General features: G+C 71.4%; 52 protein-coding genes (1 of these 52 running past the window's edge). 31 read left to right on the top strand and 21 right to left on the bottom strand.

The features are described from left to right. From folB to ACWGJ5_RS29625, 4 genes are all read right to left on the bottom strand, one after another. On the bottom strand, positions 1-138 hold the 5' end (the start) of the coding sequence (folB, locus tag ACWGJ5_RS29640) for a dihydroneopterin aldolase (protein WP_228624223.1). The gene continues 222 nt to the left of window position 1, outside the view; only the first 138 of its 360 coding nucleotides appear in the window; it begins with the start codon at positions 136-138; its stop codon lies beyond the left edge, outside the window. Between the two features lie 263 nt (positions 139-401). Continuing rightward, the gene (locus tag ACWGJ5_RS29635) at positions 402-932 is read right to left on the bottom strand and encodes a nuclear transport factor 2 family protein (protein ID WP_453312711.1); all 531 of its coding nucleotides are present in this window, start codon (positions 930-932) and stop codon (positions 402-404) included. Continuing rightward, entirely contained in the window at positions 929-1,933 is a 1,005-nt protein-coding gene (folP, locus tag ACWGJ5_RS29630) for a dihydropteroate synthase (protein ID WP_453312710.1), read from the bottom strand. Before folP ends, ACWGJ5_RS29635 begins: the two co-directional genes overlap by 4 nt. 149 nt (positions 1,934-2,082) lie before the next feature. Continuing rightward, entirely contained in the window at positions 2,083-3,897 is a 1,815-nt protein-coding gene (locus tag ACWGJ5_RS29625) for a phosphatidylglycerol lysyltransferase domain-containing protein (protein ID WP_453312709.1), read from the bottom strand. Between the two features lie 227 nt (positions 3,898-4,124). Between ACWGJ5_RS29625 and ACWGJ5_RS29620 the strand changes: the two genes are divergently transcribed. Continuing rightward, positions 4,125-5,249 (top strand): alpha/beta hydrolase, encoded by a 1,125-nt coding sequence (locus ACWGJ5_RS29620; RefSeq protein WP_453312708.1) that lies wholly within the window; start codon positions 4,125-4,127, stop codon positions 5,247-5,249. Positions 5,250-5,344: 95 nt separating this feature from the next. Beyond that, positions 5,345-6,724: a hypothetical protein gene (locus ACWGJ5_RS29615; RefSeq protein ID WP_453312707.1), complete on the top strand. Its 1,380-nt coding sequence runs from the start codon at positions 5,345-5,347 to the stop codon at positions 6,722-6,724. 57 nt (positions 6,725-6,781) lie between these two features. On the opposite strand, the gene ACWGJ5_RS29610 is transcribed toward ACWGJ5_RS29615, so the two are convergent. Both ACWGJ5_RS29610 and ACWGJ5_RS29605 read right to left on the bottom strand, forming a co-directional pair. Further along, positions 6,782-8,113 carry a PH domain-containing protein gene (locus ACWGJ5_RS29610; protein WP_453312706.1) on the bottom strand — a complete coding sequence of 444 codons (1,332 nt, stop codon included), beginning with the start codon at positions 8,111-8,113 and terminating at the stop codon, positions 6,782-6,784. After that, positions 8,110-8,613, bottom strand: a complete 504-nt coding sequence (locus ACWGJ5_RS29605) for a PH domain-containing protein (RefSeq protein ID WP_453312705.1) — start codon at positions 8,611-8,613, stop codon at positions 8,110-8,112. Before ACWGJ5_RS29605 ends, ACWGJ5_RS29610 begins: the two co-directional genes overlap by 4 nt. Positions 8,614-8,644: 31 nt before the next feature. Between ACWGJ5_RS29605 and ACWGJ5_RS29600 the strand changes: the two genes are divergently transcribed. Next, complete coding sequence (locus ACWGJ5_RS29600) at positions 8,645-9,796, top strand: NADH-quinone oxidoreductase subunit D (protein WP_453312704.1); 1,152 nt, start codon at positions 8,645-8,647, stop codon at positions 9,794-9,796. A gap of 24 nt (positions 9,797-9,820) precedes the next feature. Here the strand turns inward: ACWGJ5_RS29600 and ACWGJ5_RS29595 are convergent, their stop codons facing one another. Beyond that, complete coding sequence (locus ACWGJ5_RS29595; RefSeq protein ID WP_453312703.1) at positions 9,821-11,017, bottom strand: SAM-dependent methyltransferase; 1,197 nt, start codon at positions 11,015-11,017, stop codon at positions 9,821-9,823. Positions 11,018-11,135: 118 nt separating this feature from the next. Between ACWGJ5_RS29595 and ACWGJ5_RS29590 the strand changes: the two genes are divergently transcribed. Further along, positions 11,136-12,341, top strand: coding sequence for a sensor histidine kinase (locus ACWGJ5_RS29590; protein ID WP_453312702.1), 1,206 nt, complete (start codon positions 11,136-11,138; stop codon positions 12,339-12,341). 75 nt (positions 12,342-12,416) lie between these two features. Continuing rightward, entirely contained in the window at positions 12,417-13,088 is a 672-nt protein-coding gene (locus ACWGJ5_RS29585) for a response regulator (protein WP_453312701.1), read from the top strand. Between the two features lie 376 nt (positions 13,089-13,464). Here ACWGJ5_RS29585 and ACWGJ5_RS29580 read toward each other — a convergent pair whose 3' ends face one another. Next, positions 13,465-14,646 carry a threonine aldolase family protein gene (locus tag ACWGJ5_RS29580; RefSeq protein WP_453312700.1) on the bottom strand — a complete coding sequence of 394 codons (1,182 nt, stop codon included), beginning with the start codon at positions 14,644-14,646 and terminating at the stop codon, positions 13,465-13,467. A 265-nt stretch (positions 14,647-14,911) separates the two neighbouring features. Here ACWGJ5_RS29580 and ACWGJ5_RS29575 point away from each other — a divergent pair, with 265 nt between their 5' ends. The 10 genes from ACWGJ5_RS29575 (at position 14,912) to ACWGJ5_RS29530 (ending at position 23,320) form a co-directional block, all read left to right on the top strand. Next, positions 14,912-15,859: a Rossmann-like and DUF2520 domain-containing protein gene (locus tag ACWGJ5_RS29575; RefSeq protein ID WP_453312699.1), complete on the top strand. Its 948-nt coding sequence runs from the start codon at positions 14,912-14,914 to the stop codon at positions 15,857-15,859. Further along, the gene (gene panC / locus ACWGJ5_RS29570) at positions 15,856-16,848 is read left to right on the top strand and encodes a pantoate--beta-alanine ligase (protein WP_453312698.1); all 993 of its coding nucleotides are present in this window, start codon (positions 15,856-15,858) and stop codon (positions 16,846-16,848) included. The genes ACWGJ5_RS29575 and panC overlap by 4 nt, the downstream gene beginning before the upstream one ends. Then, on the top strand, positions 16,845-18,554 hold the full coding sequence (locus ACWGJ5_RS29565; protein ID WP_453312697.1) for an L-aspartate oxidase: 1,710 nt from the start codon (positions 16,845-16,847) through the stop codon (positions 18,552-18,554). Before panC ends, ACWGJ5_RS29565 begins: the two co-directional genes overlap by 4 nt. A 29-nt stretch (positions 18,555-18,583) precedes the next feature. After that, positions 18,584-19,561: a carboxylating nicotinate-nucleotide diphosphorylase gene (gene nadC, locus ACWGJ5_RS29560; RefSeq protein WP_453312696.1), complete on the top strand. Its 978-nt coding sequence runs from the start codon at positions 18,584-18,586 to the stop codon at positions 19,559-19,561. 5 nt (positions 19,562-19,566) lie between these two features. Continuing rightward, positions 19,567-20,364 carry a type III pantothenate kinase gene (locus tag ACWGJ5_RS29555; RefSeq protein ID WP_031165090.1) on the top strand — a complete coding sequence of 266 codons (798 nt, stop codon included), beginning with the start codon at positions 19,567-19,569 and terminating at the stop codon, positions 20,362-20,364. Positions 20,365-20,583: 219 nt separating this feature from the next. Further along, the gene (locus tag ACWGJ5_RS29550) at positions 20,584-21,255 is read left to right on the top strand and encodes a hypothetical protein (RefSeq protein WP_453312800.1); all 672 of its coding nucleotides are present in this window, start codon (positions 20,584-20,586) and stop codon (positions 21,253-21,255) included. A gap of 122 nt (positions 21,256-21,377) precedes the next feature. Beyond that, positions 21,378-21,557 carry a hypothetical protein gene (locus ACWGJ5_RS29545; RefSeq protein ID WP_453312799.1) on the top strand — a complete coding sequence of 60 codons (180 nt, stop codon included), beginning with the start codon at positions 21,378-21,380 and terminating at the stop codon, positions 21,555-21,557. Between the two features lie 231 nt (positions 21,558-21,788). Next, the gene (locus ACWGJ5_RS29540; protein WP_453312798.1) at positions 21,789-22,238 is read left to right on the top strand and encodes a BlaI/MecI/CopY family transcriptional regulator; all 450 of its coding nucleotides are present in this window, start codon (positions 21,789-21,791) and stop codon (positions 22,236-22,238) included. A gap of 9 nt (positions 22,239-22,247) precedes the next feature. Then, positions 22,248-22,781 carry an amino-acid N-acetyltransferase gene (locus tag ACWGJ5_RS29535; RefSeq protein ID WP_228624240.1) on the top strand — a complete coding sequence of 178 codons (534 nt, stop codon included), beginning with the start codon at positions 22,248-22,250 and terminating at the stop codon, positions 22,779-22,781. A 203-nt stretch (positions 22,782-22,984) separates the two neighbouring features. After that, the gene (locus ACWGJ5_RS29530) at positions 22,985-23,320 is read left to right on the top strand and encodes a histone-like nucleoid-structuring protein Lsr2 (protein ID WP_023547675.1); all 336 of its coding nucleotides are present in this window, start codon (positions 22,985-22,987) and stop codon (positions 23,318-23,320) included. On the opposite strand, the gene ACWGJ5_RS29525 is transcribed toward ACWGJ5_RS29530, so the two are convergent. After that, positions 23,299-23,940, bottom strand: coding sequence for an SCO3374 family protein (locus ACWGJ5_RS29525; protein WP_453312695.1), 642 nt, complete (start codon positions 23,938-23,940; stop codon positions 23,299-23,301). The genes ACWGJ5_RS29530 and ACWGJ5_RS29525 overlap by 22 nt on opposite strands. Before the next feature lie 448 nt (positions 23,941-24,388). Between ACWGJ5_RS29525 and ACWGJ5_RS29520 the strand changes: the two genes are divergently transcribed. Next, positions 24,389-26,914: an ATP-dependent Clp protease ATP-binding subunit gene (locus ACWGJ5_RS29520; RefSeq protein ID WP_453312694.1), complete on the top strand. Its 2,526-nt coding sequence runs from the start codon at positions 24,389-24,391 to the stop codon at positions 26,912-26,914. 158 nt (positions 26,915-27,072) lie between these two features. Here the strand turns inward: ACWGJ5_RS29520 and ACWGJ5_RS29515 are convergent, their stop codons facing one another. Together ACWGJ5_RS29515 and ACWGJ5_RS29510 are read right to left on the bottom strand one after the other, a co-directional pair. After that, positions 27,073-27,690, bottom strand: a complete 618-nt coding sequence (locus tag ACWGJ5_RS29515) for an HAD family acid phosphatase (RefSeq protein WP_453312693.1) — start codon at positions 27,688-27,690, stop codon at positions 27,073-27,075. Positions 27,691-27,953: 263 nt separating this feature from the next. Continuing rightward, complete coding sequence (locus ACWGJ5_RS29510) at positions 27,954-28,553, bottom strand: TetR/AcrR family transcriptional regulator (RefSeq protein WP_453312692.1); 600 nt, start codon at positions 28,551-28,553, stop codon at positions 27,954-27,956. 124 nt (positions 28,554-28,677) lie between these two features. Between ACWGJ5_RS29510 and ACWGJ5_RS29505 the strand changes: the two genes are divergently transcribed. The 3 genes from ACWGJ5_RS29505 (at position 28,678) to ACWGJ5_RS29495 (ending at position 31,339) form a co-directional block, all read left to right on the top strand. Further along, complete coding sequence (locus ACWGJ5_RS29505; protein WP_453312691.1) at positions 28,678-30,258, top strand: MDR family MFS transporter; 1,581 nt, start codon at positions 28,678-28,680, stop codon at positions 30,256-30,258. A 131-nt stretch (positions 30,259-30,389) separates the two neighbouring features. Continuing rightward, the gene (locus ACWGJ5_RS29500; RefSeq protein ID WP_453312690.1) at positions 30,390-30,896 is read left to right on the top strand and encodes a helix-turn-helix transcriptional regulator; all 507 of its coding nucleotides are present in this window, start codon (positions 30,390-30,392) and stop codon (positions 30,894-30,896) included. After that, positions 30,893-31,339, top strand: a complete 447-nt coding sequence (locus ACWGJ5_RS29495; protein ID WP_228624247.1) for a VOC family protein — start codon at positions 30,893-30,895, stop codon at positions 31,337-31,339. Before ACWGJ5_RS29500 ends, ACWGJ5_RS29495 begins: the two co-directional genes overlap by 4 nt. A 24-nt stretch (positions 31,340-31,363) precedes the next feature. Here the strand turns inward: ACWGJ5_RS29495 and cseC are convergent, their stop codons facing one another. The 5 genes from cseC to ACWGJ5_RS29470 form a co-directional block, all read right to left on the bottom strand. Further along, entirely contained in the window at positions 31,364-32,719 is a 1,356-nt protein-coding gene (gene cseC, locus ACWGJ5_RS29490) for a two-component system sensor histidine kinase CseC (protein ID WP_453312689.1), read from the bottom strand. Between the two features lie 13 nt (positions 32,720-32,732). Further along, a complete protein-coding gene (gene cseB, locus ACWGJ5_RS29485; RefSeq protein WP_453312688.1) occupies positions 32,733-33,437 on the bottom strand; it encodes a two-component system response regulator CseB in 705 nt (234 codons plus the stop codon). A 43-nt stretch (positions 33,438-33,480) separates the two neighbouring features. Then, on the bottom strand, positions 33,481-34,131 hold the full coding sequence (locus ACWGJ5_RS29480) for a hypothetical protein (RefSeq protein WP_453312687.1): 651 nt from the start codon (positions 34,129-34,131) through the stop codon (positions 33,481-33,483). Next, the gene (locus ACWGJ5_RS29475; protein ID WP_030751823.1) at positions 34,119-34,658 is read right to left on the bottom strand and encodes a SigE family RNA polymerase sigma factor; all 540 of its coding nucleotides are present in this window, start codon (positions 34,656-34,658) and stop codon (positions 34,119-34,121) included. Before ACWGJ5_RS29475 ends, ACWGJ5_RS29480 begins: the two co-directional genes overlap by 13 nt. A gap of 277 nt (positions 34,659-34,935) precedes the next feature. Then, positions 34,936-35,811 (bottom strand): A/G-specific adenine glycosylase, encoded by an 876-nt coding sequence (locus ACWGJ5_RS29470; RefSeq protein WP_453312686.1) that lies wholly within the window; start codon positions 35,809-35,811, stop codon positions 34,936-34,938. A 180-nt stretch (positions 35,812-35,991) separates the two neighbouring features. On the opposite strand from ACWGJ5_RS29470, the gene ACWGJ5_RS29465 reads away from it, so the two are divergent. Further along, positions 35,992-36,804: a hypothetical protein gene (locus ACWGJ5_RS29465; protein ID WP_453312685.1), complete on the top strand. Its 813-nt coding sequence runs from the start codon at positions 35,992-35,994 to the stop codon at positions 36,802-36,804. 68 nt (positions 36,805-36,872) lie between these two features. Here ACWGJ5_RS29465 and disA read toward each other — a convergent pair whose 3' ends face one another. Both disA and radA read right to left on the bottom strand, forming a co-directional pair. Continuing rightward, positions 36,873-37,997 carry a DNA integrity scanning diadenylate cyclase DisA gene (disA, locus tag ACWGJ5_RS29460; protein WP_228624253.1) on the bottom strand — a complete coding sequence of 375 codons (1,125 nt, stop codon included), beginning with the start codon at positions 37,995-37,997 and terminating at the stop codon, positions 36,873-36,875. A gap of 80 nt (positions 37,998-38,077) precedes the next feature. Then, the gene (gene radA / locus ACWGJ5_RS29455; protein ID WP_453312684.1) at positions 38,078-39,487 is read right to left on the bottom strand and encodes a DNA repair protein RadA; all 1,410 of its coding nucleotides are present in this window, start codon (positions 39,485-39,487) and stop codon (positions 38,078-38,080) included. Positions 39,488-39,684: 197 nt separating this feature from the next. Here radA and ACWGJ5_RS29450 point away from each other — a divergent pair, with 197 nt between their 5' ends. After that, positions 39,685-41,520, top strand: a complete 1,836-nt coding sequence (locus ACWGJ5_RS29450; RefSeq protein WP_453312683.1) for a BACON domain-containing protein — start codon at positions 39,685-39,687, stop codon at positions 41,518-41,520. A gap of 793 nt (positions 41,521-42,313) precedes the next feature. Here the strand turns inward: ACWGJ5_RS29450 and ACWGJ5_RS29445 are convergent. Continuing rightward, positions 42,314-43,105, bottom strand: coding sequence for a hypothetical protein (locus tag ACWGJ5_RS29445; RefSeq protein WP_453312682.1), 792 nt, complete (start codon positions 43,103-43,105; stop codon positions 42,314-42,316). 149 nt (positions 43,106-43,254) lie between these two features. Between ACWGJ5_RS29445 and ACWGJ5_RS29440 the strand changes: the two genes are divergently transcribed. The 4 genes from ACWGJ5_RS29440 to ilvD all read left to right on the top strand — a co-directional run bounded on the left by ACWGJ5_RS29440 (position 43,255) and on the right by ilvD (position 47,805). Further along, positions 43,255-44,187, top strand: a complete 933-nt coding sequence (locus tag ACWGJ5_RS29440) for a Ppx/GppA phosphatase family protein (protein ID WP_453312681.1) — start codon at positions 43,255-43,257, stop codon at positions 44,185-44,187. Between the two features lie 181 nt (positions 44,188-44,368). Beyond that, positions 44,369-45,190, top strand: coding sequence for a sugar phosphate isomerase/epimerase family protein (locus tag ACWGJ5_RS29435; RefSeq protein WP_453312680.1), 822 nt, complete (start codon positions 44,369-44,371; stop codon positions 45,188-45,190). Next, positions 45,187-45,801 (top strand): TetR/AcrR family transcriptional regulator, encoded by a 615-nt coding sequence (locus tag ACWGJ5_RS29430; RefSeq protein WP_453312679.1) that lies wholly within the window; start codon positions 45,187-45,189, stop codon positions 45,799-45,801. Before ACWGJ5_RS29435 ends, ACWGJ5_RS29430 begins: the two co-directional genes overlap by 4 nt. Positions 45,802-45,951: 150 nt before the next feature. Continuing rightward, entirely contained in the window at positions 45,952-47,805 is a 1,854-nt protein-coding gene (gene ilvD, locus ACWGJ5_RS29425; RefSeq protein WP_453312678.1) for a dihydroxy-acid dehydratase, read from the top strand. A gap of 54 nt (positions 47,806-47,859) precedes the next feature. Here ilvD and ACWGJ5_RS29420 read toward each other — a convergent pair whose 3' ends face one another. Then, a complete protein-coding gene (locus ACWGJ5_RS29420; protein WP_453312677.1) occupies positions 47,860-49,959 on the bottom strand; it encodes a protein kinase domain-containing protein in 2,100 nt (699 codons plus the stop codon). 186 nt (positions 49,960-50,145) lie between these two features. On the opposite strand from ACWGJ5_RS29420, the gene ACWGJ5_RS29415 reads away from it, so the two are divergent. The 6 genes from ACWGJ5_RS29415 to proC all read left to right on the top strand — a co-directional run bounded on the left by ACWGJ5_RS29415 (position 50,146) and on the right by proC (position 54,629). Next, positions 50,146-50,433, top strand: coding sequence for an SH3 domain-containing protein (locus ACWGJ5_RS29415; RefSeq protein WP_228624262.1), 288 nt, complete (start codon positions 50,146-50,148; stop codon positions 50,431-50,433). 42 nt (positions 50,434-50,475) lie between these two features. Next, positions 50,476-51,009, top strand: coding sequence for an EamA/RhaT family transporter (locus tag ACWGJ5_RS29410; RefSeq protein ID WP_453312676.1), 534 nt, complete (start codon positions 50,476-50,478; stop codon positions 51,007-51,009). 191 nt (positions 51,010-51,200) lie between these two features. Then, a complete protein-coding gene (locus ACWGJ5_RS29405) occupies positions 51,201-51,989 on the top strand; it encodes a class I SAM-dependent methyltransferase (protein ID WP_453312675.1) in 789 nt (262 codons plus the stop codon). Positions 51,990-52,127: 138 nt separating this feature from the next. After that, positions 52,128-52,928, top strand: a complete 801-nt coding sequence (locus ACWGJ5_RS29400) for an ABC transporter ATP-binding protein (protein ID WP_453312674.1) — start codon at positions 52,128-52,130, stop codon at positions 52,926-52,928. Continuing rightward, entirely contained in the window at positions 52,925-53,716 is a 792-nt protein-coding gene (locus tag ACWGJ5_RS29395; protein WP_453312673.1) for an ABC transporter permease, read from the top strand. The genes ACWGJ5_RS29400 and ACWGJ5_RS29395 overlap by 4 nt, the downstream gene beginning before the upstream one ends. Before the next feature lie 100 nt (positions 53,717-53,816). Beyond that, positions 53,817-54,629 carry a pyrroline-5-carboxylate reductase gene (proC, locus tag ACWGJ5_RS29390; protein ID WP_453312672.1) on the top strand — a complete coding sequence of 271 codons (813 nt, stop codon included), beginning with the start codon at positions 53,817-53,819 and terminating at the stop codon, positions 54,627-54,629. 108 nt (positions 54,630-54,737) lie between these two features. Here proC and trpS read toward each other — a convergent pair whose 3' ends face one another. Next, on the bottom strand, positions 54,738-55,766 hold the full coding sequence (trpS, locus tag ACWGJ5_RS29385; protein ID WP_453312797.1) for a tryptophan--tRNA ligase: 1,029 nt from the start codon (positions 55,764-55,766) through the stop codon (positions 54,738-54,740). Positions 55,767-56,318: the final 552 nt, after the last annotated feature.

Raw genomic sequence — 56,318 nt, 5'->3', positions numbered from 1 at the left:
GTCGTCGTCGGCCGCCGCCGGCCGGGTGTCCAGCCCCAGGGCGAGGTCCACGATGAAGGTCTGGCCCTCCTCGCGCTCCTTGGGGAACACACCGTGGTGCCCGCGGGCCTTGAGGCCGCGCAGCGCGACACGATCCACGCGAATCACTCCTGCAATCGTCGGGAAGGACCGGTGCGTACCACGTGCGGGCGGCACGGCGGTCTCTGACGAATCTACCTGCGGGCACTGACAAAGCCGGGCCGCGGGGCGCGGGCCCGGGCCGGGACCACGAGGGTTCATCTCGCGTTTCCCCAGGGAAACCCGGCCGTGTCATGGGCTGGTAGCGGCTTCTACCCCGGGGTAGGTGATTCCAACCACTTCTTGGTCCCTCTTGCTCGGTTTCCTGTGGAGCGTCTACCCGCTCAGGAGAGGGGGTCGTCGTCCGGATTCGCCCCGTCGACGCCGGACTCCTCGTCGTCGGCGCTCTCCGCCAGGACGGGGGAGGCGTGGTGCGACCAGAGCTTCCAGCCGGAGGGTGTGCGCCGGAACACGTTCGTGGCGACGACGAGCTGGCCGACCAGCGGTCCCAGTTCCGCGCCGTCCTCGGGGGCGGGGCCGCCGCTGAGGATGTTCTCGGTGCAGGTGACGAGCGCGGTGTCGCCGGTGACGGAGACGTGCACGTCGGTGAGGAAGAACTGGATGTAGTCGGTGTTCGCCATGATCAGGGCGTACGACCTGAGGACCTCGCCGCGGCCGGTGAGCACCGGCCAGCCGGGGTGCACGCAGGAGATCACGCCGGTGTCCGCCGGGTCGTGGTACTCCTCGTCCACGCCCAGGTCGGCGGGGGTGAGCCAGAGAGAGGACACTTCCTCGAAGTCACCGCGTTCCATCGCCTCGTAGAAGGCGGTGTTGGCGGCCTCCACCTGCTCGACATCGGTATGAGGGGCGCTCACCGGGCTCCTTCCGCCCCGCGCTCACCACTGATACCGGGCGCGCGCCCGCTTCCGCACGCCCCGGGCTCTCGCTCGGCACCCGGTGTGTTCCCCGCTTCACGCGCCCCGCGCTCGTTCATTTCCTGCGGCGCCGGGCCCGCCGTACGCGCCCCTTCCACGGCGCGTGCGACCCGTACGGCGTCCGCGGTGGCGCGTACCTCGTGCACGCGCACGGCCCACGCGCCGGAGTGCGCGGCGAGCGCAGAGACGGCGGCCGTGGCGGCGTCGCGCTCCCGGGCCGGCGGGGGCGCCGCTTCCGGCCCGGCGAGGACACGGCCGAGGAACCGCTTGCGGGAGGCGGCCACGAGCAGGGGGTGGCCGAGGGCGCGCAGGCGGTCGAGGTGGGCGAGGAGGCTGAGGTCGTGCTCGGCCTCCTTGGAGAAGCCGAGGCCCGGGTCGACGACGATGCGGTCATGGGCGATGCCGCCGGCCAGAACGGCCTCCACGCGTGCGTGCAGTTCGTCCACGACTTCGGTGACGACGTCCTCGTAGACGCCCTTGACGTTGCCGCCCTCGAGGAAGCCGCGCCAGTGCATGACGACGAACGGGGCGCCCGCGGCGGCGACCACCGGGATCATCGCGGGGTCGGCGAGGCCGCCGCTGACGTCGTTGACGAGGGCGGCCCCGGCCGCGAGGGCCTGTTCGGCGACGGAGGCACGCATGGTGTCGACGGAGACGACGACGCCCTCGGAGGCGAGGCCCCGGACGACCGGGATGACGCGCCTGAGTTCCTCGGCCTCGTCCACCCGGGTGGCGCCGGGGCGGGTGGACTCGCCGCCGACATCGACCAGGTCCGCGCCCTCGGCGACGAGATCGAGGCCGTGTTTGAAGGCGGCGGTCGTGTCGAACCAGCGGCCGCCGTCGGAGAAGGAGTCGGGGGTCACGTTGACGACACCCATGACCGCGCACCGGTCCCATACCGGAAGGCCGGCCACCCGGCCGCGCCCGCTGAGGTTCTTCATACGTTCAGCGTAGGCCCAGGAGCACGCCGGGAACGCGCCGCGGCCCGGGCGGAAGCCCCGTGCCGGAGGGGGCGGGACGCCCGCCCGGGCCCGTCCTGGCCGCACCGCTCGGTCCTGCGGCCCTCACGCCGCTCGGGCCGCTCGGGCGCTCAGGCCGCGCGGACGTCCCGTTCCGCCACAGAGTGCGCGCAGGGGCGCTCGGCGGCCGCCTTGCGCCGGCGCAGGAAGCGCGGGAGCGGCAGGGCGAATTCGACGAAGCCCTCCGCCTGCATGGCGGCGAAGCCGATGCGGGGCAGGTCGGCGTTGTTCCGGTAGACCACGAAGCGAGGCTCCCAGCGCGGCTGGAACTTCGCGTTGAACTTGTACAGCGACTCGATCTGGAACCAGCGCGAGAGGAACACCAGCAGCCCGCGCCAGGCGCGCAGCACCGGACCCGCGCCGATCTTCTCGCCGCGCGCGAGGGCGGAGCGGAACATCGCGAAGTTCAGCGAGACCCGGGTGATGCCGAACTTCGGCGCGGCCTGGAGGGCGGCGACGATCAGCAGCTCGTTCATGCCGGGGTCCGCGCTGCGGTCGCGGCGCATCAGGTCCAGCGAGGCGCCGTCCTTGCCCCAGGGCACGAAGTGCAGGACCGCTTTCAGGTCGCCGTACTCGCCGGGGGCGTCGTCCTGCTTGTGGGCGGTGGCGATCAGGCAGTCGCTGTCGGCGGGGTCGCCGATGCGGCCGAGCGCCATGGAGAAGCCGCGTTCGGTGTCGGTGCCGCGCCAGTCCTCCGCCGCCCGGCGGATGCGCTCCAGTTCGGCGTCGCCGAGGTCACGGATACGCCGTACCCGGGTTTCGTAGCCGGCTCGCTCGATGCGCTTGACCATTTGCCGTACGTTGCGCATCGCGCGTCCGGCGAGCGAGAAATCCGCGACGTCCACCACCGCCTCGTCGCCCAGTTCGAGGGCGTCCAGGCCGGTCTCACGGGTCCACACCTCGCCGCCCGTCTCCGAGCAGCCCATGACGGCGGGCGTCCAGGAGTGCGCCTTGGCCTCGTCCATGAAGCGTTCGATGGCGCCCGGCCAGGCCTCGACGTCGCCGATGGGGTCACCGCTGGCGAGCATCACACCGGAGACGACGCGGTAGGTGACCGCGGCCTTTCCGCTGGGGGAGAAGACGACGGCCTTGTCGCGGCGCAGTGCGAAGTGGCCGAGCGAGTCGCGCCGGCCGTGCTTCTCCAGCAGGGCCCGCAGGCGGGACTCGTCCTCCTCGGTGAGGCGGGCGGCCGGGTGCTCGGGGCGGAAGGCCAGGTAGATGGTGGTGACGGCGGTGATCCAACCGAGGGCACCGAGGGAGAAGGCGACGGTCCAGGACGTGTTGCCCTGGTAGTCGACCGGGCCCTCGAAGCCGAACAGGCCGTAGACGACGTGCGTCAGCCGGTCGGCCAGGCTCGGGTCGCCGATCGTCCGGTGCGGGTGGACGCTGACGATGACGAGTCCGAGAACGAGGGAACTGGCGCTCATGAGGACGAAGTTCGCGAGCGCCCGCCACCTGCTGCGCGGATCGGGCAGCGCCGCGAACTCGTCGCGGTGGACCAGCAGCGGCACGAGCAGGGCCACGGCGATGAGCATGCCGATGACCGAGTGCCGGTACGCGAATTGCGCCACCGCGCCCGCCGGCAGCAGCGCGACCGCGGCCCGCCACGCCCGGCGCTTGCACCGTTTGAGCCCGTGCGCGAGCAGCAGCAACAGCACGCCGGAGCTCACCGAGAGCGCGGCCGCGAAGGGGCCGAACGAGCCCGGCAGCACCTCGGCGATGGCGTGCATACGGCTGTGACGGAAGCGCGGGAACACACCCGCGGCAATGTCCAGAACGCCCACGAGGGCGGCCGCCCTGCCGACGAGGACAGGGACGGCCTCGGGGCGCGGGCCACGCAGTATGCGCCGCGCCCGGCTGGATCGGCTCGGAACCTCGCCCGACATTTCCCCATCTATCCTGACAGACATCGCATCCCGTAGTTCTGCGAGAGACCTTGGACCCGGGCCCGATCGGGCATCCGGCGACATTGCGCCCTCTAGGACGGTGTCTAGGGGAGAGAGGTTCACTCCCCGCCGGAAAGTCGGGTCAAAGGCCAAGGAAAGCCCCGGGCAAGCCTTCGCAACGAAGCGCGGGCGGGTATCGGGCGGAAAGCGCAGGCAGGTAACAGCCCATGGGTCTCACGAGCAACAAAGTGCTGATGCTGGCGATTGTCCTCGCTGTCTTGCTGTTCGTCGGGACGGTGTGGCTGTGGCCGCGACTGGCCCGGCGGAGCTGGCGGGCCGTCAGCGGACGGGTCGGCCTGCTGCTCAGCACGCAGCTGGCGCTCTTCGCCTCGGTGGGCCTCGCCGCCAACCAGGCCTTCGGTTTCTACGCCAGCTGGGCGGACCTGTTCGGTCAGGAGACGGACCAGGGCGTCGTCGTCGACCACATAGCAGGCGGCAACACCGGCCCGATCCAGGTGGTCTCCACGTCCCGGGTCATCGGGGCGGGCAGCGCCTTGCCGCAGGTGGCGGGGCAGATTCAGAAGGTGGACATCCTCGGCCGTACGACCCACATCGCGGCACCGGCGTTCGTGTACCTGCCCCCCGAGTACTTCCAGCCGCAGAACCGCGGGCGCAAGTTCCCGGTGTCCGTCGTCCTCACGGGTTATCCCGGCACGGCGCAGGCGCTGGTGGACAAACTGCACTACCCGGCCACGGCACAGCAGTTGGCCAAGGCGGGGAAGATGCAGCCGATGATTCTGGTGATGATGCGGCCGGCCGTGGCGCCGCCGCGGGACACGGAATGCGTGGACGTTCCCGGCGGCCCGCAGACGGAAACGTTTTTTGCCAAGGATCTGCGGGACTCGGTGATGGCCCACTACCGGGTGGACAAGACGCCCGCCAGCTGGGGCATCGTCGGTGACTCGACCGGCGGCTACTGCGCGCTGAAGATCGCCATGCACTACCCGAGGGCGTACGCGGCCGCTGCCGGACTGTCGCCGTACTACAAGGCGCCGATCGACCCCACCACCGGCGACCTCTTCCGCGGCAACAAGAACCTGCAGAATCGTGCCGACCTCTTCTGGGCGCTCAAGCACCTGCCCGCGCCCGAGACGTCGCTGCTCGTCACCACGAGCAAGGTCGGTGAACACAATTACAAGGACACGCTCAAGTTCATCAAGAGCGTGCAGGGCACGAACGTGACCAGGATTTCGTCGATCGTCCTTCCGAGCGGCGGGCACAACTTCAACACCTGGCGGCGGGAGATCCCGGGGACGCTCCAGTGGATCAGCACGCGGCTGGTCGCACACTGATCCCCTGCGCCTGACATCGCGTGAAGCCGGTGTTGTGGCCGTGTTTTTACGGGGCGGGGGTCCACGATTCGCCTACGCGCGGTAAGTTTCTGGCCATGCCACGTGGACGCCACCGCCATTCACCTCCTTTGCACCGGCTGTTGCCTCCGTCGGCGATCGCCGCCGTATCCGTCGTCTGCGCGCTGGGCCCCTGGGTGTTCTCCGGGGCCATGGTCGTGCGCGCACTGGCAGCGGCCGCCGCGGCGACGGCGGTCGTCGGCGCGGTCGTGATGCGCCGCTGGGACGCACAGGCGGGCAAGCGGGTCGCCGAGCTCACACGCGCGCGTGTCGGCGACGAGTGGCGGTACGAGGAGCGGGTCGCCGAACTGGAGACCGACCTGGAGGAGTCGCGCGAGCTGCGCACGAAGCTGGAGCAGCGGCTGCGCGCCAAGCGCGCGGAGCTGGCCGGCCTGCGCAACGAGCACGCGGCCCTGCTGCGCCGGTACGCCACGGCGGAGACCGAACGCGCGACCGCCCTGGAGGGACGCCGGCTGCTGGAGATCGAGGCGGCCGTGCCCTCGCCGGCGCTGCCGCCCGCGCGCCGCGCCGAGCTGGAGCCGGAGTCGGCCGAGGTGAAGGCCGCAGAGGAGCCCGCTGCCGACGCCGCCGAGGCCGGGGCGGACCTGGGGGACGAGCCGAAGGCGCGCGCGGTGTTCTCGCCCGAGGGCGCACGGCTGTACCAGCGGGCCCTGACGGCCATGGCCCGGTTCGACGGCGACGCGACGAGCGACTCCGCGACGGACGCCGCGGCTTCCGGCGGCACGGCCGAGCCCGCTTCTCCCGAGGCGGCGGCTTCTGTGGATGCGGCCCCGAAGGCGGCCGCTTCCGAGGCGGGCGAGCCCGAGGCCGGCGGCGAGGCCAGGGCCGAGTCGGGCGCTGTTCCGAAGGGCAGGGCCGATGTTCGCAAGACCGACGTGGGCGAGGCCGGCTCCGCCGCGCAGACGGATGGCGTGTCGGAAGGCGTGACGGACGCCGCCGGCGCCCCCGCGGGTGAGGCCGGTGCGCCGGCCGCCCAGGAGGACGAGGCGCAGGGGCAGCCCGAGGCGGCCGGCGGGCACGCGCGCGCGGCCGCCGCCCCGATGGCACCGGCCGAGCCCGCCCAGCCCGTGGGCCGGCCGCCCGCCGGGCACTTCACGGTGCCGACCGCGGTCGCCGTCGTACCGCCCGCGCCCGCGCGGCGCCCGGTGGTCGAGGGCGGTTTCGACTTCTTCGGCACCCAGAAGGACACCCCGAAGGACGCGCTGGACTCCGTGCAGAACGAGGATCTCGCCGACGTCGTCGGCCAGGAGGCCCTCGCCGTGCACAAGGCGGAGACCGAGGCCGAGTTCAAGGACGCCGACGCGCGGTCGGAGGGCGTCGGCCAGGTCATCGACCTGACCGCGCACGACGAGACCGAGCAGATCGACGTCCAGAGGCTGCGCAGCGCGGCTTCCTGAGGCCGTACCAGGCACGGACCCCAGGCCCGGCTTCCCGCGAGGGGGCCGGGCCTGATGTCATCCGGTCATCCAGCGGTCGGGGCGGGCGTCCCGGCGGCCCGTACGGGACCGCTCCGCCTGGGCGTGCAGGAGCCGCGCGGCCTCCTGGGCGTCCCGCAGACGGGCCGTTACGGTCTTGTCTGCTCCCGTGTCCACGTGGACGTCGGCGAGCCGCCAGAGGCGCTGCCAGGGCCCCTGACTCAGCCGGACGCTCTGCACCTTGGCGTGCGGGACCAGCGAGATCCGGCGCCGCAGCAGACCGCGCCGGGTGGCGAAGACCGCGCCGGTGACCGCGAGGCGGTGGCCGCGCCACCACACCGGCACGCACCAGCGGGCCCGCCGCGGCGGCCACGAAAGCTCCTGAGGCACCGTCACACCGGGCAGCACGCGCGCGACGACCGACTCGGCGACCAGGCGCGGGGCGACCGGCACCAGCACCGAGTTGGCGGACCCGGCCACGTCCAGTTCCACCCGCACCCAGCCGAGCCGCCGCCACAGCAGCGGCTGCACGATCCGCACGGTCTGCACCCGGCCCGGCGGGACCGTCTCGTGCGTACGGTCGAGCAGCCCGTGGTCGATGCGCAGCCCGTCCGGTGACTCGCTCACCGTCCAGTCGAACTCGCCGGCGAACCGTCCCGCGCTGCTCGCGCCGGCCGCGCCGAACAGCGGCAGGGCGGTCGCGAGGACCGTCCACAGGTTGTGGGTGGCGAGCCACAGCACGGTCGGCATGACGAGCGCGGCGCACAGCGAGACCCAGGTGGCGCCCGTCAGTACCAGGGAGAGCGCCAGCGCGCGTGGGGGCACGTGCAGCAGTTCCTGCGCCGGAGCCTCGCCGACTTCGCGCGCCGTCTCGGGCGCGAAACCCGCCGCGCGCGCCAGCAGCTCCGCGCGCAGGGCGCGCGCCTCGTGCTCGCCGAGGAAGGCCAGCTCGTCCTTGTCGTCGGCGCCGACGACGTCGATCCGCAGCTTGGCGACGCCCGCCACGCGCGCGAGGAGAGGACGGGAGACGTCCACGGCCTGGATGCGCTCCAGCCGGATGTGCGCGGTCCGCCGGAACAACAGACCGGTACGGATGCGCAGTTCGGTGTCGGTGACCGCGAAGTGCGTGAACCACCAGGACAGGAAGCCGTAGAGGCCGGCCGCGGGCACCAGCAGCGCGAGCCCCAGCAGCAGCGCGGTGGTGGTCAGCCGCGCCAGCTGCGCTTGCGTCCCGTTCGGGTCGTGCACCGCCCATCCGGCGAGTACGGCGACCGGCGCCCACGCCCGCCGGAACGGAGTGACGGGGTGCAGCCGGCGCTCGGTCACCGGCGCGGGCGCCGGTATGTCCTCACCGTGGTCCGGGGCCGTCACAGGCCCGCCGATCGTGCCTCGCCCAGCTCGGTGAGCCGGTCGCGCAGCCGTTCCGCCTCGGCCGGGTCCAGGCCGGGGATGGTGGCGTCGGTCGCGGCGGCCGCGGTGTGCAGCTGCACGGTGGCCAGCCCGAAGCGCCGCTCGAGCGGCCCGGAGGTGACCTCCACCAGCTGCATCCGCCCGTACGGCACCACCGTCTCCTTGCGCCACAGGACACCGCGGCTGATCAGCAGGTCGTCGGCGCGCTCGGCGTACCGCCACGAGTGCCAGTTGCGTCCCACCAGCCGCCGGCACCACGCGGCGCAGGCCACGGGCACCAGGGCGAAGGCGGCCCACGCGGGCCCGACGAGCAGGCCTGGAAGCAGCCCGGTGGCGACCGCGAGAGCCGCCGTCCACGCCACCACGAGCAGCCGGCGCAACCGCATCAGAGCGGGCTGCAGCCCCCGCCACTCCAGCTCGGCCCCCGGTATCCCGGTCTCCTCCGGGCTCCCCGTCTCCATGGGGCCAGCGTACGTAGGGGAAAATGGGGCCATGACTCCTACGACGGAGACCACGGTCGGGATCGGCGGCGCCGCGGAAAGCACCGACATGGTGCTCAACATCGGACCACAGCACCCGTCCACGCACGGCGTGCTGCGGCTCAGGCTCGTGCTGGACGGGGAGCGCATCGTGCGCGCGGAGCCGGTGATCGGCTATATGCACCGCGGCGCCGAGAAGCTCTTCGAGGCGCGTGACTACCGCCAGATCATCGTGCTCGCCAACCGCCACGACTGGCTGTCGGCGTTCTCGAACGAGCTGGGCGTGGTCCTCGCCGTGGAGCGCATGCTCGGCATGGAGGTGCCCGAGCGGGCGGTGTGGACCCGCACCCTGCTCGCCGAGCTGAACCGGGTGCTCAATCACCTGATGTTCCTCGGCTCCTACCCGCTGGAGCTGGGCGGCATCACCCCGGTGTTCTACGCGTTCCGGGAGCGCGAGGTGCTCCAGAACGTCATGGAGGAGATCTCCGGCGGGCGCATGCACTACATGTTCAACCGCGTCGGCGGCCTCAAGGAGGACCTGCCGGCCGGGTGGACCGCACGCGCGCGTGCAGCCGTCGCCGACGTGCGCTCGCGCATGGACGTCTTCGACGACCTGGTGCTCGGCAACGAGATCTTCCGCGGACGCACGCGCGCGGTGGGCGCGATGACGCCGCAGACCGTGCACGCCTACGGTGTCAGCGGGCCCATCGCGCGCGCCTCGGGCGTCGACTTCGACCTGCGCCGCGACGAGCCGTACCTGGCGTACGGCGACCTCCAGGACACCCTGAAGGTCGTCACCCGCGGCGAGGGTGACTGCCTCGCCCGCTTCGAGGTCCTGCTGGAGCAGACCCACAACGCGCTCGACCTCGCCGACGCCTGCCTGGACCGGCTCGCCGAGCTGCCGCCCGGGCCGATCAACCAGCGGCTGCCGAAGGTGCTGAAGGCGCCCGAGGGGCACACCTACGCGTGGACCGAGAACCCGCTCGGCATCAACGGCTACTACCTGGTCAGCAAGGGAGAGAAGACGCCGTACCGGCTGAAGCTGCGCTCTGCCTCGTACAACAACATCCAGGCGCTGACCGAGCTGCTGCCGGGAACGCTGGTGGCGGACATGGTGGCCATCCTGGGCTCGATGTTCTTCGTGGTCGGCGACATCGACAAGTAGGGCGGTCCCGGGAGAGGGGCCGGCTCAGGCGAGTGGGTCCGGAATTCCAACCGGCTGGACGAGCCAGCCGAAGTCACCGAGGCCGCCCGGCGCGGTGAGCTCGGCGGCCTCCCCGGCGCTCGCGAGGGCGCGCACATAGGCCGTGGGGTCTGTGGAGGCCAGCGCGAGCGGGGGGCGTGTGCCGGTGACGTCCAGAGCGCGCAGGGAGGCGCGCTGCGTGAGAAGGCGCGCGCGGGGCAGGGCGTGCGCCGTGTGGGAGGGCGCCTGCGCCGTGTCGGTGGGCTTGTGCGTGGTGTCGGTCGGTGTGTGTGCCGGTTGCTGGGGCGTGCCCGAGGTGGCATGCGTCGTGTCGTGGGGTGCGCGCGCCGTGTTGTGGAGCGCTTCCGAGGGCGTGTGCGCCGTGACGGCCGCCGCGCAGGCGTCGAGCGCGACGTGCGCCGTGATGTCGCACGACCCGTCCGGTACGGGCGCCGTCTCGCGGCCTTCCCGGAAGCCGGTGAGCGTCCCGAACGGGGGGCGCGTGTCGCCGGTGTGCGCGTAGTCCACGGCCACCGCGAGCCCACGCGCCACCCGGTCCACCGCAGACGCCCACGCCAGGTCCCGGGGCAGCCCGATCTCCGCGCGCAGCCCTTCCTCGGCGGGCAACGGCCACCATCGGGCGAGCCAGTCCGCCGCCGCGCCGGTCACCGGTTTCCCGAGCCGCTCGGTGCCGTCGTCGGCGACGAGCACCAGCCGGGGTACGCCCGCGGGGTCGACCTCGGCCACGTCCACGGGCACGTTGTCCAGCCACTCGTTGGCGAACAGCAGTCCCGTGACGGTGGCAGGGGGCGTGTCCAGCCAGGTGATGCGTTCGTCCAGTCCGGCCGGGCGGTCGGCGAGCTCGACGGCGTATGCACGCGCGCGTGCGACTACGTCGGCCGGCAGGGCGGCCAGCACTCCGGTGATCAGCTCGCCGCGCCCCGCGCCCATGTCGACGAAGTCCAGTGCCGCCGGCCGCCCGAGTGCCTCGTCGACCCGGCACAGCAGCCGGGCCACGGCCTGCGCGAACAGCGGCGAGGCGTGTACGGACGTACGGAAGTGGCCGGCCGGGCCCTCCGGACGGCGGTAGAAGCCGCCGGGGCCGTACAGCGCCGCCTCGGTCGCCGCACGCCAGCCACGCCGACCCCCGCCGTCTCCGTCGCCGGGGCGCCGTCCCGCTTCCCGTGCCGTCTCATCCGTCACCGGAACAGACTAGGCACACAGATGATCACTTCCTCCACCTTGCGGAGTACGCGCCCCGGGCGCGGATCGGCCCTCCGGTTGACCCCTGCACGCATCCGGTTTCCCTACTCTGGGTTACGTGCAGCGCCTCTACGACTTCCTCCGCCGCCACCCGACCTGGGTCGACACCTTCTGGGCCGTCGTCCTGTTCGGGCTGTCCGGTCTGAGCGTGGTCAACCTCCACGGGGCACCCGGTCACCACATGACGCTCGCCGGGGGGATGGCCGTGTCCGCCGTCCTGTGCGTCGTCGTCGCGCTGCGCCGCCGTTTCCCGGAGCCGATGCTGCTGGTCGCCCTCGCGACGGGGCTGGCCCAGCTGGTGTTGGACATCGAGACGACCGTCGCCGACTTCGCCATGCTGGTGATCACCTACACGGTGGCGACGGTCGGCGCGCGCTGGGCCTCCCGGCTCGCGCTCGCCGCCAGCCTCGTCGCGGCGACTCTCGCGCAGATCCGCTGGCCCAACGAGCACACCGGCTTTCTGGGGCAGATCGCCATAGTCGTCTTCCAGACGGTGCCCTTCGCGCTCGCCTGGGTGCTCGGTGACTCCATGCGCACCCGGCGCGCGTACTTCGCCCAGCTGGAGGAGCGCGCGGCCCGTCTGGAGAAGGAGCGCGAGGCGCAGTCGAAGGTCGCGGTGGCCGCCGAGCGCGCCCGTATCGCGCGTGAGCTGCACGATGTCGTGGCGCACAACGTGTCGGTGATGGTGGTGCAGGCCGACGGCGCCGCCTATGTCCTGGACACCGCCCCCGACCAGGCCAAGAAGGCCCTGGAGACGATCTCCTCCACCGGCCGCCAGGCCCTCGCCGAGATGCGCCGCCTGCTGGGCGTGCTGCGCACCGGGGAGCACCAGGAGAGCGGGGAGTACGTCCCGCAGCCCGACGTCGGGCAGATCGACGAGCTGATCGAGCAGTGTCGTCGCTCCGGCCTCCCGGTCGACTTCAAGGTCGAGGGCACCCCGCGCCCGCTGCCGAGTGGTGTGGAGCTGACCGCGTACCGGATCGTGCAGGAGGCGCTCACCAACACCCGCAAGCACGGCGGGCCCAACGCGGGCGCGAGCGTCCGGCTGGTCTACTTCGACGACGGGCTCGGCCTGCTCGTCGAGGACGACGGCAAGGGTGCGCCGCACGAGCTGTACGAGGAGGGCGGCGCCGACGGCCAGGGGCACGGCCTGATCGGTATGCGCGAACGGGTCGGGATGGTCGGCGGCACCCTGGACGCGGGCCCGCGGCCGGGCGGAGGATTCCGCATCAGCGCCCTGCTTCCGCTCAAACCGGCGCATTGACGCGACCGCACGCCCCCTGCTGACACCTGTACACCCTCGCCCTGAAGCCCCACCACCCCGAACGAAAGAGGCCCGATGACGATCCGCGTGATGCTCGTCGACGACCAGGTGCTGCTGCGCACCGGATTCCGGATGGTGCTCGCCGCCCAGCCGGACATGGAGGTCGTGGCGGAGGCGGGCGACGGCGTCGAGGCCCTGCAGGTGCTGCGGTCCACGCCCGTCGACGTCGTCCTGATGGACGTCCGTATGCCCAAGCTGGACGGCGTGGAGGCCACCCGGCGGATCTGCGCGGAGCCCGAACCGCCCAAGGTGCTGATCCTGACCACCTTCGACCTGGACGAGTACGCCTTCTCCGGGCTGAAGGCGGGCGCCTCCGGCTTCATGCTCAAGGACGTGCCGCCCGGTGACCTGCTGGGCGCGATCCGGGCCGTGCACAGCGGTGACGCGGTCGTGGCGCCCTCCACCACCCGGCGCCTGCTGGACCGCTTCGCGCCGATGCTGCCCTCCACCGGCAAGGAGCCCCGGCACAAGGAGCTGGAGCGGCTCACCGACCGGGAGCGCGAGGTGATGGTGCTGGTCGCGCAGGGCCTGTCCAACGGCGAGATCGCGGCCCGGCTCGTGCTGAGCGAGGCGACGGTGAAGACCCATGTGGGCCGCATACTGACCAAGCTCGGCCTGCGCGACCGGGTGCAGGTCGTGGTGCTCGCCTACGAGACAGGGCTGGTACGCGCGGGCGGCCACGGCTGAGCCCGGCTGCGCCGGTTGCCCCGGCGGTCATGGCGGGGACCGGCCTTACCGGCTGCCTCGGGGGTCACGGCTGGGACTGGCTGTGGCGGCCGGCGCAGGCGCATTCCTGGCGGGGAGAGGATCAGCCGAGGCAGTCGGCGCAGCCGGGCCGATCCACGGCCCGCGGAGGCAGCCGGCCCAGCGGGGTCGCTGTTCCCTCGCGATCGCGGCTGACTCGGGCCCGGCCGGCTGCCCCGCGATCACGGCTGACGCCCGGCCGCGGTGAGGTCCGTCAGCGCGCGACCACCGGCGATTCCACGCGGTCGTCGCCGGGCGTCCGGCGCACGGGCGCGTGCGGTACGCCCTGCGCCGGTGGCTGCGCCCCCGCGCCTTGTGATCACCCCGTGGGCAGGCGCTCTACGAACTCGGCGACGGCCGCCCGTACGTCGTCCGCGGTCCACTCAAGGCCCTGCGAGCGCACGGCGACCTCGGTGAAGGACACCCCCGGCGCGCCGCGGTCCCAGTATCCGGAGAAGAGGAACGTCCCCGTCTCCTCGGCCTGGCGCACCGCCGCCTCCATCAGGACGTCCGGGTCGTACGGCAGCCAGACCTGGAAGTCGTGGGTGTGCGGTTCCCCGGGGTGCACGCGCGCCCACGGGACGCCTGCCGCGGCGAAACCCTCCCGCAGCGCGGCGGCGACCACGCGCGTGTGCCGGACATAGTCCGGCAGCCGGGGCAGCTCGCGCTCCAGGCCGACGAGCGCCGACAGCGCGGTGGGGAACTGCTGGAAGACCATGCCGCCGTACCGGTGCCGCCACGTCTTCGCCTCATCCACCAGCGTCTTCGGGCCGGCCAGCGCGGCGCCGCCAAAGCCGTCGAGGGACTTGTAGAACGATACGTAGACGCTGTCCGCCAGGCCCGCGATCTCCTCGAGGGGCCGGCCGAAGTGGACCGTGCACTCCCACAGGCGCGCGCCGTCGAAGTGCACCACCGCGTCGCGCTCCCGCGCGGCCTCGACGACCTCGGTCAGCTCCTCCCAGGCGGGCAGCACGAAACCGGCGTCCCGGAGGGGCAGTTCCAGCATCAGCGCGCCGAAGGGCTCGTCGAAGTCGCGTATCTCGGTGGCGGTGGGCAGCCGGGGCTCACTGGTCACGCGCACCGGACGCAACCCGCTGACCTCGCTGAACGCGTGCCGTTCGTGCACCTCCGGGTGGGACAGGGCGTGCAGGGCGACCGCACGGTTGCCGGTGCGGCCCGCCCAGCAGCGCAGCGCCACCTGCTGTGCCATCGTGCCGGTCGGGAAGAACGCGGCGGTCTCCGTGCCGAGCAGGGCCGCGACCCGTTCCTCCAGGTCCGCCACGATCCCGTTGCCGTATATGTCCGTGGGCTGGTCCAGGTCGTACACCTCGGGTGCCGCTTCCTGGAGCGCCGCCAGCCGCTCCCGGATGGTGCGCCGCGGGCCCGGGCGCGACAGCACGCGCTCCGCCTTCGCGAAGGCGACCCGGCGCCGCTCCCGCATCCGCTCCTGCCCGGACTGCTCCGCCTGCCGCTCGTCGCCCGGTTCCGCCGTCTCAGTCATGGACGGATCATGCCGCGTGGGAGCCCGGGCGGGCAGCCGGATTTCGGCGCACGCACGCGTGTCGACGCCGCGCGGGCGGAAGTACGGCAGGCAGGCGCGTTGGACGCGTACGGTCGGCACGCGCGTGGACGCGCGACTGCGGGCTGTACACGTGGCGTAACCCACAGCCTGTGGACAACCAATCGGCGCCGGACCGAGATAGCGTTAACATGACGAGAAATCGTCCGGTACCCAGAGCGGACTGGAACGGGAAGGCCGCGGTCGCGTGAGTACAGTCCACCAGCAAGACCTCAAGGACCGCCCTGCGCGGCTCACCGTCGGCGTCGTCGGCGCCGGCCGCGTGGGCCCCGCGCTCGCCGCGTCCCTCCAGCTCGCCGGGCATCGCCCGGTGGCCGTCTCCGGCGTCTCCGACGCCTCCCGGCGGCGCGCCGAGACCATGCTCCCGGACGTGCCGCTGGTGCCGCCCGCAGAGGTCCTGCGGCGCGCCGACCTGGTGCTGCTCACCGTCCCCGACGACGTCCTGCCCGGCCTGGTCACCGGTCTCGCCGAGACCGGCGCGGTACGGCCCGGCCAGCTGCTCGTGCACACCTCCGGGCGGTACGGCGCGAGGGTGCTCGACCCGGCCCTGCGCGCGGGCGCGCTGCCGATGGCCCTGCACCCGGCGATGACCTTCACCGGCACCCCCGTGGACGTCCAGCGGCTCGCCGGCTGCTCCTTCGGCGTCACCGCGCCCGAGGAGCTGCGCCTGGCCGCCCAGGCCCTCGTGATCGAGATGGGCGGCGAGCCGGAGTGGATCAGCGAGCAGAACCGCCCGCTCTACCACGCGGCTCTCGCGCTCGGCGCCAACCACCTGGTGACCCTGGTCGCCCAGTCCATGGAACTGCTGCGCACCGCGGGCGTCGAGGCGCCCGACCGGATGCTCGGCCCGCTGCTCGGCGCCGCCCTGGACAACGCGCTGCGCTCGGGCGACGCGGCGCTCACCGGGCCCGTCGCGCGCGGCGACGCCGGCACGGTCGCCGCCCACATCGCCGAGCTGCGCCGGCACGCCCCGCAGACCGTCGCGGGCTACGTCGCGATGGCCCGTGCGACCGCCGACCGGGCTCTCGCGCACGGCCTGCTGAAGCCCGAACTCGCCGAGGACCTGCTCGGCGTGCTGGCCGACGGCACCGACGGCACGAACGGCACTCACGGCACCGAGGGGAACGACCGATGACCACCGTCCTGCTGAGCACCGCCGGCGAGCTCCACGCGCGCGTGCGCCGCGGCCGCCGCGCCGTCGTGATGACCATGGGTGCCCTGCACGACGGCCACGCCACCCTGATCCGCACCGCGCGCGAGATCGCCGGCCCGGACGGCGAGGTCGTCGTCACCGTCTTCGTCAACCCGCTGCAGTTCGGTGCCGGCGAGGACCTGGACCGCTACCCGCGCACCCTCGACGCCGACCTGAAGATCGCCGAACAGGCCGGTGCGGATGCGGTGTTCGCGCCCTCCGCGGACGAGGTCTACCCCGGCGGCGCCCCCCAGGTCCGGATCACCGCCGGCCCCATGGGCGAACGCCTGGAGGGCGCCTCGCGGCCCGGCCACTTCGACGGCATGCTGACCGTCGTCGCCAAGCTGCTCCACCTCACCCGTCCCGACGTGGCCCTCTACGGCCAGAAGGACGCCCAGCAGCTGGCCCTGATCCGGCGCATGGTGCGGGACCTGAACTTCGGCGTCGAGATCGTCGCCGTACCGACCGTGCGCGAGGAGGACGGGCTCGCCCTGTCCAGCCGCAACCGCTACCTCTCGCTGGAGGAGCGCCGTACCGCGCTCGCGCTGTCCCGTGCGCTGTTCGCGGGCGGGGACCGGCACGCCGCACAGGAGGCGCTGCGCGCGCGTGCCCGCGAAGTGCCTTCCACGCACGCGCGTGCCGAGGCGCTGAGCGCCCTCGGGGAGTCCCGCGCGGCCGCCGACGCGCACGCCGTCGCCACGGCGTCCCCGGGCGGCCCTGCCGCCGTCCGCGCGGCCGCCCGCCAGGTGCTGGACGAGGCCGCCCGGCTCGCCCCGCCGCTCGAACTGGACTATCTGGCGCTCGTCGACCCGTCCGACTTCACCGAGATCGGCGACGGCTTCACCGGCGAGGCCGTCCTCGCCGTCGCCGCCCGGGTCGGTACGACCCGGCTGATCGACAATCTCCCCTTGACCTTTGGAGCCGCCTCGTGACCAGCACAGGCACCAGCACTGGCATACGACTGCACGCGCCCGCCCCCGGCTGGGCCATCTCCGCGGACGTGGTCGTCGTCGGCTCCGGCGTGGCGGGCCTGACCGCGGCCCTGCGGTGCAAGGCCGCCGGCCTGACGACGGTCGTCGTCACCAAGGCCCGCCTGGACGACGGCTCCACGCGGTGGGCCCAGGGCGGCATCGCGGCCGCCCTCGGCGAGGGCGACACGCCCGAGCAGCACCTGGAGGACACCCTGGTGGCCGGCGCGGGCCTGTGCGACGAGGAGGCCGTACGGATCCTCGTCACCGAGGGCCCCGACGCCGTACGGCGGCTGATCTCCACCGGTGCCCACTTCGACACCGACGACGAAGGCGACATCCACCTCACCCGCGAGGGCGGCCACCACCGGCGCCGGATCGCGCACGCGGGTGGCGACGCGACCGGCGCGGAGGTGTCCCGGGCGCTCGTGGAGGCGGTACGTGCGCGTGGGCTGCACACCATCGAGAACGCGCTCGTTCTGGACCTGCTGACCGACGCCGACGGCCGTACGGCGGGCGTGACGCTGCACGTGATGGGTGAGGGCCAGCACGACGGCGTGGGCGCCGTGCACGCCCCCGCGGTGGTGCTCGCGACCGGCGGCATGGGCCAGGTGTTCTCCGCGACCACCAACCCGTCGGTGTCGACCGGCGACGGCGTGGCGCTGGCGCTGCGCGCGGGCGCGCAGGTCTCCGACCTGGAGTTCGTGCAGTTCCACCCGACCGTGCTGTTCCTCGGCCCGGACGCCGAGGGCCAGCAGCCGCTGGTCTCCGAGGCGGTGCGCGGCGAGGGCGCCCACCTGGTCGACGCAGACGGGGTGCGCTTCATGGTCGGGCAGCACGAGCTGGCCGAGCTGGCGCCCCGGGACATCGTCGCCAAGGGCATCCTGCGGCGGATGCTGGAGCAGGGCGCCGAGCACATGTACCTCGACGCCCGGCACTTCGGCGCCGAGATGTGGGAGAACCGTTTCCCGACCATCCTGGCCGCCTGCCGCGCCAACGGCATCGACCCGCTCACGGAGCCCATCCCGATCGCCCCGGCCGCCCACTACGCCTCCGGAGGCGTGCGCACCGACGCCCGGGGCCGTACGACCGTGCCCGGCCTGTACGCGTGCGGCGAGGTCGCCTGCACCGGTGTGCACGGCGCCAACCGGCTCGCCTCCAACAGCCTCCTCGAAGGCCTCGTCTACGCCGAGCGGATCGCCGTCGACATCACGGCCGCGCGGGCGGAGAACGGCCTCCACACGCGCGTGCCCGTACCGGTCGAGCACCCCGAGACGCCCGCGCACCCGCTGCTCGCCCCCGAGACCCGGTTCGCCATCCAGAGGATCATGACCGAGGGAGCCGGCGTGCTGCGCTCGGAGCAGTCCCTCGCCCGGGCCGCCGAACAGCTGCAGCGGCTGCACACGGACGCCCGCGACGCCCTCGAGGAGAACGGCAAGACCGCCGAGCCCGGCGTCGACACCTGGGAGGCCACCAACCTCCTGTGCGTCGCCCGCGTCCTGGTCGCCGCGGCGCGGCTGCGCGAGGAGACCCGTGGCTGCCACTGGCGCGAGGACCGCGCCGAGCGCGACGACACCGACTGGCGTCGCCACATCGTCGTACGGCTGAACCCCGACCGGTCGCTGGCCGTGCACACCACCGACACCGCAGACTTCCCCCCTACCCGGTAACACCCAGCGCCTCAGGAGCAGTGACAGACGTGAGCACCGACGACCTTCCCCTCGCCCCCACCGGTGGCTGCGGCGACGGCTGTGCCTGTGGCGCGGACGGCGACGAGGAGTACCTGGAGAGCGGGCTCGACCCCGCGCTCGCCGAGCTGCTGGCCGCCGCCGGGCTCGACCCGATCGAGGTCGAGGACATCGCCAACGTGGCCATCCAGGAGGACCTGGACGGCGGCGTGGACGTGACGACCGTCTCGACCATCCCGGAGGGCGCCACCGCCACCGGCGACTTCACCGCGCGCGAGGCGGGCGTCGTGGCGGGCCTCAGGGTGGCCGAGGCCGTGCTCTCCGTGGTCTGCACGGACGAGTTCGAGGTCGAGCGGCACGTCGAGGACGGCGACCGCGTCGAGGCCGGGCAGCAGCTGCTGTCGGTCACCACGCGCACGCGTGACCTGCTGACGGCCGAGCGCAGCGCGCTGAACATCCTGTGCCGCCTGTCCGGCATCGCGACCGCCACGCGCGCGTGGGCGGACGCGCTGGAGGGCACGAAGACCAAGGTCCGCGACACCCGCAAGACGACCCCGGGACTGCGCTCGCTGGAGAAGTTCGCCGTCCGCTGCGGCGGCGGCGTCAACCACCGCATGTCGCTGTCCGACGCGGCCCTGGTGAAGGACAACCACGTGGTCGCCGCCGGCGGCGTCGCCCAGGCCTTCAAGGCCGTACGGGAGGCCTTCCCGGAGGTGCCGATCGAGGTCGAGGTCGACACCCTGCACCAGCTGCGCGAGGTCGTCGAGGCGGGCGCGGACCTGATCCTGCTGGACAACTTCACGCCCGACGAGTGCGCGGAGGCCGTCGGGATCGTCCGCGGCCGGGCCCTGCTGGAGGCCTCCGGCCGGCTCACGCTCGACGTCGCGCGCGTGTACGCCGACACGGGTGTGGACTTCCTGGCCGTCGGCGCGCTCACCCACTCCTCGCCGATCCTGGACATCGGCCTCGACCTGCGCGAGGCGGAGTAACGGCGATGCTCCTCACGATCGACGTCGGCAACACGCACACCGTCCTCGGCCTGTTCGACGGCGAGGACATCGTCGAGCACTGGCGTATCTCCACGGACGCGCGCCGCACGGCGGACGAGCTGGCGGTGCTGCTCCAGGGCCTGATGGGCATGCACCCCCTGCTCGGCGAGGAGCTGGGCGACGGCATCGACGGCATCGCGATCTGCGCGACCGTCCCGTCGGTGCTGCACGAGCTGCGCGAGGTCACCCGGCGCTACTACGGCGACGTCCCCGCCGTCCTGGTCGAGCCGGGCGTGAAGACGGGTGTGCCGATCCTCACCGACAACCCCAAGGAGGTCGGCGCGGACCGGATCATCAACGCGGTCGCGGCCGTCGACCTGTACGGCGGCCCGGCGATCGTGGTCGACTTCGGTACGGCGACCACGTTCGACGCGGTCTCCGCGCGTGGGGAGTACGTCGGCGGGGTCATCGCGCCCGGGATCGAGATCTCCGTGGAGGCGCTCGGCGTCAAGGGCGCGCAGCTGCGGAAGATCGAGGTGGCCCGGCCGCGCAGCGTGATCGGCAAGAACACGGTGGAGGCCATGCAGGCCGGCATCGTGTACGGCTTCGCGGGGCAGGTCGACGGGGTCGTCAGCCGGATGGCGCGGGAGCTCGCCGACGACCCGGACGACGTGACGGTGATCGCCACGGGCGGGCTCGCGCCGATGGTGCTGGGGGAGTCCTCGGTGATCGACGAGCACCAGCCGTGGCTGACGCTGATCGGGCTGCGGCTGGTGTACGAGCGGAACGTGTCGCGGCTGTGAGGTGACCGGCGCCCGTGCGGGGCGCCGGTTCTCCCACCCGTTTTCCCGCCCGGTTTCCCCTTGGTTCTCCGTGGTCCTGCCGCTCCACGCACGCGTGCCGTAGCCCCGGTCGAGGGAAACCGGGAGCGACACGCGATCGAAAATCATCCCGATCCGTCACTTTTGTCCGATTAGCGGTAGCGTCGCCGCATGCCCACGCCATACGGATCCCGCGGCGGCATGGCGTTCGGCGCGGAGGAGCTGCGCGTGCTCCGCCGCGCCCTCGCCCTCGCCCTTCACCCCGGCCAAGCGTCCGCCGAGGACGTCAAGGACTGCTACCGGCTCGCCGAGTCGCTCGACGAGGCGCAGCGCGAGGGGGCGAGACTGCGCGCTTTCCTGGTGGCCGACCTCGGCCGGTACCGGGCGGCGCTGCCGGGTACCGCCGCCGGCTACCTCACCCTCCTGGAGGAGGCGCTGGGCGCCGGGCACCGCCCGACGCCGGACGATCTTGCCGCGCTGCGGGCGCTGCGCGGCAACCCGGTGGCGGCGGCGCTGCTGGACCGTTGCCAGGTGCTGGCGGAGCACGACGTACGGGCCCGGTTCGCGCAGGGCTCGCGCAAGGTGCCGGCACCCGCCGTACCGCCCTCCCGCACCCGCCTGCCGGCCCTTCCGGGCGGCGGAGGAGCCTCCATGGCGTGCCAGGCCCAGGAACGGCCCGGAGAGCCGCAGAAGCCCGTTCAGAAGCCTTCGCAGAAACCGGCGCCGAAGCCCGCACCGACGCCCGGGGAGCGCCCCGGCACGGAGCCGACGGCGCCGAAGCGGCCCATTCCGACGCCGGGCGAGGTCTTCCCGCGCCGCAAGCCCACGCCGCCGGCGAGCCCGGCCGAGACCCGCCAACTGGCCGCCGGCTGACCAACTCCGGCACGCGGCCGGAACCGTTTTCCCGCCCGCACCATCCCTACGCCTGTCACGGTCGGGTGGTGCGTGCGCACCCCGAACCTTCCGGGTGTCGCCCCGTGGCTACTCTGGAGGGCATGGACTACGTCTCCGCGCTCGTGCCTCCGGTCGTGATGGCCGTGTTCTTCATCGGTCTGGTCAGGGTGATCGTGAAGACCCAGGGCGGGGCCGCCAAGGCCAAGGAGGACGCGGCCGTCGATGCCGCCCTCGCTCGCGCGGAGAGCGTGCGCAAGGTCTCCGCCGGCGGCGACGCCTGAGTCTGCCCGTCAGGCCTCGCTCACGCGCCGCCCGGCGTCGCACCACCTCCTTCCGTGCACCTGCCTGCCTGCTCGCGCCGTCGCGGTGAGCTGTCGCGGTACGACTTCGTGTCGTACGCCCTTTTTGTTCGTGTTCATGGTTTTAGTGCACGTCCGGCACGCCATTGACCGGATCTCCCACTATTGTTCTGAGCTGTGCCTCGCCCATTGGGAGAACTCGAAGACGCGGTCATGACGCGGGTGTGGAAGTGGAACCGCCCGGTGACCGTTCGAGAAGTCCTGGAAGACCTCCAGCAGGAACGCTCGATCGCGTACACCACCGTGATGACCGTTTTGGACAATCTCCATCAGAAGGGCTGGGTGCGCCGCGAGGCGGAAGGGCGGGCCTATCGATATGAGGCCGTCTCCACGCGAGCTGCGTACGCCGCCGCCCTCATGAACGACGCCTGGTCGCAGAGCGACAACCCGGCCGCCGCTCTTGTCGCCTTCTTCGGGATGATGAGCGAGGAACAGCGCCAGGCTCTCCGGGACGCCGTACGCATCGTCCAGGTCCCGGAAACCGTTCAGGCCCCGGAAGTGCGGCAACAGGAAGCCGCGCAACAGGAAGCCCCGGAACAGCAAGCACCCGAAGCCCGGGAAGAGGAGAACCCCGGCTCGGCACCGGACGCGGACGGGCGATAGCGTCCGCTCATGTCAGCAGAGCGTCCCGAAGTCTCCGCAAAAGCCATCACGGTCCGGCGCGCCCGGACCAGCGATGTCCCGGCCGTACGCCGCCTCCTCGACGCCTACGTCCGCGACCGCATCCTGCTCGACAAAGCCACGGTCACGCTTTACGAGGACATCCAGGAGTTCTGGGTCGCGGAACGTGACGACAACGCCGACGTGGTCGGCTGCGGTGCGCTGCACGTCATGTGGGAGGACCTCGCGGAAGTCCGCACTCTCGCGGTGAAGCCCGGCCTCAAGGGCGCCGGCGTCGGCCATCAGTTGCTGGAGAAGTTGCTGCAGACCGCGCGCTGGCTCGGCGTTCGCCGGGTTTTCTGCCTCACCTTCGAAGTGGACTTCTTCGGGAAGCACGGCTTCGTGGAGATCGGGGAGACACCGGTCGACACCGATGTGTACGCGGAGCTGTTGCGTTCCTATGACGAGGGCGTCGCGGAGTTCCTGGGTCTCGAACGAGTGAAACCGAACACCTTGGGCAACAGCCGGATGCTTCTGCATCTGTGATCGTCATTGCCCAGGTGCCCTATGTCCGAAACGCGCATGTTTCCGGACGGGGCCGGTCCGTCGGCCCTCTCCCAGGGGTTTGTGTTTTTCCGGCAAAAGCGGTTTGCTTTCCGACGTACTGCAGTACTGCATATAACAGGGGCGGCGAAACGGCGGACGCCGCACACCCCTGGTCCTCAACGTTATCGATGAAAGGAAATCCGGTGGCACAGAAGGTTCAGGTCCTTCTTGTCGACGACCTCGACGGCGGCGAGGCGGACGAGACCGTGACGTTCGCGCTGGACGGCAAGACGTACGAGATCGATCTCACGACCACGAATGCGGACAAGCTGCGTGGCCTTCTCGACCCCTATGTGAAGGGCGGCCGCCGCACCGGTGGCCGTGCATCGGGCGGACGCGGAAAGGCGCGTGCCGCTTCCGGCGGCAGCCAGGACACCGCGGCGATCCGCGCCTGGGCGAAGGAGAACGGTTACGAGGTCAACGACCGCGGTCGTGTTCCCGCGTCCATTCGCGAGGCCTACGAGAAGGCCAACGGCTGATCCCGCAGACAGGCGGACGGCAGTCCCGCGCGCGGGCGCCGCAGCCGGACCCGGTGGCACTGTGCTGCCACCGTGTCCAGCAGTCGTACGAGATCGGGGGCGCTCCTTTCGCGCCCCATGGCCGGCATCGCCGGCAGCGAGGCCTCGACCTCGCCTCCGGGCCCAGGGGGCCGCAGCCACACGGCGGCCCCCTGCACCGACCCTGGCCACCCGTCCCCTCCGGCCGCGCTCAGCGGTGGGACCGGTGCCTCCATCGCCTCGCCAGTCCCCAGGACCCGCAGGTCGAGGGCCACGGAGCTCCACTCCAGCCAGTCCAGCAACCCCGGAAGCTCCTCCGCGCTGCCCGCGGCCACCGGCAGCTGCATCCGGTCGCCCCGAAGGGCCACCGGAGAGCTCGGCGCGAGATGCCGGAGCGCCCCCGCGCCCGCCTCGGCCGGCACGTCCAGGACGTCGAACCGCACCCCGGTGAGCAGCCGCAGCGGCCGTCCGGGCACTGTCGCCCAGCCCAGATCGTTCTCATACCAGTGCCGGACCCGGGCATCCGGGCCGTCCGGCAGATCACCGGTGTCCGGCACGTCCGGATCCAGCGGGCGACGGGGAAGGGGGACTGTTGAGGCCATGGAGACCGAGCCGACCATGCCAAAGGCAACCGCCGGAGCGGCCGGCAGGTTACGCTGGGTTTCACATCGATCGCGCAGAGTGGCGAAAGAGGGGGCGCGCGGGGGTGCGGGGAGGCGCAAGGTTGTTCGCCCATAGCGGAGTGAACCGGTGTGCGCCGCATGGAGTGTCAGTCCCAGCGGGTAAGACATCCCTAGTGGGAGGGGGCGACACGCAGGACGTCCCGTCTCACGTTCGCCATCGGCGTACTGGCGATGGGGGTAACTGCCTGGCCTGCGGGAACATCGTCTCGCACCATCGGGTTGGAGTAGATGTCGGCGTCAGGGGTCAGGAGGCCATCGACGGTGTCGGCAGTTGGAATGAGCGGTCCCCGCTTGCGGGACTAAGCTGCGGAAGGACAGGGAGGGGAAGTTCCCCCCACTGCCTGACCGCTCTGAGGAGCGATTAACGATGTTCGAGAGGTTCACCGACCGCGCGCGGCGGGTTGTCGTCCTGGCTCAGGAAGAAGCCCGGATGCTCAACCACAACTACATCGGCACCGAGCACATCCTCCTGGGTCTCATCCACGAGGGCGAAGGTGTCGCCGCTAAGGCCCTGGAGAGCCTCGGCATTTCGCTTGAGGCGGTCCGCCAGCAGGTGGAGGAGATCATCGGTCAGGGCCAGCAGGCCCCGTCCGGGCACATCCCCTTCACCCCCCGTGCCAAGAAGGTCCTGGAGCTGTCGCTCCGCGAGGCCCTTCAGCTGGGCCACAACTACATCGGCACGGAGCACATCCTGCTCGGCCTGATCCGTGAGGGCGAGGGCGTCGCCGCCCAGGTCCTGGTCAAGCTGGGCGCAGACCTCAACCGGGTGCGGCAGCAGGTCATCCAGCTGCTCTCCGGTTACCAGGGCAAGGAGACCGCCACCGCGGGCGGCCCGGCCGAGGGGACCCCCTCGACCTCTCTCGTCCTGGACCAGTTCGGCCGGAACCTCACCCAGGCCGCTCGTGAGTCCAAGCTCGACCCGGTCATCGGGCGCGAGAAGGAGATCGAGCGGGTCATGCAGGTGCTGTCCCGCCGTACCAAGAACAACCCGGTGCTGATCGGTGAGCCCGGCGTCGGCAAGACCGCCGTCGTCGAGGGCCTCGCCCAGGCCATCGTCAAGGGCGAGGTGCCCGAGACGCTCAAGGACAAGCACCTCTACACGCTGGACCTCGGCGCCCTGGTCGCCGGCTCCCGCTACCGCGGTGACTTCGAGGAGCGCCTGAAGAAGGTGCTCAAGGAGATCCGCACCCGCGGCGACATCATCCTGTTCATCGACGAGCTGCACACGCTGGTCGGTGCGGGTGCCGCCGAGGGCGCCATCGACGCGGCGAGCATCCTCAAGCCGATGCTGGCCCGCGGCGAGCTGCAGACCATCGGTGCGACCACCCTGGACGAGTACCGCAAGCACCTGGAGAAGGACGCGGCCCTGGAGCGCCGCTTCCAGCCCATCCAGGTCGCCGAGCCGTCCCTGCCGCACACGATCGAGATCCTCAAGGGCCTGCGTGACCGGTACGAGGCGCACCACCGCGTCTCCATCACGGACGAGGCCCTCGTCCAGGCGGCCACCCTGGCCGACCGGTACATCTCCGACCGCTTCCTGCCGGACAAGGCGATCGACCTGATCGACGAGGCCGGTTCCCGGATGCGCATCCGCCGGATGACCGCTCCGCCGGACCTGCGTGAGTTCGACGAGAAGATCGCCGCCGTCCGCCGGGACAAGGAGTCCGCGATCGACTCGCAGGACTTCGAGAAGGCCGCCTCCCTGCGCGACAAGGAGAAGCAGCTCCTCGCTGCCAAGGCCAAGCGGGAGAAGGAGTGGAAGGCCGGCGACATGGACGTCGTCGCCGAGGTCGACGGCGAGCTGATCGCCGAGGTCCTCGCCACGGCCACCGGCATCCCGGTCTTCAAGCTGACCGAGGAGGAGTCCTCCCGCCTGCTGCGCATGGAGGACGAGCTCCACAAGCGGGTCATCGGCCAGGTCGACGCCGTCAAGGCGTTGTCGAAGGCGATCCGCCGTACGCGCGCAGGTCTGAAGGACCCGAAGCGTCCGGGTGGTTCGTTCATCTTCGCCGGCCCGTCCGGTGTCGGTAAGACCGAGCTGTCCAAGGCGCTCGCCGAGTTCCTCTTCGGCGACGAGGACGCGCTGATCTCCCTCGACATGTCGGAGTTCAGCGAGAAGCACACGGTGTCGCGTCTCTTCGGTTCGCCCCCCGGATACGTGGGCTACGAAGAGGGCGGTCAGCTGACCGAGAAGGTCCGCCGCAAGCCGTTCTCCGTCGTCCTCTTCGACGAGGTCGAGAAGGCCCACCCGGACATCTTCAACTCGCTGCTGCAGATCCTGGAGGACGGTCGCCTGACCGACTCCCAGGGCCGGGTCGTGGACTTCAAGAACACGGTCATCATCATGACGACCAACCTCGGCACCCGGGACATCTCCAAGGGCTTCAACCTGGGCTTCGCCGCCGCGGGCGACACGAAGACCAACTACGAGCGCATGAAGAACAAGGTGTCGGACGAGCTCAAGCAGCACTTCCGCCCCGAGTTCCTCAACCGCGTCGACGACGTGGTCGTCTTCCCGCAGCTGACGCAGGAGGACATCCTGCGGATCGTCGACCTGATGATCAGCAAGGTGGACGAGCGCCTGAAGGACCGGGACATGGGCATCGAGCTCTCCCAGTCCGCCAAGGAACTGCTGGCGAAGAAGGGTTACGACCCGGTGCTGGGCGCGCGTCCGCTGCGCCGCACGATCCAGCGCGAGGTCGAGGACACGCTCTCGGAGAAGATCCTCTTCGGTGAGCTGCGTCCCGGTCACATCGTGGTCGTGGACACCGAGGGCGAGGGCGACGCCCAGACCTTCACCTTCCGTGGCGAGGAGAAGTCGGCGCTGCCGGACGTCCCGCCGATCGAGCAGGCTGCGGGTGGGGCTGGTCCCAACCTGAGCAAGGAGGCGTAAGCCTTCGGCCAATCCGCCGAGTTGAAAGGGGCCGGTGCCTTTTGGGCACCGGCCCCTTTGCTGTGCCCGGCGGCCCTTTCAGGCTCCATCCGCCGCCCCCGTGGCCGCACGACGGCCAGAAGTACGGATGGAGCCCAGCCCGGCGAGTCGGCCTCGCGTCAGGACAACTGCCCGTTGTAGTCCGGGAGTTTGAAGGTCTTCTCGGCATGGCCGCCGGAGAGGTCGGTGGCGCTGTTGCCGATGTTCGCGATGATGGTGTAGCCCTTGTTCTCGATGTCGACGCGCTGGGCGGTCTTGTAGGCGGCGACATCCTTGAACAGGTCGAACAGGCCGCGCACATAGAGGCCGGAGACGTCGTAGCCGTCGTACTCGAGGTTGTACTCGGTGGGCAGGTAGATGATGCCGGGGCGGGCCGTGACGAAGAACAGCGAGACGCCGTGCTCCTGGGCGTACTTCGCGACGTTCAGGACGGGCTTGTTGGCCGGCTGAGGGTAGCGGAAGCCGAAGTCGGTCTCCAGCGTGGTGTTGTCGATGTCGAAGACGATGGCCTGCTTCTCGCCCGGCTTCGCGTCGTCGATCCGCTCCTTCACGTACGGCAGGGCCTGGTCCATCACGGCCTGGCAGTCCTTCTGCCAGGTGGCGTAGTCGACCTTGGCGGCAGAGCTGCCGGCCGTCGCCGTGTCGTCCGCCGCCTGGGCCGGGGCGGCCATCGCGGCCAGGGCGGTCACGGAGACGGCGGTTGCGGATATGCGGAGCGCCCAGGGGCGTCTGGTCATCGGTGGGGTCCTCTCACGTCTGTACGTGTACCTGAAATGTCAGGGGCATGATCTGAGGTGAGGATGGCGCGAGGGGAACCGTAGGGTTACTGAACGGTAGGTGGTCAGAGGTGTGCGTCACATTTGCATCTGCCAACGGCCTGCGGGCCCGTGTACGTCCGCGAGCCCTGCGCAGGCCGGCGGCCGCCGTGCCGCCACATACGCCGGCCAGGACTTCATGTGCTCGCAGTGCGCGCAGCTGTCCGGGATCGAGGTCCTCTGGGTCAGTCCTGTCGGCCGGCGTGCCGGTGTGCCTGAGTGACCAGGTCCAGGGCGACTTCGAGAACGGCTTCGCGCCTCTTCTCGGAGTCGCCTTCGAGGTCCTGCATCAGGAACATCCCCGCGTGCAAGGTGAACATCGCGCTGACCGAGCGCACCTGCTCGACGAGTTCGGCTTCCGGGTCGATGAGGATGTCCCGCAGTTCGCGCATCCGGTCCTTGAAGATGTCACCGATGCGCAGGTCCCGGACCGTGCCCTGGTTGTCGTGCATGAAGCGGAAGAGCGGTTCGGCGCCGGCCAGCACGAGGCTGTAACGCCGCATCATCTCCTGCTTGGTCTCCAGGGTGTGAGGCTGGCTGCGGCCCCACTCGATCAGGTCGCCGATCGGTTTCGTCAGATCCTCGAAGAGGCTGACGATGATCTCTTCCTTCGTCTTGAAGTGGTAGTACAGGGCTGCCTTCGTGACGTCGAGACGCTCGGCGATCTCGCGCAGGGAGGTCTTCTCGTAACCCTGCTCCGCGAAGAGTTCGAGCGCCACGTCCTGGATGCGCTGGCGGGTGTTGCCGCGGCGCTGCTGCTTGGTGCCGTCCATGGTGACGCCCATCCTCGTACTCCTTGCGCTCCCGCGGAAACTTACTTGACGCCCGGCTAGTGACAGGTCTACTTTCCCAGTGTAGTGAACTAGCCGGGCGGCAAGTAAGTGGCCGCCGTAGGGGGAATGGGAAGAGATGGCGGACACGGTCGAAGGCGTCATGGAAAGCAAACCCGAGGGCAAACAGCCCAAGAGTGTGCGGGTGGTCCTGCTCGCGCTCATGATCGCGATGATGCTCGCGATGCTCGACAACATGATCGTGGGTACGGCGATGCCGACGATCGTGGGCGAGCTGGGCGGTCTGGAACACCTGTCCTGGGTGGTCACCGGCTACACGCTGGCCACCGCGGCCTCCACCCCGATCTGGGGCAAGGTCGGTGACATGTTCGGGCGCAAGGGCTCGTTCCTCACCTCGATCGTGATCTTCCTGATCGGCTCGGCGCTCAGCGGCATGGCCCAGAACATGGGCGAGCTCATCGGCTTCCGGGCAATCCAGGGCCTGGGCGCCGGCGGTCTGATGGTCGGCGTCATGGCGATCATCGGCGATCTGATCCCGCCGCGGGAGCGCGGCAAGTACACCGGCATGATGGCCGGCGTCATGGCGCTGGCGATGATCGGCGGCCCGCTGGTCGGCGGCACCATCACCGACAACTGGGGCTGGCGCTGGTCCTTCTACATCAACCTGCCGCTCGGTGTCGTGGCCCTGGCCCTCGTCAGCGCCGTACTGCACCTGCCCAAGAAGCGGGCCAAGGCGCGCATCGACTACCTGGGTGTCGCGCTGCTGACCGTCGGCATCACCGCGATCGTGCTGGTCACCACCTGGGGCGGCACCCAGTACGCCTGGACCTCCGCCCGGATCATGGAGCTGACCAGCATCGGCGTCGTCGCGCTGATCGGGTTCGTCTGGTGGCAGGCCAGGGCCGCCGAGCCGGTCGTGCCGCTGCACATGTTCCGCAGCCGCAACTTCACCCTGATGTCCGTCATCGGCTTCATCACCGGCTTCGTGATGTTCGGCGCCACGCTCTACCTGCCGCTCTACCAGCAGTCGGTACAGGGCGCCTCCGCCACCAACTCCGGTCTGCTGCTCCTGCCGATGCTCGGCGCGATGCTCGTGACCTCGATGGTCGCGGGCCGGGTCACCACCAACAGCGGCCGCTACAAGATCTTCCCGATCGTCGGCGGTGCGCTGATGATCGTCGGGCTGTATCTGCTGTCGCTGATGGACACGGGTACGACCCGGCTGACCTCCGGCATCTACATGGCCGTGCTCGGGCTGGGGATGGGCTGCCTGATGCAGATCACCATGCTGGTGGCGCAGAACAGCGTGAAGATGAAGGACATGGGCGTCGCGTCCTCGTCCACGACCCTCTTCCGTACGCTCGGCTCCTCCTTCGGTGTGGCCATCATGGGCGCGCTGTTCAACAACCGCGTCCAGCACGTCATGGCCGAGCGGGCCGGCTCGCTGGGCTCCAAGATCACCGAGAAGTCCGCGCAGCTGGACGCGAAGCACCTGAACCAGCTGCCCGCGGTGGCGCGGGAGGCGTACCAGCACGCGGTGTCCGCCGGTACGCACTCGGCGTTCCTGCTGGGCGCGGGGATCGCGGTGATCGTGCTGGTCGCGGCGCTGTTCGTGAAGGAGGTGCCGCTCAAGGGCGGGAAGCCTTCGGCGGAGAGCGGCGAGGACGCGGCTCCGATGCAGGTCGTCGAGGCCGTCTGAACCCCGCCCGAGCCCCTTTGAGCTCCACCTGAACTGAAGACCCCGGGTCGGTGTCCGCCCCCGGGGTCTTGTTCTTTGCCCGTCTGCGCCGGTCGGCGCCGTTGTCAGTGCCCCGTGTCACCATCGGCTGCATGGACAAGGTGCGGCGGCTGCGTCTGGCCAAGGACGCCATGGACCGGGACTGGGCGGACCCCGGTCTCGATCTGGACGCCGTGGCGGCGTGCGCCGGGTACTCGCGGTATCACTTCCTGCGGGCCTTCAAGGACGTCTACGGCGAGACCCCGGGCCAGTATCTGACCCACCGCCGGATCGAGCGGGCCGAGGAGATGCTGCGCTGCGCCAACCTCACCGTGACCGAGATCTGCACGCTGGTCGGCTTCAGCAGCCTCGGCACGTTCTCCGCCCGCTTCAAGGCCCGCACCGGACTCACCCCGAGCGAGTACCGCGCGCGGCACGTGGGGCGCGGGGCCTCGCTGATACCCGGGTGCTACGCCATGCTCTGGGCCGGCGGATTCAGCACCGCAAGATCGGAGAAGCGCTCGGGGCCCCGCTCTGCCTACGGTGACGAAGGGGAGTCCGCCCCGGCGGACGGCACCGCCGACGTCGTCAGCACCACCGACAGGAGAGCAGATCCATGATCAAGGGGCTTGCCATCACGACCGTCTGGGTCCTGGACCAGGACCGGGCCAAGGAGTTCTACACCCAGAAGCTGGGTCTCGAGGTCCGTACGGACATGACCATGGGAGAGGGCGGCATGCGCTGGCTCACCGTCGGCGCCCCCGGACAGCCCGATGTGGAGCTGACGCTCATGGTGCCGGGGCCGCCCGCGATGGACCCCGAGTCCGCCGAGATGATGCGCAAGCTCGTCGCCAAGGGGGCGCTCGGCGCGGGGGTGCTGGCGACGGACGACATCCACGGCGACTACAAGAAGCTCAAGGAGCGTGGGGTGGAGTTCCTTCAGGAGCCCCAGGAGCGGCCTTACGGCACGGAGGCGCTCTTCCGGGACGACTCCGGCAACTGGTTCTCCTTCACACAGCGGCGGGAGGGGGGCCTGGACCTGGAGCGGGACTGGGCCTGCTGAGCGCCTGCCGGCTCGGTACGGCGCTCAGGTCGCGCCCCCCGACATCGGCAGCGTCGCATAGCTTCCCGTGGCGGTCGGTGCGTGCTCCGGCAGCCACAGCACCGCCACCGCGCCGTCCGCGGGGATGCCGTCGGGGGCCCCGGCGGGCCGTACGTTGCGGAACGTCAGCCGGGCGCCGAGCACCCGGGCCTGGCCTGCCGCGATGGTCAGGCCCAGCCCGTGGCCCGTACCGGCGCGGTCCTTGCTGCCGGTGCGGAAGCGGCTCGGCCCCTCGGCGAGCAGTTCCTCGGGGAAGCCCGGACCGTGGTCGCGGACCCGGATGACCCGGCCCTCGACGGTCACCTCGATCGGCGGCCTGCCGTGCCGGGCGGCGTTGGCGAGCAGGTTGAACAGGACCCGCTCCAGCCGGCGCGGATCGGTGGTGACCTCCGACTCGTGCACCACCCGCACCTCGATCTGCGGGTCCTTGGCGGCCACACGCCGGGTGACGAACTCGCCGAGCATGATGTCCTGCAGTTCCGCCCGCTCCGAGGCGCCGTCCAGGCGGGCCACCTCCAGGACGTCCTCGACCAGCGTGCGCATCGCCTTCGCCCGGTCCAGCACCAGTTCCGTGGGGCGGCCCGGGGGCAGCAGTTCGGCGGCCGTGAGCAGGCCGGTCACCGGGGTGCGCAGCTCGTGCGCGATGTCGGCGGTGACCCGCCGCTCGGCCTCGAGACGCTGCTGCAGCGCCTCCGCCATGGCGTCCACCGCGCGCGCCAGATCGTCGGTCTCGTCCCGTACGACCCCGCCGATGGCCTCCCGCACCCGGACGTCGGTCTCGCCCTTGGCGACCTGGTTCGCGGCGGCCGCCGCCTTGCGCAGCCGCCGGGACAACTGTCCGCCTATCAGCACGCCGAGCGCGCTGCCGCCGAGCACGACCGCCACGGAGCCGATGACCAGGGCCTGGTCGAGGTCCTTCATCACATCCGTGGAACGGTCCGGCATATGGGTGTGCAGGGACAGCACACGCCCGTCCTTCGTCGGCACGGCCGACCAGATGTCCGGAACCCCGTTGTGGTCGACGACATCGCTGGCCTTCCTGCCGTTCGCCACCTTCTCGCGCAGTGAGTCCGGCAGTTGGGGGTCGTCGAGCTTGATGTTGGGAAAGTTCGGCCGCCGGCTCGCCTCGTAGTTGTGCTGTGCGTACTGGACGCGCTGGTTGGCCAGGTCGCGTGCGTTGTCGAGCATCGAGACCTGGGCCGCGTTGTGCACGACCAGGCTCAGCGCGATCGCCACCAGGCCGGCCACCAGCGCGATCGCCGCGCTGAGCTTCCATCTGAGCCCGGTGTGCAGGCCGGCGCGCTCCATGCGCCGGACCGGGTAGCGAAGGATCCCCCGCATGCCGCCGCCCCGCTCAGGCCTTCAGCTTGTAGCCGAAGCCGCGGACCGTTTCGATCCGGTCCTGGCCGATCTTCTGGCGCAGCCGCTGCACATGCACGTCGACGACCCGGGTGTCCCCGCCCCAGCCGTAGTCCCAGACCCGTTCCAGCAGCTTGTCACGGGAGAGCACGGTGCCCGGCGCCGAGGAGAACTCCAGCAGCAGCCGCATCTCGGTCGGGGTGAGCCCGACCGGCTGCCCGGCCCGGCGCACCTCCATGCCCTCGGTGTCGATCTCCAGGTCCCCGAAGGCGAGCACGCCACCGGTCACCGGGTCCGCGGCCGCCTCGCTCCGGTCGTTGCCGCCCGCGTGCCCGAAGCGGCGCAGCACCGCCCGGATCCGCGCGACCAGCACGGCGCCGTCGAAGGGCTTGGTCACGTAGTCGTCGGCGCCCGCCTCCAGGCCGAGGACGACGTCGATGGAGTCGGCGCGCGCCGACAGCATGATCACCGGCACGGTCGACTCGTCCCGGATACGACGGCACAGGCTGACGCCGTCCAGACCGGGGACCATCACGTCCAGCAGGGCGATGTCGGGGCGGTTCGCCCGGAACGCCTCCAGGCCCGACAGACCGTCGGGCATGGCGGTGACCGCGAAGCCGTCGCGCTCCAGAGCGAGCTGGGTTGCCTCGCGGATGACGTCGTCGTCCTCGACGAACAGGACGTGGGTCTGGTCTGCCATCCCGGTGCTCTCAGTCCTCGTGGTGTGCGTGTGCGTGTGGCGGTCAGTTGTCCGGCACGGCGGCCGCATCGCCGCCGGCCTGGCTGTAATAGGTGTCGTGGCTGTTCAGCTCGGTGAACCTGCCCGTCCTCCACCTGTACTTGATCACGGTCTCCTTGGTCGGGTTCGACACCGCGTCGCCCGTGTCGTAGACCTGCTTGGTCACGGTCAGGTCGGTGCCGTCGATCTCCGCCACGACCGGCGAGTCCTCCGCCTTGAACACATTCTTGTACGAGCCCCCGATGTCCCGGTACACGTATGTGCCGACGCCCACCCAGTCGCCGCAGGTCATCACGTTGACGAGGACGTCGTTGACGGATCCGTGGGTCAGATCGCCGTAGGTGACGTCGACAGGGTAGTCGTCGCCGCTGCACGCCTTCAGACCCCGCTTCACCGTCGTGGAGACCTCCGGGTCCTGCTTGATCAGCGAGACCGGGTCGACCCGGCGGTAGGTGTGGGTCGGGCTGGGCGTGGGGGAGGAGACGGCCCCCGCGACCGCCGTGGCGTGCGCGGGGCCCTCGTCCCGGGTGCCGGTGCCCCCGGTGCCGCACGCGGCGACGAAAAGGGCGATGGCGGCGAGCGCGGCCCCCGCCGCGATCACCGCCTGTGTACTGCCCCGGGCCCGGTCGGGCCCGGCCCCGGTCAGGCCGCGCAACGCTCCCGCTCCTCACGCTCCAGCGCGCGTGCGTCCAGATCGCGGGCCTCAAGCTCCTCGCGGAGCCGGGCGAGCGCCCGGTGCAGCGTGCTCTTGACCGTACCGGCCGACATGCCGAGGGCCGCGGCCGTCTCCTCAGTGGACATCTGCTCCCAGTGTCGCAGTACTACAACACTGCGCTGCTTCGGTGCGAGCACTTTCATGACATCCATCAGCAGGGCCCGGTCGGCGTGCTGCTCGGTGGAATCGTCCACGGACGCGTCCGGCAGCTGCTCGGTGGGGACCTCCTCCAGCTTGCGTGCCCGCCACCACTCCGTACGGGTGTTGATCATGACCCGGCGCAGATAGGCGTCGGCGAGCCGCTTGTCGGCGATGCCCTCCCAGCGGCCGTACGTCCGTACCAGCGCCGTCTGCAGCAGGTCCTGGGCGTCGACCGGGTCCGGGACCAGCCGACGCGCGCTGCGCAGCAGCGCGTCCTGCCGAGTGCGGACGTACTCCTCGAATTCGAGCACCTCGCCCTGCGCCATGATCAACCGCCTCCGTTCCCCGTTCACTCCGGCTCGTTGCCTGAAGTCCTGCTTGCTTTCCTCGTGTCCGGTGGTCTGCCGGGCACGGAAAAGAAGCTACGGAGTGGTTGTCACGGCGCTGTCCGAACCAGCCTGCGGCTAGCAATCGGCTATCCGTCGGTTGTGTAACGGAAGCCGGAACGGGGTAAGTAGGCGGTCTGTTATGTCCCTTTACGGGGGCCTTTGTCGGGCTGTTGGCGTCGTAACAGAGCGGCGTTCGCTGTGACTTGGCTGTCCGTCAGCTGAGCGGCAGCCGATACAGACCGCCCGGCAGCGGCTCCACCAGACCGTCCGCGACGAGCCCGTCGAGCGCGCGGGCGCGCTGCACCGGCTCGTGCCACACCCGGTCCAACGCCGTCTGTGGCACCGGCGCGTGCGCCTCCCGCAGCACGGCGAGCAGCTTGCCGCGCACCTGCCGGTCCGTACCGGCGTACGTCTGCCCGCGGCGCGGCGGCCCCGCGTGCTCCGGCTTGCCGGCCAGCCGCCAGGCGCACTGCGCGGCGATCGGGCAGCGCCCGCACCCCTCGTTCTTCGCCGTGCACACCAGCGCGCCCAGCTCCATGGAGGCCGCGGCCCAGCGTGCGGCCGTCCGCTCGTCCTCGGGCAGCAACTCACGGGCGAGCCTGCGCTCTGCGGCCGTGGTCGCGTTCGGCGGGTACTGCACGCCCGTCACCGCCCGCGCGAAGACCCGGCGCACATTGGTGTCCAGTACCGCATGCCGCTGCCCGTACGCGAACGAGGCCACCGCGGCGGCCGTGTACTCGCCGATGCCGGGCAGTGCCAGCAGCTGTGCGTGGTCCGTCGGTACGTCGCCGCCGTGCCGTTCCGCTATGGCGACCGCGGCACCGTGCAGCCTGAGTGCCCGGCGCGGGTAGCCGAGCCGGCCCCAGGCGCGCACCGCCTCGCCCGGCGCCTCCTTCGCGAGGTCGGCGGGGCGCGGCCAGCGGGCCAGCCACTCCTCGTAGACCGGCAGCACCCGGTTGACCGGGGTCTGCTGGAGCATGAACTCGCTGACCATCACACCCCACGGGCCCGCCTCCGGGCGGCGCCAGGGGAGGTCGCGGGCGTGGGCGTCGAACCAGGCGATCACGGGGGTGTGCAGCTTCTCAGTCATGGCCTTCCGATCCTGCCACGGCTCGGCCTCCATGACGGGTGACGGCACGGTCACCCAGAGTGGCGAAGATGGAAGCGCCCTGGAGGTTACGGCAGTTGCCGGAATGATGATCCGGAAAAGTTGGTGCTCGCGCGGCGGGTGGGGCAAGCAAGCACGGGGTTCTCTCGTACAGTTTGCGCCGTGGGATCTCTGCGCAATCCGGTCGGGCCGCTTCCCTCCTCCATCTACTGGCGAAGGAGGGTCGTACTGCTGTCGGTGATGGCCCTGTTGGCGCTGCTGATCACGTGGATCGTCACCGCCGGCGGCGGCGGGGGCGGCAAGCAGAACGCCGGCGGGTCCGACGGCAAGAATCCCGCGCACACCATCACGCCGGGGCCGTCCTCGTCCGGGCCCGCGATCAGCCAACACCCGGGCGGCCGCGACGACTCGGGTGGCGGCGACTCCGGTGGCAGTGATTCCGGTTCCGGCGGCGGCAGCGGTTCCGACACGGGCTCCTCCGGGTCCGGTGACGGCTCGGCCGGCGGAACGGGTACGGCGTCCGGTGGGGGCAACGTCGGTACGGGCGACACGCTTCCGGCGTCCTCCACGCTGCCCGACTGCACCTCCTCCGCAGTGACGTTGAGCCTGCGGAGCCTGCACAACTCCTACTCGCCGGACCAGGCGCCGACCTTCCAACTCACCGCGAAGAACGGCTCGTCCACCGACTGCAAGGTCGATCTCGGGCCGAAGAGCACGGTGTTGACCATCACGCCGGCGGACGGAAGCGCCACGTTCTGGTCGTCGGCGGACTGTCCCCAGGGCGCGGGGAGACTGGCCTTCCGGGTGCCGGCGGGGCAGAGCATCACCTACACCGTGAAGTGGGACCGCAAGCCCAGCGCGCCCCAGTGCGCCACGCCCTCCGGGGGTTCCGCGAAGACGGGCACGTATCTGTTGGAGGCCAAGGCGCCGGGGTCCGGGAAGCTGCAGGCTTCGTTCGTGCTGTCGGCCGACTGAGGGGCGGGCGGCACGGTTCGTTGCCGGGTGAGGGACGCGGTGAACCGCGCGATCAGCCCCACTCGGCCTCAGACGTACCGCTCCAGAATGGAGGACTCGGCCAGGCGCGACAGGCCTTCCCGTACGCTCCTCGCCCGGGCCTCGCCCACACCGTCCACGGTCTGCAGGTCGTCCACGCTCGCGGCGAGCAGCTTCTGCAGGCCGCCGAAGTGCTCCACCAGCCGGTCGATGATCGCGCCCGGCAGGCGCGGAACCTTGGCCAGCAGCCGGAAGCCCCGCGGGGACACCGCGGAGTCGAGGGTCTCCGGCGAGCCGGTGTAGCCCAGCGCCCGCGCCACCGTGCCGAGTTCGATCAGCTCGGCGTGGGTCAGCGCGTCCAGCTCGGAGAGGGCGTCCTCGACCGTGCGGGACCGCTTCGCCGTCGGCTCGGGGACGTAGTCACGGACGACCAGCTCACGGTCGGGCTCGACCCCGGCGATCAACTCCTCCAGCTGAAGCGCGAGGAGGCGTCCGTCCGTGCCCAGTTCGACCACGTATTCAGCGATTTCGGTGGCGATGCGCCGGACCATCTCCAGGCGCTGCGCGACGGCGGACACGTCCCGCACCGTCACCAGGTCCTCGATCTCCAGTGCCGAGAGGGTCCCGGCCACCTCGTCCAGCCGCAGCTTGTACCGCTCCAGCGTGGCCAGCGCCTGGTTCGCGCGCGAGAGGATCGCCGCCGAGTCCTCCAGGACGCGCCGCTGACCGTCGACGTAGAGGGCGATCAGGCGCATGGACTGCGAAACGGAGACCACGGGGAAGCCGACCTGCTTGCTGACCCGGTCCGCCGTACGGTGCCGGGTGCCCGTCTCCTCCGTGGGGATGGTCGGGTCCGGCACCAGTTGCACGCCCGCGCGCAGGATCTTCGACAGGTCCGACGACAGCACGATGCCGCCGTCCAGCTTGCACAGCTCTCGCAGCCGGGTGGCGGTGAACTCCACGTCCAGGACGAACCCGCCCGTGCACATCGCCTCGACCGTCTTGTCGGAGCCCAGCACGATCAGCCCGCCGGTGTTCCCGCGCAGGACGCGCTCCAGGCCGTCACGCAGGGCCGTACCAGGAGCCACGGCGCTCAGTGAGGCGCGCATCAGGCCATCGGAACCGGCACTCCCACCGATCTTTCCGGGAGCTGCTGCCCGGTCGTTGGCTGCCACTGCACTCCTCCGGTCGCAGGTTCTGACGCGCTCCCGCACCCGCACTCGGTTCGTACGGACGGGCGAGACCAGGGCAAAGTCTACCGGCGGTCCTCCGCCTCCCGCGGGGCCTCTCGGCGACGGGAGCGCGGCAGCACCCGCAGCGCGTCCCCCATGTCGGCGACTTCCAGGACCTTCATGCCGGGCGGCACCTTGCCCGGATCGGTCGGCACGAGCGCGTGTGTGAAGCCCAGCCGGTGCGCCTCGGAGAGCCTGCGCTGCACGCCCGTGACCCGTCTGACCTCGCCCGCGAGGCCCACCTCGCCGATCGCGACCAGGTTCTTCGGCAGCGGGGTGTCGCTGGCGGCGGAGGCCAGCGCGAGGGCGATGGCGAGGTCGGCGGCCGGCTCCGACAACTTCACCCCGCCGACCGTTGCCGAGTAGATGTCCCGCTTGCCGAGCGCGCTGATCCGGCCGCGCTGCTCCAGGACGGCCAGCATCATGGACACCCGGGAGGTCTCCAGGCCCGAGGTCGTACGCCGCGGAGAGGGGATCTGGGAGTCGACGGTCAGCGCCTGCACCTCGGCCACCAGCGGGCGGCGGCCCTCCAGGGTGACGGTCAGGCAGGTGCCGGGGACCGGTTCGTCACGACGGGTCAGGAAAAGTCCGCTTGGGTCGGCAAGGCCCGTGATGCCCTCGTCGTGCAGCTCGAAGCAGCCGACCTCGTCCGTGGCGCCGTAGCGGTTCTTCACACCGCGCACCAGGCGCAGGCGCGCGTGCCGGTCGCCCTCGAAGTGCAGGACGACGTCCACGAGGTGCTCGAGGAGGCGCGGGCCCGCGATCGCCCCGTCCTTTGTGACGTGGCCCACGAGGAGCGTGGACATCCCGCGCTCCTTGGAGGCGCGGATGAGCGCGCCCGCGACCTCCCTCACCTGGGCCATACCGCCGGGCGCGCCCTCGATCGCCGGGGAGGCCACCGTCTGCACCGAGTCCAGGATCAGCAGGGACGGCTTGACCTCGTCCAAGTGGCCGAGGACGGCGGACAGATCGGTCTCGGCGGCCAGATACAGCTCATCGTGGAGGGCGCCGATGCGGTCCGCGCGCAGCCGCACCTGGCTCGCCGACTCCTCGCCGGTCACGTAGAGAGTGCGGTGCTCGGCGCTCGCCGACTTGGCGGCCACGTCCAGCAGCAGCGTGGACTTGCCGACGCCGGGCTCGCCCGCGAGCAGCACCACAGCGCCGGGCACCAGGCCGCCGCCGAGCACCCGGTCCAGCTCGGGCACGCCGGTCGTCCGGGCGGTGGCCTGCCGCCCGTCGACCTGCCCGATGGGCAGCGCGGAGTTGGTGACACGGCCCGGTGCCGTCGTACGGACCGCGGGCGCGCCGTATTCCTCGACCGTGCCCCAGGCCTGGCACTCGGGGCAGCGGCCGAGCCACTTGGCCGTCTGCCAGCCGCACTCGGTGCAGCGGTAGGACGGGCGGTCCTTGGTGGTCTTGGTACGGGCAGCCATGCGGAAACCGTAGCCCGCGGCACTGACAACGGGTCCTCGGGCCATGTGTGGGTGAACCGGTATCGGCCACCACTCGTCGGAAACCGGCCGCGGAACAAAGGGTTCCTGTCCCCTTATGAGGGATCGTTTCACCCGTACGGATTAAAAGTGCTCAAGCTTCAAGAAGGGGCACTCCGCAGCCGCCTACGGTCGCACGGGTGATGAGCAGTAGTCCGGAGACCACCACCCGCACCATCGGCGCGCACCGGGCGCGCGGCCAGGCGCGAGAAGCACGAGCGGCGCGGGAGGGGCGTGAAGCAGGAGAGGCCCGTGAGGTGAGAGAGGGGCGCGACCGTGCCGCCGCGCGCACCCTTGCCCAGCGGCCGCCGGCGCGCTACGAACCGTACCTGGACGGGCTGTTCACCTACTGTCTGTCGGTGCTGTGCGACCAGGACGCGGCCACCGCCGCCCTCGGCGACGTCCTCGCCCTGGCCGAGCGGCGCGGACACCGCGTTCCGGAGGCCGCCGACGACCGCAGGGCCTGGCTCTACGCGCTGGCCCGCTGGGCGTGCCTGCGCAAGCTGGCCGAGGCCAAGCAGAAACGTCAGGCCACCCACGCGGCGGGCCGCACGGCGGCCGGGAAGCAGGCCAAACAGGCCGGGAAACAGGCGGGGAAGCAGGCTGGGAAACAAGCGGGGAAACAGGCCGGCAGACAGGTCGGGAGCCGGCTCCCCGAACCGTCCGTCGCCCCGGAGACCCAGGAACAGCGGCGCCGCGAACTGGCGCTGCTCGCCTGGCCGGAGGCGGCCGGTACGACCCCCGAGCAGCGCGAGGCCCTGGAGCTGGCCGTCCGCCACCACCTGGCCCCGCACGAGGTCGCCGCCGTCCTCGGCATGGAACCGGCGGCCGCGCGCGAGCTGCTCGCCTCCGCCGCCTGCGAGGTCGAGCGCACCCGCGCGGCCCTCGCCGTCGTCGAGACCGGCGGCTGTCCGAGCGTGGCCCACCTCACGGAGGACAGCGGGCTGGTCCTCAGTACGGCCCTGCGCCGTGAACTGGTCCGCCACGTCGACGACTGCCCGCGCTGCCGCCGCACCGCCGAGCGCGCCGTGCCCGGCCGCTGGCCCGGCGCCACGGTCACCCCGGCCGAGCTGCCCGTCCTGGAGGCCCCCCGGGCGGCACTGCACGTCGCCCTGACGCACCACCCACGCGCGCGTGGCGCGGCGGCACCCCGCTTCGACCGGCGCGGCTTCCCGATGGGCCCCAAGGACCGCGCGGCCCGCCGCGACCGGCTACGCGCGCGTGCGGTGACGACGACGGTCGTCGCCACGGTCGTGGCCGCCCCCGTCCTCGCCCTGTGGGCCGCCTACCGGGGCGCGCCTACGGCGGACGGGGAGGGCGGCGGCCCCTCCGCCACCGCGCGTGAGGCCCAGGGCCCCGACGCCCTCGGCAGCGACTCGGCCGGCGGCTACGAGAACGCCGGGAACGCGAGCGTGAAGCCCGGCCCGCGCATCGGCGAGGACGGCAAGGCGGACGTCTCCGTGGAGGTCGTCAGCGTGACCGGAGCGGGTCACAAGGGCGCCGGGCAGCTCGACGTCAGCGCGGCGAACGACGGCGACACCACCCTGATCACCCTCACCGCCTCCGGCTCCTCCCCGCTCCACTGGTCCGCGTCCACCTCGGCGCCCTGGCTCTACCTCAGCCAGTCCACGGGGACCCTCGTCCCCGGCGACACGTTGACGGTCAAGGTGTACGTCGACCACCTCCGCGAGCCGTCCGGCCACTGGCACGCACAGGTGGCGATCTCCCCGGCCGGCACGGTGGTCACGATCGACGGCTACGGCACGGCCCCCACGCGCCACCCCACGCCCCCACCAACCTCCTCCACCCCCACTCCCACTCCGCCCGCCACACCCCCCACCGACCCCCCTTCCACGCAGCCGACCCCTCCGACCGACCCGCCGTCCACCCCCACCGACCCCACCTCACCCCCCGACTCCCCGACCCCGACACCGACTCCGTCCGCCAGCGATGCGCCGAGTCCGTCCGGGAGCTAGGGGTGGGTGTCGGGGCTGGAGGGGGAGGGGGTGGCTGTGCGCTGAGCCTGACCGGCTGTCCGGGGGAGCTGATGTTGTTCGGGGGTGGGGTGTGTGCGCCGAGCTCGTCCGGCTGCCGATCACGGGGGCGAGGTCGGCGCGGCCGGCAGCGGGCGTTCGGGCGGCGTGGCGGGCGAAGGGTGGGGCGCGGGCCGCTCAAGAGGGGGCGGGCGGAGACCGGGGGCGGTGGGTGTGCCAGGAGCTGTGGAGCCCGTGGAGCCGGGTGTCGGGTCTTCCGGTCGGCGATGGCGGGAGCCGGGCGATCGTCCGGCAGACCCGGCGGGCGTTGCAGGCACCGGCAGACCCGGCAGACCCGGCGGGCGCTGCGGGCACCCGGCAGACGCGGCATACGCGGCGAGCACCCGGCAGACGCGGCGGGTACTCACAGACGCGACAGGCACCCGGGAGACGCGGCGGGCCCCGGACCGGTGCCGGCTCCCTCGGGCGGAGGCCGCCGGTCCTCCGGGCGCTCGAGGCCGCTGGGCCCTGCCAGTCCGAAGGTCGCCGCGCCTCGCCCGCCCGAAGGTCGCCGCGCCCCGCCCGCGCGCAGGCCGCTGGGCCCTGCCAGTCCGAAGGTCGCCGCGCCCCGCTCGCGCGCAGGTCGCCGAGCCTCGCCCGCCCGAAGGTCGCCGAGCCCCCGAATCCGCCGGTACTGCAAAGCCCCTGAGCGCGCCAAGGCCTGGTGTGCCCGGCAGCAAGGCCGGTACCGGTGTCCGCGCTGGGCGCCCTGGGCGGGAAGGAGCTGGTGGTGGAGTTACGGGGTGGGGTCGGCGGGGTGCGGGGCCACCAGGGGCAGCTGGGACGCCAGTCGCTGTTCGCAGAGCTCGGCCAGACGGTCGTAACCGGCCCTGCCCATGAGTTCCGTCAGCTCGGCCCGGTAGGAGACGTACACCGGCTCGCCCGCGCCGTGTGCGGAGGTCGCCGAGGTGCACCACCAGTGCAGGTCGTGGCCGCCCGGACCCCAGCCCCGGCGGTCGTACTCGCCGATCGACACCTGCAGGACCCGCGTGTCGTCGGGGCGGTCGATCCAGTCGTAGGTCCGCCGGATCGGCAGCTGCCAGCACACGTCCGGCTTGGTCTCCAGCGGCTCCCGGCCCTCCCGCAGCGCGAGGATGTGCAGCGAGCAGCCCGCGCCGCCGGCGAAGCCGGGCCGGTTCTGGAAGATGCAGGAGCCCTGGTAGGGGCGGGTCTGGCGGGAGCCCTCCTCGTCCTTGGAGACCCAGCCGTCGCGGGTGCCCTCGGCGTGGTGCTGCCAGATGTCCGGCGTGAGCCGTGCCACATGCTCGGCGACCCGCTTCTCGTCGTCCTCGTCCGAGAAGTGCGCGCCCAGCGAGCAGCACCCGTCGTCCGCGCGGCCCGCCTGGATGCCCTGGCAGCCGCTGCCGAAGATGCAGTTCCAGCGAGAGGTCAGCCATGTCAGATCACAGCGGAAGACCTGTTCGTCGTCCGCAGGATCAGGAAACTCCACCCAGGCGCGCGCGAAGTCGAGCCCCTTCTCGTCGCTCGCCTGCGGGGCCTGTCGGGCCTTCGTGGACTTCTTGGACATGGACGACGCCTTCGCCTGCGCAGAATCCTTCGATCCCTTGGAGGATTTGTGGTCCTTCGCCTTTTTCGTCTTTGGCACATGTCCAGGGTAAGTGGCCGAGGACCGCTCCGGGGACCGTCGGCGGACGATCTGGCAGTAGCGTTCCGTATATGAGACTCGGTGTCCTGGACGTGGGTTCGAACACGGTGCATCTGCTGGTGGTGGACGCCCACCCCGGCGCGCGCCCGCTGCCCGCGCATTCGCACAAGGCCGAACTCCGGCTGGCCCAACTGCTCGACGACAGCGGTGCCATCGACGACGACGGCATCCACAAGCTCGTCGCGGTCGTCCAGGACGCGCTCCAGGCCGCCGAGGACAAGGGTGTCGAGGACCTGCTGCCGTTCGCGACCTCCGCCGTCCGGGAGGCCACGAACGCCGACGAGGTCCTCGCGCGCGTGGAGGAGGAGACCGGCGTACGGCTTCAGGTCCTCGCCGGTCCCGAGGAGGCCCGTCTGACCTTCCTCGCCGTCCGCCGCTGGTTCGGCTGGTCCGCCGGAAAGCTGCTGGTCCTGGACATCGGCGGCGGCTCCCTGGAGATCGCCTACGGCATAGACGAGGAGCCGGACACCGCCGTCTCCCTGCCGCTCGGCGCAGGCCGGCTCACCGCGGGCCGGCTGCCCGGGGACCCGCCCGCCCCCGATGCCGTGCGCGCCCTGCGCCGCCACGTCCGTACCGAGATCGCCCGCACGGTCGGCGAATTCAGCCGCTTCGGGGCCCCCGACCACGTGGTCGCCACGTCCAAGACCTTCAAGCAGCTCGCCCGTATCGCCGGCGCCGCCCGCAGTGCCGAGGGCCTCTACGTCCAGCGCGAACTCAAGCGCGAGTCCCTGGAGGCCTGGGTTCCGCGCCTGGCCGGCATGACGGTGGAGCAGCGCGCCGAGCTTCCCGGCGTGTCCGACGGCCGCGCCGGCCAGCTGCTGGCGGGGGCGCTGGTGGCCGAGGCGGCGATGGACCTGTTCGGGGTGGAGAACCTGGAGATCTGTCCCTGGGCCCTGCGCGAGGGCGTGATCCTCCGGCGGCTTGATCACATGGGGTCCGACTAGCGCACCGGAAGGGCGCGGGGCCGTTTCGACATGCGGCTGCGCCGCGAGGGGGGTCCCCCGGGTCCGGTCGAAGCCGAGATCTCGGGGGAGCGAGCGACCACGACGACGCCGCACCCGCCCGAATGGCAAAGCTCACAACGGCGAATAGACACCCGACACCGGCACCACCGCACACCGTAAGGTGACGGACGTGGCTGAACCAACGGACGTGCGTATCGCGCTGTCGACGGCCTCCGTCTACCCGGAGTCCACCGCGACGGCCTTCGAGACCGCCGCGCGCCTCGGCTACGACGGTGTCGAGGTCATGGTGTGGACCGACCCGGTCAGCCAGGACATCGAGGCGCTGCGCCGTCTGTCGGACTACCACGGCATCCCGGTCCTGGCCGTCCACGCCCCGTGCCTGCTGATCACCCAGCGGGTCTGGTCGACGGACCCCTGGGTCAAGCTGCAGCGGGCCCGGGCGGCCGCCGAGAAACTGGGTGCCTCCACGGTCGTCGTACACCCGCCCTTCCGCTGGCAGCGGCAGTACGCGCGCGACTTCGTCGACGGAATCTGGCGGATGGCGAACGAGACGGACGTACGGTTCGCCGTCGAGAACATGTACCCCTGGCGCTACCGCGACCGCGAGATGCTCGCCTACGCCCCGGACTGGGACGTCACCCGGCACGACTACCGGCACTTCACGATCGATCTCAGTCACACGGCGACGGCCCGCGCGGACGCCCTGGAGATGATCGACCGCATGGGCGACCGGCTCGGCCACGTCCACCTCGCCGACGGCCGGGGCTCGGCCAAGGACGAGCACATGGTGCCGGGCCGCGGCACCCAGCCCTGCGCCGAGCTGCTGGAACACCTGACCCTCACCGGGTTCGACGGCCATGTCGTCATCGAGGTCAACACCCGGCGGGCGATGTCCAGCGCCGAACGCGAGGCCGACCTCGCCGAGGCCCTGGCCTTCACCCGCAAGCACCTGGCGTCGGCGGTACGGGTGCCCCGGCGATGAACGAGACCCGTGAGCCGACCGCGCGCAGGAGAGGCCGCCCCCCGCGTGCCGAGGCCGGTGACACCCGTGACCGGATCCTCGCCGCGGCCCGCGAGGAGTTCTCCGAGCGTGGCTACGAGAAGACGTCCGTGCGCGGTATCGCCAAGGCGGCCGGCGTGGACTCCGCACTGGTCCACCACTACTTCGGCACCAAGGAGCAGGTCTTCGAGGCGGCGATCGCGGTGGCCTTCGCGCCCGCGCTGCACGCCCCCGAGGCGCTGGCCGCCGGCCCGCTGGACGGGGTGGGGGAGCGGCTGACCCGCTTCGTCTTCGGCGTCTGGGAGAACCCCACGACCCGTACGCCGCTCCTCGCGATCGTCCGGTCCGCCGTCAACAACGAGACCGCCGCCGCCGTGTTCCGCCGCCTGATCGCCTCCCAGCTGCTGCGCCGTGTCGCCGCCCAGGTGGATCTGCCGGACCCGGAGCTGCGCGCCGAGCTGGCCGCCGCGCAGCTGGTGGGTGCGGCGATGATGCGTTACGTGATCAAACTGGAGCCGCTGGCGTCGGCGGACCTGGAGCAGATCATCGCGCGCGTCGCCCCTGTCGTACAGCACCACCTCACGGACAGGTGACCTCCCCGGCCGGTTTCCCCACGGACAGGTGAAACGCCCGTCCCGCATTCCGGACAGCCGTGTCCAGTCCTTGGAGCGGCGGCGTAGTCTCGTAGACAGCCAGAACTCTCTGGACTCATTGCCAGAAGGTCATTCGAGGAGCGAGCGACGATGCCCGAGCTGAGGTCCCGCACAGTCACCCACGGCCGCAACATGGCGGGCGCCCGCGCCCTTATGCGCGCCTCCGGTGTACCCGGTGCGGACATCGGCCGGAAGCCGGTCATCGCGGTCGCGAACTCCTTCACCGAGTTCGTGCCGGGCCACACCCACCTCCAGCCGGTCGGCCGGATCGTCAGCGAGGCGATCAAGGAGGCGGGCGGCATCCCGCGCGAGTTCAACACGATCGCCGTGGACGACGGCATCGCCATGGGCCACGGCGGCATGCTGTACTCCCTGCCCTCCCGCGACCTGATCGCGGACTCGGTGGAGTACATGGTCGAGGCCCACTGCGCCGACGCCCTGGTCTGCATCTCCAACTGCGACAAGATCACCCCGGGCATGCTGCTGGCGGCCCTGCGCCTGAACATCCCGACGGTCTTCGTCTCCGGCGGCCCGATGGAGTCCGGCCGCGCCACCCTGGTCGACGGCACGGTCCGCACGCTCGACCTGGTCGACGCGATCTCCGACGCCGTCAACGAGAAGATCTCCGACGAGGACATCCTCCGGATCGAGGAGAACGCCTGCCCGACCTGCGGCAGCTGTTCCGGTATGTTCACCGCCAACTCGATGAACTGCCTGACCGAGGCGATCGGCCTGTCCCTGCCCGGCAACGGCTCGGTCCTCGCCACGCACACCGCGCGCAAGCAGCTCTACGTCGACGCCGCCCGCACGGTCATGGATCTCACCCGCCGCTACTACGAGCAGGACGACGACACGGTCCTCCCGCTCAACATCGCCACCTTCCAGGCCTTCGAGAACGCCATGGCCCTGGACATCGCGATGGGCGGCTCCACCAACACGATCCTGCACCTGCTGGCCGCCGCCCAGGAGGCGGGCGTCCCCTTCGGCCTGGAGCAGATCGACGCCGTCTCCCGCCGGGTGCCGTGCCTGGCGAAGGTGGCGCCCAACGTCGCGAAGAACCGCACGTACTACATGGAGGACGTGCACCGCGCCGGAGGCATCCCGGCCCTGCTGGGCGAACTCCACCGCGCGGGCCTGCTCAACGAGGACGTCCACGCCGTCCACAGCCCGTCGCTGGCCGACTGGCTGAAGACCTGGGACGTCCGCGGCGGCTCCCCGTCCCCCGAGGCGGTCGAGCTGTGGCACGCCGCTCCCGGCTGCGTCCGCTCCGCCGAGGCCTTCTCCCAGTCCGAGCGCTGGGAGGCGCTGGACGAGGACGCGGAGGGCGGCTGCATCCGCTCGGCCGAGCACGCGTACTCCAAGGACGGCGGCCTGGCGGTCCTCAAGGGCAACCTGGCGGTCGACGGCTGCGTGGTGAAGACGGCCGGCGTGGACGAGTCGATCTGGACCTTCGAGGGCCCGGCGGTCGTCTGCGAGTCCCAGGAGGAGGCCGTCCAGCGCATCCTCACCCACGAGGTCAAGGACGGCGACGTCGTCGTCATCCGCTACGAGGGCCCCAAGGGCGGCCCCGGCATGCAGGAGATGCTCTACCCGACCTCGTACCTGAAGGGCCGCGGCCTGGGCAAGACCTGCGCCCTGATCACCGACGGCCGCTTCTCCGGCGGCACCTCGGGCCTGTCCATCGGCCACGCTTCCCCCGAGGCGGCCTCCGGCGGCACCATCGCCCTGGTCCAGGACGGCGACCGCATCCGCATCGACATCCCGAACCGCACCATCGAGCTGCTCGTCGACGAGGCCGAACTCGCCCGCCGCGACCAGGCCCTGAACGGCGTCTACGCCCCCGGGAACCGCGACCGCAAGGTCTCCGCCGCCCTCCGCGCCTACGCCGCGATGGCCACCAGCGCCGACAAGGGCGCGGTGCGGGACGTGACCAAGCTGGGCTGAGAAGCCGTACGACCGACGGGGCCGCCTCCTGGACGAGGACGGCCCCGTTGCGCGTCACCAGCCGGACGGATCGCGCGCGGCCACGGCGAAGACGGTTCCGTCGGGGGCGGTGGCGTAGACCCGGTTGCCGTCGAGCACGGGCGTGGCAGGCGCGCTCATCACCCTGGCCGAGTCCGAGCCCAGGCGCGCGGGGGTCTGCCCCACGAGAGCCCCCGTACGGGCGCCGACGGCCAGAAGCCTCCCGTCGCCCGCGGTGAAGTACACGTACCTGCCGTCGGCGACCGGTGCCGAACCGCGGCTCACCGAGGTCTCCACCCGCCACAGCTGCTTCCGCGCACCCATGTCCACGGCTTCGAGAGACCCACCCGTGGCGAGGAGGTACACGATGTCCCCGTGCACGGTGGCGTGCGCGTCCGCGCTCGCCAGCGGCAGTGCCACGCGGCGCGTCGACCGGTTCGCGGGGGTGTAGCGGACGACGGCCTTCGCTTCCCCGTAGACACTGTCGACGGAGAGGAAGAAGACGGATCCGCCACCGCTTCCGAAGAGTTCCAGCGTCGACGCCAGGCGCGCCTGCCACCGTATGGCACCGCTCAGCGGATCCACGGCGGAGACCTGTGTGCTCGAACCGTCGGCCGACGTGCTCGTCGCGTACGCCAGCGGGTCGCCGGGAAACGAGACGAAGGACGGCCTCGGCTGACCGGGGACACGGCGGCTCCATCTGGCCTCGCCGGAGGCGCTGTCGACGCCGGTGACCTTTCCGTCGGCTTCGGTGAGCAGGGCCGTCCGGTCCGTGTACCGGACCATCGTGCCCGGGGCCAGGCGCCGCTTCCAGACCTCCCTGCCCGAGCGCGGGTCGAGCGCCGCGAGCTGCGATCCGCCTCCCGTGTAGGGCTGCACGAGAGCGGCCGAGACGACCGGCGCGCCGGCGGAGGTGGTGCCGACCGAGCGCCGCCACAGCAGTTCTCCGCCGGACGGGGAAAGGGCGAAGACCTCGCCGGGCCGCCCGCACAGCAACTTGCCCGCGCCGTACGAGCATTGCGCCATCCCCGATGCCCCGGGCGCCGGTCTGGCCTTCCAGGCACTGAATGCGGCTGCCTTGGTGTGCGGGTTCGTGCCGTCCGGCGTGGGCTCGCCGCCCCCGGCCAGCCGAACCGAGGCCAACGCGGCGACCACGACGAGCCCGAGCGCCCCGGCGCCCACGATCACCCTTCTTCCGGCCCGCCGCCCGGCCGACGGCGCGGGCCGCCCGGCCTCCTCGGCGCGGGACCCCGGGGCCGTCCCCTCGCCCGACCGCTGCGCCGGTATGAACGCCTGCGTGTCGTACGAGGCCGCCACCGACCGCAGTTCCCGCATGAGCTCATCAGGGGTCGGCCGGTCCTCCGGCTCCTTGGCGAGGCACCGCAGCACCAGCGGAGCGAGGACCTCCGGTACGCCGGTGAGGTCCGGATCGTCATGCACGACCTGGTAGGCGACGACATACGGACTGTCGGAGTCGAAGGGCCCCCGTCCGGTCGCCGCGTGCACCAGCACCGAGCCGAGCGCGAAGATGTCGGCGGCGGGCCCCACTTCGCGCGGCCGCCGGAACTGCTCGGGTGCCATGAAGGGCGGCGTGCCGATCAGCTTGCCGGTCTCGGTGCGCAGTTCGCTGTCCTTCGGCCGGGAAATGCCGAAGTCGATGACCTTCGGACCGTCCTCGGCGAGCAGGACGTTGCTCGGCTTCAGGTCCCGGTGCACGACCCCCACCCGGTGGATGTCGCGCAGCGCCTCGGCCAGCCCCGCCATCAGCCGACGCAACTGAGCCGAATCCATCGGCCCGTTCCGCTTCACCTCGTCGGAGAGGGTCGGGCCCGGAATGAACAGCGTGGCCATCCAGGGCTGTTCCGCGTCCGGGTCGGCGTCGACCACCGGCGCCGTGAAGGCCCCGCTCACCTTGCGAGCGGCGGCCACCTCCTGCCGGAAACGGCCCCTGAACTCGGGATCCCGGGCGAACTCGGCGTGTACGACCTTCACCGCGAGCTTCATCCCGGAGGTGCTCCGGGCCAGGTGTACGACCCCCATGCCACCCGAACCCAGGCGTGACTCCAGGCGGTAGTGACCGGCGTACTCGGGAAGTTCCGCTTCCGCGCCCGCTCCCGTGTTCCTGCGTGGCGTCATGCGACCATCCCCCGTGCTGTTCGTCCGCGCGCGCGACGCACGGAGCCTAGTCGATGACTCGTGCGAGACAGAGGCGGCTTGCTAGCCTTCGCGCGCGAGTCGCGCACCGGTGTTCCGCGGCTCGTTCCAGTTTCATGGGAATCGAGAGGACCCCATGGCATCCATGGGGTTGAACGGGGGGCTTTCATGTCCATCGACCACGCCGAAGAGGCCGCTACAACCTCGCTGCGCTACTACTCCGTCGCCCCGGGCGTCCGCCTGAACGTCCGCAGCGGCCCCGGCACCAGCTACAACATCGTCCGTGTCCTCGCCGAAGGGGCGAAGGTCCCGATCTTCTGCCAGACCCCGGGCACCACGGTCAGCGGCCCGTACGGCACGACGAACATCTGGGACAACATCGACAACGCCGAGTTCGTGTCCGACGCCTACGTCCAGACCGGCAGCGACGGCTACATCGCCCCGCGCTGCGGCTGACCCCACCGGGAGCCCGCCCCGGCCCGGCGCCATAATCGTTCCGTGAGCGACGAAACCGGCACCCCGGACACCCCGGCGGGCTCCCCAGACGGCGCCGACCGAAGTGCCCCGAGCGGCGGCCCCCGCCCCGAGCCCCTGCGCTTCTTCGGCACGACCTGGGTGAACCACGACAACGGCTACGCGGCCCGACGCGCCGGCGCCGCCGTCGGCTCCCTCGCCGCGGCCGTCGCCTCCTGCCTCGTCCTCCGCCTCGCCTACGAGGGCCTCCAGATAGCCGACACCGGCTCCTTCGTCACCGTGCTGATCATCGCCATGTTCGCGATCTGCAGCGCGCTCGCCTTCCGCAACACCTGGGAGGGCTTCGACAAGCGCCACGACCCACAGCGCCAGGCCTCCCTGCGCGGCCTGCTCGCCATCGGCTTCGTCGGCTCCCTCCTCGCCTACTTCTTCCGGTCCCTCACCGAGGCTCCGGGCGAGAAGCTGCACCGCGAGGAGTACGACAAGGCGCGCGAGGAGTACGACCGCCGAAGCTCTCGCCGCACCGGCAACCCGTCGAAGAAGAAGCGGCGCAGGTGACACCTGATCCGGGTGGTCTGAAGGAGCGGCGTGGGTGAGGGACTCCCGGCGGTCGGGTGAAGGGCGCCGGTGACCCGCCCCTCCGCCGGCCGGCCGCCCCTGCCGTCCCACCCCCATCCCGTTACCCCTCCCGGCCCGTCCCGCCCGAAAACCCGCTGCCGTCACCTTGCCGTCGCCCCCACCATGGCCGTATGACCGTGACGCAACCGCCCTCACCACCGCCCTCGCCCACGACCCGCGCCCACTCCTTCAACTCAGCCGCCGCCCAGTACGCCGCGAACCGCCCCTCCTACCCGCCCGCCCTCTTCGACGCCATCGAGGAACTGGCCGGCCGGTCGCTGTCCGGTGCCAGGGTCGTGGACGTCGGGGCCGGTACCGGTATCGCGACCGCCCTCCTGCAGGCCCGCGGCGCCGACGTGCTCGCTGTCGAACCCGGTGAGGGCATGACCGCCGAGTTCCGCCGGGGGCTGCCGCATCTGCCGATCGTCCGTGGCAACGGCAACGCCCTCCCCATCGCCGACGCGCAGGCCGACTTCATCACCTACGCCCAGGCCTGGCACTGGACCGACACCGCCCGCTCGGTGCCGGAGGCGCTGCGGGTGCTGCGGCCGGGCGGCGCGCTGGCACTGTGGTGGAACGGTGATGCCCTGGACGTCGAGTGGGTCGCCGAGGCCTCTCTTCGTATCGGCCGCTTCCTAGGTGTGGACGTCGCCGCCGAGAAGCGCGACGGCAGCCGTACCGAACTGGCCGACCCCAGCGGGCGGTTGCGCTTCGGCCGCCAGGAGATCCGCTGGAGCCGCCGCGTCACGATCGACACCCACCTCGCGAACATCGGCAGCCACTCGGCGTTCCTCCTCACGCCCGAGGACCGCAGGACCGCCTTCCTGGAAGAGGAGCGCGCCCATCTGCTGAGGGCCTTCCCGGACGGCATGGTCGAGGAGGCCTACGACGTGCTTCTGCTCGTCGCCACCAAGCCCTGATCAGCGAAGAAGCCTCGCTTGGAGCGGCGGCCGGGTTCGTCCCGGCCGCCGCTTTCCGTCTGTGTGCCCGGCCGCGGCTTCCGCATATGCCCGGCAGGCCCCTTGACGCGCAGGCCCTCCGGGCACATTATTCATCGCATGATGAATTATGTGCCGGACCCACCGCCGCAGCCCACCACCGCGGCCGTCCAAGCCCACGACCTCACCGTCATCCGCGGCCCCCGCACCGTCCTCCACCACCTCACCTTCGCGGTCCCCCGCGGCCAGGTCACCGGGCTGCTCGGCCCCTCCGGCTGCGGCAAGTCGACCCTCATGCGCTCGATCGTGGGCACCCAGGCCAAGGTCACCGGCACCCTTCAGGTCCTCGGCCACCCGGCCGGCCACCCCGCCCTGCGCTCGCGCATCGGCTACGTCACCCAGAGCCCCTCCGTCTACGACGACCTGACCGTCCGCCAGAACCTCGAGTACTTCGCCGCGATCCTCGACCCCGGACGCGCAGCCGCCGAACGACGCCACGAACACGTCACCCAGGCCATCACCGACGTCGACCTCACCAGCCACTCCGACGCCCTCGCCGGCAACCTCTCCGGCGGCCAGCGCAACCGGGTCTCACTGGCCGTGGCCCTGCTCGGCGCCCCCGAACTCCTCGTCCTGGACGAACCCACCGTCGGCCTCGACCCCGTCCTGCGCCGCGACCTGTGGAACCTCTTCCACGACATCGCCGCCACCCGCGGCGCCACCCTCCTCGTCTCCTCCCACGTCATGGACGAGGCCGAGCGCTGCCACCGACTCCTCCTCATGCGCGAGGGCGAGATCCTCGCGGACGACTCCCCGGACGCCCTGCGCACCCGCACCGGCGGCGACACCGTCGAGGCCGCCTTCCTCCACCTCGTCGACGAGGCAGCCGCGGCAGCCCGACCCAAGGAGAGCACCCGATGAGCACGACGACCATCACCAGCATCACGCCCGCCCCGGCCCCGACGGGTGTCATCAACGCCGGCCGCACCACCGCCACCGCGGCCCGGGTCCTGCGTCAGCTCCGCCACGACCCGCGCACCATCGCGCTGATGATCGTCGTCCCGTGCGTGATGCTGATCCTGCTGCGCTACGTCTTCGACGGCAGTCCGCGCACCTTCGACAACATCGGCGCATCCCTGCTCGGCATCTTCCCGCTGATCACGATGTTCCTGGTCACCTCCATCGCCACCCTGCGCGAACGCACCTCCGGCACCCTCGAACGCCTCCTCGCCATGCCCCTGGGCAAGGCCGACCTCATCGCCGGCTACGCCCTCGCCTTCGGCGCGCTCGCCATCGTCCAGTCGGCCCTCGCCACCGGACTCGCCCTGTGGGTGCTCGGCCTCGATGTCACCGGCTCCGCCTGGCTGCTGCTCCTCGTCGCCCTCCTCGACGCCCTGCTCGGCACGGCCCTCGGACTCTTCGTCTCGGCCTTCGCCGCCTCGGAGTTCCAGGCGGTCCAGTTCATGCCCGCGGTGATCTTCCCTCAGCTCCTCCTCTGCGGACTGTTCACTCCCCGGTCCGAGATGCACCCCGTCCTCACGGGCATCTCCGACGTCCTGCCGATGTCGTACGCCGTCGACGGCATGAACCAGGTCCTGCACCACACCGACATGACCGCGACCTTCGTCCGCGACGTCCTGATCGTGGCCGGCTGCGCGCTGCTGGTCCTGGTCCTGGGCGCGGCCACCCTCCGGCGCCGTACGGCCTGATCGCGCTTCGCCGATCCCACGGCACGGGACGGCCTCCGGCCCGTGTTCCGCCTGGCGGACAAGCACCCGCGCCCTCACGGCCCGGTGCGAGGATGACCCCATGACCCAGAAAGTCGCAGTCCTCGGCACCGGCAAGATCGGCGAAGCCCTGCTCAGCGGAATGATCCGGGCCGGCTGGGCCCCCGCCGACCTCCTGGTCACCGCACGCCGTCCCGAACGCGCCGAAGAACTCCGCACCCGCTACGGAGTCAGCCCGGTCACCAACACCGAGGCCGCCAAGACCGCCGACACCCTCATTCTCACGGTCAAGCCGCAGGACATGGGCGCCCTCCTGGACGAGCTCGCCCCGCACGTCCCCGCCGACCGCCTCGTCATCAGCGGCGCCGCCGGCATCCCCACCTCCTTCTTCGAGGAGCGCCTGACCGCAGGCACCCCGGTCGTCCGGGTCATGACCAACACCCCCGCCCTTGTCGACGAGGCCATGTCGGTCATCTCCGCCGGCAGCCACGCCACCGAGCAGCACCTCGCGCACGCCGAGGAGATCTTCGGTGCCGTCGGCAAGACACTCCGCGTCCCCGAGACCCAGCAGGACGCCTGCACCGCTCTGTCCGGCTCGGGACCCGCGTACTTCTTCTACCTGGTAGAGGCCATGACCGACGCGGGCATCCTGCTCGGCCTGCCCCGCGACAAGGCACACGACCTCATCGTCCAGTCCGCGATCGGCGCCGCCGTGATGCTCCGTGACAGCGGCGAACACCCCGTCAAGCTCCGCGAGAACGTCACCTCCCCGGCGGGCACCACGATCAACGCCATCCGCGAACTGGAGAACCACGGCGTACGAGCCGCCCTGATCGCCGCCCTCGAAGCCGCCCGCGACCGCAGCCGCGAACTCGCCTCCGGCAAGAAGGACTGACCCGGCGCCGGGGGCGACGGCTCACCGGCAGCCGCCCGCCCCCGCACGCACGAGCCCACAAGGCCGCCCGAGACCACGCGAGATCACCCGAGTCCACCCGGGCAGGCCCTAACGCCCGGCCCCGCTCAACGCCGTCTCGAACACCGGCGGCAACAGCCCGATCGCCCGGTAGGCCGCGTCGACGGTCGGCCGAGCCATCGCCCTCGCCTTCTCCGCACCATCCCGCAGCACCCCCTCCACATAGGCAGGATCCGCGCACAGCTCCCTGTGCCTGGCCTGCACGGGCCTGAGGACTTCCACCACCGCCTCCGCGGTGTCCTTCTTCAAGACGCCGTACGAGTTGTAAACGCCTGCCAGTGACTCAGGGTTCCCGCCCGTGCACGCAGCGAGAATCTCCAGGAGATTGGCGACCCCCGGCCGCTCCTCCGGGTCGTACGCCACGTCCCGACCGCTGTCGGTGACCGCGCGCATGACCTTCTTGCGCACGTCGTCCGGCTCGTCGAGCAGATGGACGACCCCCAGCCCCGAGTCGTCCGACTTCCCCATCTTCGCCGTCGGGTTCTGCAGATTCATCACCCGCGCCGCGACCGCCGGCCGAGTCGCCTTCGGCACCACGAACGTGTGCCCGAACCGCTGGTTGAACCGCACCGCCAGATCCCGCGCGAGCTCGACATGCTGCACCTGGTCGTCCCCGACCGGCACCTCGTCCGCGCCGTACCCCAGGATGTCCGCCGCCATCAGCACCGGATACGTCAGCAGCGACAGCCGCACGGTCCCGCCGCGCTCCCGCACCTTCGTGGTCTTCTCCTTGTACTGGATCATCCGGCGCATCTCACCGTCGGTCGCCACGCACTCCAGCACGTACGACAGCCTCGTGTGCTCGTCGACATGGCTCTGCAGGAACACGGCGCACACCTCGGGATCCAGCCCGGCCGCCAGCATCAGCGTCGCCGTCTGCCGACTGAGCCTGCGCAATCGCGCCGGATCCTGGTCCACCGTCAGCGCGTGCAGATCCACGACGCAGAACACCGAGTCGGCCTGGTGCTGGTCCGTCTCGACCCAGCGCCGCAGGGCTCCCAGGTAGTTGCCCAGCGTCAGGTTCCCGGTCGGCTGAATCCCGCTGAAGACCCGCTTCATCTCCACTCCACCTCCTGGTCGGGACCGCCGCTCCTGCGGCCGGCCCCCGGAGTCCGGAGGAGATACGAGAACGGCCGCCGAAGCGGCGGCCGTTGGATGCATACGTGAGCGCGGCCGCCGTCAGGCGGCCCACCAGAACTGGGTACACGTACGCGTCGTCATGCCGCCCAGAGTACGCCTCCGGAGTGCTCCCGGCGCGAGAGTTGACACACGACACGCCGATCCGTAGTGTTCTCCGAGTTGTCCGACGTGAGCGCCGACCTTGGTCGGTCCCCGGACAGCCACTCCGCAAGTACCAACAAGCAATCGACGCTCCGGCTTCGGCTGCTTTGTCATGCGTATTTGCGGAATGAGGAATCCGCGTTCGAAAGGACGCAGCCCCCGATTAGCTCGGGAGCACGGAATCCGCTAAAGTCTCACTCGTCGGAACGGCCCAGCGGCCGGGAAGACAAACCCGCTGACTGGGAGTCAGACGCCGAAAGGATCTGATAGAGTCGGAACCGCCGGAAAGGGAAACGCGGAGCGAAAGCGAAGCGGGAACCTGGAAAGCAC

Source organism: Streptomyces sp. NPDC054783, assembly GCF_053611725.1.
Note: the sequence above shows the minus strand (reverse complement) of the source record. Positions and strands in the feature narration are given on the sequence as shown.

Excerpts from the sequence above, each read along its gene's own strand:
- ACWGJ5_RS29520 (WP_453312694.1), top strand. The coding sequence starts at position 24,389 with ATGTTCGAGAGGTTCACCGACCGCGCGCGGCGGGTTGTCGTCCTGGCT.
- folP (WP_453312710.1), bottom strand. The coding sequence starts at position 1,933 with ATGAAGAACCTCAGCGGGCGCGGCCGGGTGGCCGGCCTTCCGGTATGG.
- cseB (WP_453312688.1), bottom strand. The coding sequence starts at position 33,437 with ATGGCAGACCAGACCCACGTCCTGTTCGTCGAGGACGACGACGTCATC.
- ACWGJ5_RS29605 (WP_453312705.1), bottom strand. The coding sequence starts at position 8,613 with ATGGAGACGGGGAGCCCGGAGGAGACCGGGATACCGGGGGCCGAGCTG.
- ACWGJ5_RS29535 (WP_228624240.1), top strand. The coding sequence starts at position 22,248 with ATGTCAGCAGAGCGTCCCGAAGTCTCCGCAAAAGCCATCACGGTCCGG.
- ACWGJ5_RS29555 (WP_031165090.1), top strand. The coding sequence starts at position 19,567 with ATGCTCCTCACGATCGACGTCGGCAACACGCACACCGTCCTCGGCCTG.
- ACWGJ5_RS29510 (WP_453312692.1), bottom strand. The coding sequence starts at position 28,553 with ATGGGCGTCACCATGGACGGCACCAAGCAGCAGCGCCGCGGCAACACC.
- ACWGJ5_RS29515 (WP_453312693.1), bottom strand. The coding sequence starts at position 27,690 with ATGACCAGACGCCCCTGGGCGCTCCGCATATCCGCAACCGCCGTCTCC.
- ACWGJ5_RS29445 (WP_453312682.1), bottom strand. The coding sequence starts at position 43,105 with ATGTCCAAGAAGTCCACGAAGGCCCGACAGGCCCCGCAGGCGAGCGAC.
- ACWGJ5_RS29600 (WP_453312704.1), top strand. The coding sequence starts at position 8,645 with ATGACTCCTACGACGGAGACCACGGTCGGGATCGGCGGCGCCGCGGAA.
- ACWGJ5_RS29475 (WP_030751823.1), bottom strand. The coding sequence starts at position 34,658 with ATGGCGCAGGGCGAGGTGCTCGAATTCGAGGAGTACGTCCGCACTCGG.
- ACWGJ5_RS29550 (WP_453312800.1), top strand. The coding sequence starts at position 20,584 with ATGGCGTTCGGCGCGGAGGAGCTGCGCGTGCTCCGCCGCGCCCTCGCC.
- ACWGJ5_RS29545 (WP_453312799.1), top strand. The coding sequence starts at position 21,378 with ATGGACTACGTCTCCGCGCTCGTGCCTCCGGTCGTGATGGCCGTGTTC.
- ACWGJ5_RS29470 (WP_453312686.1), bottom strand. The coding sequence starts at position 35,811 with ATGACTGAGAAGCTGCACACCCCCGTGATCGCCTGGTTCGACGCCCAC.
- ACWGJ5_RS29415 (WP_228624262.1), top strand. The coding sequence starts at position 50,146 with ATGTCCATCGACCACGCCGAAGAGGCCGCTACAACCTCGCTGCGCTAC.
- ACWGJ5_RS29440 (WP_453312681.1), top strand. The coding sequence starts at position 43,255 with ATGAGACTCGGTGTCCTGGACGTGGGTTCGAACACGGTGCATCTGCTG.
- ACWGJ5_RS29625 (WP_453312709.1), bottom strand. The coding sequence starts at position 3,897 with ATGTCGGGCGAGGTTCCGAGCCGATCCAGCCGGGCGCGGCGCATACTG.
- ACWGJ5_RS29620 (WP_453312708.1), top strand. The coding sequence starts at position 4,125 with ATGGGTCTCACGAGCAACAAAGTGCTGATGCTGGCGATTGTCCTCGCT.
- ACWGJ5_RS29540 (WP_453312798.1), top strand. The coding sequence starts at position 21,789 with ATGACGCGGGTGTGGAAGTGGAACCGCCCGGTGACCGTTCGAGAAGTC.
- panC (WP_453312698.1), top strand. The coding sequence starts at position 15,856 with ATGACCACCGTCCTGCTGAGCACCGCCGGCGAGCTCCACGCGCGCGTG.
- ilvD (WP_453312678.1), top strand. The coding sequence starts at position 45,952 with ATGCCCGAGCTGAGGTCCCGCACAGTCACCCACGGCCGCAACATGGCG.
- ACWGJ5_RS29395 (WP_453312673.1), top strand. The coding sequence starts at position 52,925 with ATGAGCACGACGACCATCACCAGCATCACGCCCGCCCCGGCCCCGACG.
- ACWGJ5_RS29400 (WP_453312674.1), top strand. The coding sequence starts at position 52,128 with ATGATGAATTATGTGCCGGACCCACCGCCGCAGCCCACCACCGCGGCC.
- ACWGJ5_RS29505 (WP_453312691.1), top strand. The coding sequence starts at position 28,678 with ATGGCGGACACGGTCGAAGGCGTCATGGAAAGCAAACCCGAGGGCAAA.
- ACWGJ5_RS29580 (WP_453312700.1), bottom strand. The coding sequence starts at position 14,646 with ATGACTGAGACGGCGGAACCGGGCGACGAGCGGCAGGCGGAGCAGTCC.
- ACWGJ5_RS29525 (WP_453312695.1), bottom strand. The coding sequence starts at position 23,940 with ATGGCCTCAACAGTCCCCCTTCCCCGTCGCCCGCTGGATCCGGACGTG.
- ACWGJ5_RS29500 (WP_453312690.1), top strand. The coding sequence starts at position 30,390 with ATGGACAAGGTGCGGCGGCTGCGTCTGGCCAAGGACGCCATGGACCGG.
- ACWGJ5_RS29430 (WP_453312679.1), top strand. The coding sequence starts at position 45,187 with ATGAACGAGACCCGTGAGCCGACCGCGCGCAGGAGAGGCCGCCCCCCG.
- ACWGJ5_RS29585 (WP_453312701.1), top strand. The coding sequence starts at position 12,417 with ATGACGATCCGCGTGATGCTCGTCGACGACCAGGTGCTGCTGCGCACC.
- trpS (WP_453312797.1), bottom strand. The coding sequence starts at position 55,766 with ATGAAGCGGGTCTTCAGCGGGATTCAGCCGACCGGGAACCTGACGCTG.
- ACWGJ5_RS29420 (WP_453312677.1), bottom strand. The coding sequence starts at position 49,959 with ATGACGCCACGCAGGAACACGGGAGCGGGCGCGGAAGCGGAACTTCCC.
- radA (WP_453312684.1), bottom strand. The coding sequence starts at position 39,487 with ATGGCTGCCCGTACCAAGACCACCAAGGACCGCCCGTCCTACCGCTGC.
- ACWGJ5_RS29615 (WP_453312707.1), top strand. The coding sequence starts at position 5,345 with ATGCCACGTGGACGCCACCGCCATTCACCTCCTTTGCACCGGCTGTTG.
- ACWGJ5_RS29405 (WP_453312675.1), top strand. The coding sequence starts at position 51,201 with ATGACCGTGACGCAACCGCCCTCACCACCGCCCTCGCCCACGACCCGC.
- cseC (WP_453312689.1), bottom strand. The coding sequence starts at position 32,719 with ATGCGGGGGATCCTTCGCTACCCGGTCCGGCGCATGGAGCGCGCCGGC.
- ACWGJ5_RS29495 (WP_228624247.1), top strand. The coding sequence starts at position 30,893 with ATGATCAAGGGGCTTGCCATCACGACCGTCTGGGTCCTGGACCAGGAC.
- proC (WP_453312672.1), top strand. The coding sequence starts at position 53,817 with ATGACCCAGAAAGTCGCAGTCCTCGGCACCGGCAAGATCGGCGAAGCC.